Annotated in this window: 36 protein-coding genes and 1 pseudogene; 1 reads left to right on the forward strand and 36 read right to left on the reverse strand. The window is 37.5% G+C overall.

The genetic code is table 11. The features are described 5' to 3' along the window. Positions 1–298: 298 nt before the first annotated feature. A complete protein-coding gene (locus J7E77_RS20335; RefSeq protein ID WP_214716695.1) occupies positions 299–2,599 on the reverse strand; it encodes a glycoside hydrolase family 3 C-terminal domain-containing protein in 2,301 nt (766 codons plus the stop codon). Positions 2,600–2,761: 162 nt separating this feature from the next. On the opposite strand from J7E77_RS20335, the gene J7E77_RS20340 reads away from it, so the two are divergent. Further along, positions 2,762–3,997, forward strand: a complete 1,236-nt coding sequence (locus J7E77_RS20340) for a helix-turn-helix domain-containing protein (protein WP_214716696.1) — start codon at positions 2,762–2,764, stop codon at positions 3,995–3,997. A gap of 62 nt (positions 3,998–4,059) precedes the next feature. Here J7E77_RS20340 and J7E77_RS20345 read toward each other — a convergent pair whose 3' ends face one another. The 35 genes and pseudogenes from J7E77_RS20345 to J7E77_RS20515 form a co-directional block, all read right to left on the reverse strand. Next, positions 4,060–5,448 carry a glycoside-pentoside-hexuronide (GPH):cation symporter gene (locus J7E77_RS20345; RefSeq protein ID WP_214716697.1) on the reverse strand — a complete coding sequence of 463 codons (1,389 nt, stop codon included), beginning with the start codon at positions 5,446–5,448 and terminating at the stop codon, positions 4,060–4,062. Between the two features lie 310 nt (positions 5,449–5,758). Next, the gene (locus tag J7E77_RS20350; RefSeq protein WP_214716698.1) at positions 5,759–8,131 is read right to left on the reverse strand and encodes an alpha-L-arabinofuranosidase C-terminal domain-containing protein; all 2,373 of its coding nucleotides are present in this window, start codon (positions 8,129–8,131) and stop codon (positions 5,759–5,761) included. Positions 8,132–8,237: 106 nt separating this feature from the next. After that, positions 8,238–9,575 (reverse strand): annotated as a pseudogene (locus J7E77_RS20355) (glycoside hydrolase family 30 protein). 280 nt (positions 9,576–9,855) lie between these two features. After that, positions 9,856–12,753, reverse strand: a complete 2,898-nt coding sequence (locus J7E77_RS20360) for an alpha-L-rhamnosidase (protein WP_214716699.1) — start codon at positions 12,751–12,753, stop codon at positions 9,856–9,858. A 56-nt stretch (positions 12,754–12,809) separates the two neighbouring features. Further along, complete coding sequence (locus J7E77_RS20365; RefSeq protein WP_214716700.1) at positions 12,810–13,457, reverse strand: YesL family protein; 648 nt, start codon at positions 13,455–13,457, stop codon at positions 12,810–12,812. A gap of 97 nt (positions 13,458–13,554) precedes the next feature. Next, a complete protein-coding gene (locus J7E77_RS20370; protein ID WP_214716701.1) occupies positions 13,555–14,442 on the reverse strand; it encodes a carbohydrate ABC transporter permease in 888 nt (295 codons plus the stop codon). Between the two features lie 17 nt (positions 14,443–14,459). Next, positions 14,460–15,365 carry an ABC transporter permease gene (locus tag J7E77_RS20375; RefSeq protein WP_251026588.1) on the reverse strand — a complete coding sequence of 302 codons (906 nt, stop codon included), beginning with the start codon at positions 15,363–15,365 and terminating at the stop codon, positions 14,460–14,462. A 297-nt stretch (positions 15,366–15,662) separates the two neighbouring features. Then, complete coding sequence (locus J7E77_RS20380) at positions 15,663–17,153, reverse strand: ABC transporter substrate-binding protein (protein WP_214716702.1); 1,491 nt, start codon at positions 17,151–17,153, stop codon at positions 15,663–15,665. A 127-nt stretch (positions 17,154–17,280) separates the two neighbouring features. Then, entirely contained in the window at positions 17,281–18,900 is a 1,620-nt protein-coding gene (locus J7E77_RS20385) for a response regulator transcription factor (protein ID WP_214716703.1), read from the reverse strand. A 22-nt stretch (positions 18,901–18,922) separates the two neighbouring features. Beyond that, on the reverse strand, positions 18,923–20,647 hold the full coding sequence (locus J7E77_RS20390) for a sensor histidine kinase (protein ID WP_214716704.1): 1,725 nt from the start codon (positions 20,645–20,647) through the stop codon (positions 18,923–18,925). Between the two features lie 390 nt (positions 20,648–21,037). After that, on the reverse strand, positions 21,038–22,198 hold the full coding sequence (locus J7E77_RS20395; RefSeq protein WP_214716705.1) for a serine hydrolase domain-containing protein: 1,161 nt from the start codon (positions 22,196–22,198) through the stop codon (positions 21,038–21,040). Between the two features lie 103 nt (positions 22,199–22,301). After that, positions 22,302–23,792 carry an ABC transporter substrate-binding protein gene (locus tag J7E77_RS20400; RefSeq protein ID WP_214716706.1) on the reverse strand — a complete coding sequence of 497 codons (1,491 nt, stop codon included), beginning with the start codon at positions 23,790–23,792 and terminating at the stop codon, positions 22,302–22,304. A gap of 208 nt (positions 23,793–24,000) precedes the next feature. Further along, entirely contained in the window at positions 24,001–24,306 is a 306-nt protein-coding gene (locus J7E77_RS20405) for an AtuA-related protein (protein ID WP_214716707.1), read from the reverse strand. Beyond that, complete coding sequence (locus tag J7E77_RS20410) at positions 24,303–25,664, reverse strand: acyclic terpene utilization AtuA family protein (RefSeq protein WP_251028135.1); 1,362 nt, start codon at positions 25,662–25,664, stop codon at positions 24,303–24,305. Before J7E77_RS20410 ends, J7E77_RS20405 begins: the two co-directional genes overlap by 4 nt. A 76-nt stretch (positions 25,665–25,740) precedes the next feature. Then, positions 25,741–26,583, reverse strand: a complete 843-nt coding sequence (locus J7E77_RS20415; RefSeq protein ID WP_214716708.1) for a polysaccharide deacetylase family protein — start codon at positions 26,581–26,583, stop codon at positions 25,741–25,743. 37 nt (positions 26,584–26,620) lie between these two features. Continuing rightward, a complete protein-coding gene (locus J7E77_RS20420; RefSeq protein WP_214716709.1) occupies positions 26,621–28,897 on the reverse strand; it encodes a glycoside hydrolase family 3 protein in 2,277 nt (758 codons plus the stop codon). A 65-nt stretch (positions 28,898–28,962) separates the two neighbouring features. Continuing rightward, positions 28,963–30,153, reverse strand: coding sequence for an MFS transporter (locus J7E77_RS20425; RefSeq protein ID WP_214716710.1), 1,191 nt, complete (start codon positions 30,151–30,153; stop codon positions 28,963–28,965). A gap of 105 nt (positions 30,154–30,258) precedes the next feature. After that, entirely contained in the window at positions 30,259–31,356 is a 1,098-nt protein-coding gene (locus J7E77_RS20430; protein ID WP_214716711.1) for a Gfo/Idh/MocA family protein, read from the reverse strand. An 18-nt stretch (positions 31,357–31,374) separates the two neighbouring features. Then, the gene (locus J7E77_RS20435; RefSeq protein ID WP_214716712.1) at positions 31,375–32,253 is read right to left on the reverse strand and encodes a sugar phosphate isomerase/epimerase family protein; all 879 of its coding nucleotides are present in this window, start codon (positions 32,251–32,253) and stop codon (positions 31,375–31,377) included. 67 nt (positions 32,254–32,320) lie between these two features. After that, positions 32,321–33,904, reverse strand: a complete 1,584-nt coding sequence (locus tag J7E77_RS20440) for a glycoside hydrolase family 43 protein (RefSeq protein WP_214716713.1) — start codon at positions 33,902–33,904, stop codon at positions 32,321–32,323. A 382-nt stretch (positions 33,905–34,286) separates the two neighbouring features. Further along, positions 34,287–35,048, reverse strand: coding sequence for a DeoR/GlpR family DNA-binding transcription regulator (locus J7E77_RS20445; RefSeq protein WP_214716714.1), 762 nt, complete (start codon positions 35,046–35,048; stop codon positions 34,287–34,289). A gap of 416 nt (positions 35,049–35,464) precedes the next feature. Next, the gene (gene rhaA / locus J7E77_RS20450; RefSeq protein ID WP_214716715.1) at positions 35,465–36,718 is read right to left on the reverse strand and encodes an L-rhamnose isomerase; all 1,254 of its coding nucleotides are present in this window, start codon (positions 36,716–36,718) and stop codon (positions 35,465–35,467) included. A 21-nt stretch (positions 36,719–36,739) separates the two neighbouring features. Then, positions 36,740–38,158 (reverse strand): rhamnulokinase, encoded by a 1,419-nt coding sequence (gene rhaB / locus J7E77_RS20455; protein ID WP_214716716.1) that lies wholly within the window; start codon positions 38,156–38,158, stop codon positions 36,740–36,742. A gap of 244 nt (positions 38,159–38,402) precedes the next feature. Further along, on the reverse strand, positions 38,403–39,320 hold the full coding sequence (locus J7E77_RS20460) for a DMT family transporter (RefSeq protein ID WP_214716717.1): 918 nt from the start codon (positions 39,318–39,320) through the stop codon (positions 38,403–38,405). 108 nt (positions 39,321–39,428) lie between these two features. After that, positions 39,429–39,878: an MFS transporter gene (locus J7E77_RS20465; protein WP_214716718.1), complete on the reverse strand. Its 450-nt coding sequence runs from the start codon at positions 39,876–39,878 to the stop codon at positions 39,429–39,431. Positions 39,879–40,242: 364 nt separating this feature from the next. Then, on the reverse strand, positions 40,243–45,309 hold the full coding sequence (locus J7E77_RS31250; RefSeq protein ID WP_214716719.1) for a rhamnogalacturonan lyase family protein: 5,067 nt from the start codon (positions 45,307–45,309) through the stop codon (positions 40,243–40,245). 329 nt (positions 45,310–45,638) lie between these two features. Then, positions 45,639–45,794 carry a hypothetical protein gene (locus J7E77_RS20475; RefSeq protein ID WP_214716720.1) on the reverse strand — a complete coding sequence of 52 codons (156 nt, stop codon included), beginning with the start codon at positions 45,792–45,794 and terminating at the stop codon, positions 45,639–45,641. Positions 45,795–45,798: 4 nt separating this feature from the next. Continuing rightward, positions 45,799–46,593: an alpha/beta hydrolase gene (locus J7E77_RS20480; protein ID WP_214716721.1), complete on the reverse strand. Its 795-nt coding sequence runs from the start codon at positions 46,591–46,593 to the stop codon at positions 45,799–45,801. A gap of 192 nt (positions 46,594–46,785) precedes the next feature. After that, the gene (locus J7E77_RS31820; RefSeq protein WP_214716730.1) at positions 46,786–47,082 is read right to left on the reverse strand and encodes a glucuronate isomerase; all 297 of its coding nucleotides are present in this window, start codon (positions 47,080–47,082) and stop codon (positions 46,786–46,788) included. Between the two features lie 112 nt (positions 47,083–47,194). Beyond that, complete coding sequence (locus J7E77_RS20490; RefSeq protein WP_214716722.1) at positions 47,195–47,827, reverse strand: YesL family protein; 633 nt, start codon at positions 47,825–47,827, stop codon at positions 47,195–47,197. 144 nt (positions 47,828–47,971) lie between these two features. Then, positions 47,972–48,817 carry a carbohydrate ABC transporter permease gene (locus J7E77_RS20495; protein WP_214716723.1) on the reverse strand — a complete coding sequence of 282 codons (846 nt, stop codon included), beginning with the start codon at positions 48,815–48,817 and terminating at the stop codon, positions 47,972–47,974. A gap of 2 nt (positions 48,818–48,819) precedes the next feature. Then, positions 48,820–49,779 carry a carbohydrate ABC transporter permease gene (locus J7E77_RS20500; protein ID WP_214716724.1) on the reverse strand — a complete coding sequence of 320 codons (960 nt, stop codon included), beginning with the start codon at positions 49,777–49,779 and terminating at the stop codon, positions 48,820–48,822. A gap of 87 nt (positions 49,780–49,866) precedes the next feature. Continuing rightward, positions 49,867–51,171 carry an ABC transporter substrate-binding protein gene (locus J7E77_RS20505; RefSeq protein ID WP_214716725.1) on the reverse strand — a complete coding sequence of 435 codons (1,305 nt, stop codon included), beginning with the start codon at positions 51,169–51,171 and terminating at the stop codon, positions 49,867–49,869. A 198-nt stretch (positions 51,172–51,369) separates the two neighbouring features. Beyond that, positions 51,370–52,665, reverse strand: a complete 1,296-nt coding sequence (locus J7E77_RS20510) for an ABC transporter substrate-binding protein (protein ID WP_214716726.1) — start codon at positions 52,663–52,665, stop codon at positions 51,370–51,372. Between the two features lie 25 nt (positions 52,666–52,690). Continuing rightward, positions 52,691–54,250 carry a response regulator transcription factor gene (locus tag J7E77_RS20515; RefSeq protein ID WP_214716727.1) on the reverse strand — a complete coding sequence of 520 codons (1,560 nt, stop codon included), beginning with the start codon at positions 54,248–54,250 and terminating at the stop codon, positions 52,691–52,693. Positions 54,251–54,307 lie beyond the last annotated feature (57 nt).

Raw genomic sequence — 54,307 nt, forward strand, 5'->3', positions numbered from 1 at the left:
ACTGAAGTTTTTCAGTGGCCTCAGTCATATTCCGTGGGTTTTTTATTTTTAAATAAGCTTGTGAGACAGCTTTAATTTGTTTTTATAAATTCGGTTATTGTAATCTTTTCCCTTATGATCGATTTCTTTGGGTTAAGAAACAATTTTCCCTGCTACTAAACACGCTAAACAAATTTTAGTTTATATAATGATTTCTTTTCCTTACAGAAACCTTAACCAGAGTAATTTGAACTAAAATATATCTTACTTATTTGCCCCCACACTCTATGAGAAGGGGGGCAAAAAAGGTGTAATCTACTTATTTCTTAACAAGATTAGTTTCATTACTACCCGAGAATCGACTTAATTCGTCCATCAGATTTGTTAACATTTCTTCTGTAAACGCACCCATGCTGAAGTTCACTAATGCACGGAGCGGCATATATTTCATCATGGCTTCCATCATTTCGGCAGCATCCCCTTCATTTGCACCTAAATCCGGGAATGGATTGTGTTTATTTATTAATTCTGTTGCCAACGGCCCTAAAACCAGGTCAGCAAGCAAATCACCAACAAGGGTATTGCGATGAACCTGCTTTCTTATCGAAACTGTTGATTGAACAACGATGCTTTCTTTAAGGTAAATCTCTTGCGACGATTCTCCTACTTGAATTTCAAACTCTCCTGTTTCCACATGCCAGTCTTTCAATTCCACATTATAGTAAGCAAATGAACGCTTATTTAACAAGAACGTAACCGTTTTTTCCTCACCTGGCTGCAAGTCGACTTTTTCAAAGCCTTTCAGCTCTTTTTCAGGTCTGTTGACACTGCTTTTTACATCTTTTACGTAAAGCTGCACAATCTCTTTTCCAGCTCGAACACCTGTGTTTTTAACAGTTACACTGACTGCGACCGTTTCGGTATCTTGAATCTCTTTTTGACTGATTGAAAGATTGCTATATTCAAAAGTAGTGTAGCTTAATCCAAATCCGAACGGGAATAGCGGTTCAACTTTTTTCGTATCATAGTAACGATAACCAACAAAAATACCTTCCTTGTATTCCACTTTGTCGCCTTCTCCCGGGAAGTTCAGGAAAGAAGGGTTATCGCTTAGTTGTTTAGGAAAGGATTCCGCCAATTTTCCACTCGGATTTGCATCGCCAAATAATAAATCTGCGATGGCACCTCCAAGTGCTTGACCACCTAAATATGCTTCGAGTAACCCTTTTACATTGCCAATCCATGGCATTTCAATCGGTGAGCCGTTGCTTAACACGACAACGATATTGCGGTTCACTTCCGCTACAGCTTCGACTAATTGACGGTGGTTTTCCGGCATGCGCAAATGTTCGCGGTCATAGCCTTCAGATTCATAACGGTCAGGAAGCCCGGCAAAAAGAATAACCGTATCAGCTTGAGCCGCCACGTCTTTTGCTTCTGCAATAAGCGTTCCATCGATCTCGTCAGAGTCAAGACTGTAACCTTGAGCATATAACACATTCGTGTGCTTCCCAGCTGTTTTCTCGATTTCTTCCACAATGTTTTCAAGCTTTGTCGGTTTTACATGAGAACTTCCCCCACCTTGATACCTTGGCTTCTTGGCAAATTCTCCAATAACCGCAATCGTTCCTTCTTTTTTCAGCGGCAGAATAGCTTCTTCATTTTTTAAAAGCACCATGCTTTCCCTTGCCATGTTTCTGGCCAGCTGGTGATGGGCATCTGCGTCATAAACTGCATTTTCCTTTTTATGGTCAACTGCCATAAAAATAATGCGCAATAATCGTTCTACTGCTTTATCTAATTTTTCTTCAGATAGTTCACCGCTTTTTACTGCATTGACAATTTTTTGGTCGCCGATACCGTTACTAGACGGCATTTCTAGTTCCAATCCAGCTGCAAGCCCGTCTGCACGTTCATTTACCGCACCCCAGTCGGAAACAACGAAACCTTCAAAGCCCCACTCTTCTTTTAAAATATCAGTTAACAGATATTCATTCTCAGAAGCGTATTCTCCGTTTACTTTATTGTAGGAACACATAACGGTCCATGGCTGGGACTGTTTGACCACACCTTCAAAGCTGGCCAAATAAATTTCGCGCAATGTTCTTTCATCTACAACAGCATCGGTTGACATTCTGCGGTGCTCCTGATTATTTGCCGCAAAGTGTTTCAAAGACGTTCCGACTCCTTGGCTTTGAACACCTTTAACATGGTTGGCCGCCATTTCAGAAGCCAAATAAGGGTCTTCAGAGAAATACTCAAAGTTTCTTCCACAAAGCGGTGAACGCTTAATATTCACTCCAGGTCCAAGCAAAACTGCTACATCCTCTGCCTGGCATTCTTCTCCTAGAGCTATCCCCACTTTTTCAATGAGTTCGCGATTCCAGGAGCTAGCCATTCCGGCCGCTGACGGAAAACAAGTGGCAGGAACACTGTTATAAATTCCTAAATGATCTGCACCCTCTGCCTGCTTACGCAAACCGTGGGGTCCGTCTGTTACCATTAGAGATGGAATTCCTAATCGTTCAATTCCTTTTAAATGCCAGAAATCTAATCCTGAGCATAGGCTCGCTTTTTCTTCTAATGTCATTTGTGAAATTAATTGTTTGATATCTCGCATTGTGAACCTCCTAGTATGGTTAATAGAAAACGCTTTCTATTTTTATATTGTATTAATTTCTCGCTGTTAGTTATGGTAATATTTATCGAAAAATAGTATTATCTTATTAACTAAATTAAATAATATTGAATTCGTTTACTTTAAAAGGGGAACTAACTAAGCATGCCATATCTTAATAGAGACCACTTAGAGTATATTTGCAGGCATATGAATGAGACTTTGAAAATTCCTTTTTACCTATTTGATTCAAAAGGTGAATTACTTTTTGAATCATCATCAGGTTACAGACAAAACCCACTATACCTTGCAAAATTAGACTATTTAAGACAGCTAATGAGAAACGATGATTCATCAGAATACCCGATAATCAAATCGACTAAATTACTTGAAAATTACTTGACTGTTAATTTACAGGGTGGAGATACATTCCAAGGGAGTATTATTGGCGGTCCATCCGTTTTTACTAATTACTCTGAAGATATGATAAGAAGGATGAATCATGACCTTGGATTTTTTATCGATCAAGAATTCATTATTCTTTACTATCAATCACTTCCAGTTATGAAGCTTCATGACTTGACACGTGCCGGTATCCTTGTCCACTATATGATCTATCATCAATTACTTGATACAGACTATGTTATCAAACAGAATCAAATAATGGAGGATCAGGAGGTTCTTACTGAAAGTCCCGATTTGGAAATATCTTTAAGACGTCAAAATACTAAATTCCATCATGATTATTTAATTGAAAAGAAACTTTTTGGAGCAATAACAAAAGGAAAAAAAGAGGAACTGTTAAACTATTTGAACATCGCAAATGAGGAATTTGAATATGGAGTCCTATCAAAGAATAGCCAATTAAGAAGTGAAAAGAATTTAACCATTTCAGGCATTACCTTAGCCACTAGAGCTGCAATGGAAGGCGGTTTATATCCAGAAATCGCCTATTCCTTAAGTGATTTATATATTCAAAGACTCGAAGAATTACAGGATATTCATGAGGTAAAGAAATTAATGGAAAAAGCATTTGGTGACTTTGCTGAAAGAGTTCACATCAGCCAAATTGAACAGTATTCTAAACCTATCTCACTCTGTCAGAATTTTATTTTTAACCATGTATATGAAAACATTACATTGTCTCAATTATCAGAGCTGGTACAATTGACTCCAAATTATTTATCCTCGCTTTTTAAAAAAGAAACAGGAATTTCTTTGAGCGAATATATTCAAAAAGTGAAAATAGAAGAAGCAAAAAATTTATTAGCTTTATCATCCTATTCCTTATCTGAAATTTGTACTCTATTAAATTTTACGGATCAAAGCTATTTTATAAAAGTATTTAAGAAATTTACAGGTGTTACACCAAAGCATTTTAAAGATCATCCTATAAAATGAAGAGACCGGGTATGTATACCCCGGTCTCTTTTCATAGGTTTATAAATTAATATATCTATTGATTAACGTTGTGCTCTTCTTGCTTCTAGTTCAGCAATAATTTCATGATGGGGCTTTTCCCATTTATAGACAAAAGCCATAATAAGGATGGATACTATACTAAAGAAAATTGGCAGCCACAAGTAGCTAAGAGAAATCATTCGCAGTGCAGTCTCTGTTTGTTGTTGATTTGCAACGTACCCGCCGGCAGCTAGTAACCAAGCCGGGATTGCACCACCAAGACCCGAACCTAATTTAATTCCAATACCAGCAGCAGATACAAGGATTCCCTGTGCACGAACTCCTGATTTCCACTCACCATAGTCAACCGTATCAGCCATTAAGGTAAACAATAATCCCCCTGGCAATCCCATACCGATTGAACCTATAATTGTACCGGTAATAATCATTGGTACATTATCTCCACCCATAAAGATGATTAATTGACCAATGATATTGATAGCAATACCTGTATTAATTAATAGTACTTTACTAAATTTCTTTGTTAAGAATGGTGTTGCCAAAATGCCTACAAGTGAAAACATTGCAAGGGTATTGACGGTTGAAATGAGTTCAGGCTTACCGATGTTATAAGAAATGTAATAAATACCTGCAGACAATTTCATGATATACAACATGAAGAATACGATTCCTAATAAGGAAACAGCTATCCATGGGCGATTCCCTTTAATCGCTTTTAGACTTTCTTTTACAGGAATAGATTCGTTACCAGAGATATTTTGAACACGTTCTCTTGTGTTAAGGAAGGTAACAAAGAACAAGATTAATCCAACAACAGAAAATAGTGTCATCGCATAGAAGAAACCTTTTTGCTGATTGCCAGCGCCAAAATAAGCAACAAGTGGTAATAAAGTTAAGTTAACAATTAATCCGCCCACTTGTCCGCCAAACATACGAAACACATTGGCAACGGTTCTTTCCTGAACATCGCTTGACATACTTGGAAGCATTGTTGTTAATGGGTTATTAACGGCTGCATATAACACATTGGCTGTAATATAAAATATGTAAGCGTAGGCCAATTTACCGGAAGCGCTTAATTCCGGTCCCATAAAGAGGAGAATGGAAACAATCGTAAATGGAATACTTGACCATAAAATCCAAGGTCTTGATTTCCCCCATTTAGTATTTGTCCTATCGATCAAGACCCCAAAAATCGGACTATCAATCATATCTACAAATCTTGCAACCAACATTAAGGTACCCACTGCAGCGGCCCCAAGTCCATATACGTCCGTAAAGTAAAACGTTAAATAAGTGGTTATAACCGTATAAATTAAGTTTGAACCCGTATCTCCCAAACCGTAACTAACTTTTTCTAATAAGGACAGCTTCTGATTTGTACTTGGAGCATGGTTCACTTTTATTAAATCTTGTTCTCTTAATGCCATGGTTTTCCCTCCCTAGATAGTTAAAACGTTTTCATTTTTGTTAATTTTTAATTAGTCATACTCTTTTCAACATGAGGTAAAATAATAAATTAATTTATTTTGTTTTTTTAAAGCGCTTTATTTATTTATAGTATAGATTGATAGTGAGCTAGTTTATGGTATTATTTTATGATAAATTGTATTTTTTTATCTTTTATGAAAAATAAATAAAAATTCTGTGATTAACCTAAGAAGTAGTGAAATCCCTTATAAATTGGTATTTAACATAACAAAAAAGGCCAGGATATCACCTGGACCTTAGAAGAAATAATTATAACTCGATTCTTAAAATGACTACACCATAAGCAGGGATATCATACAAATTACTATCCAACTGCAATGCAGTTTCAAAAGGAATTACCTTGTTAGGTTCTTCCATAGTATTTGTATTGTTTGGATCGTCTGAGGTTAAAATGATCTGCTTACCCACTAGTTTCTCTTTCCCCTCAATATCAATCGATGTTCGTAGATTAAATTCAGAAGCATTAACCAATTTGACTATTACCTGATTATTCTTTTCATCAAGCGTGGTTACTGTAGTGAGATATGGAATGGTTGCTATTTTATACTCATGTACCAACTGACCATCAAGATAGCAATAAATAGAATCCTTTGTAGCCTTGGCACATAAATGATGACCACCATCTGAATTTACATTCACAGCTTGATTAGGGGTGAGCTTCACACGAGACCAACCATTGATATGCAGTAACCGGCTCTCACCGTTTGCGTCTAGCTCCCAAAGAATATAGTTTTGCTGCCATTCTTTCGTACTGTCTAGGAACCGAACCTTTAACCCCTGTTCCCCCAGTGTCGCATTCATAGTCATGGTATATTCTTTCCAAGTAGGCTCGCCAATCCTTAGCACATTCCATTCAAGGTGAGTTAATGGGTTATCTTCTGTTAAGTTTTCACTCTTAAATAGCAGTTGGTCACCACTCGTAATGCTTATATCATTAATATTCTGAAGGTCATTTTGTCGGATTGCTACTTCACCTTTAAAAGACGGATAGCGACTTTCTGTTTCTACTTTACTTTCTAAGACGATATCTCCCCTGTTTTCCGCAAACAGTTTTTGAACATGGTAAGATGGTGAAACATAAGAATTCGTTCCATTAAAATAAATAAGGTTAGGTGTCCAGTTGATATGATTCAAATTAGCAAATAAAGGAGCGTAGGAAGACATCACGACAATATCCTGATTTCGTTCCATTCCCGTCATAAAAGCAGCTTCACTAATGGCGCCTTTAAGCGCGCCCGCTCCTTGCCCAAGGATCATGGCATATTCCCCTACGTAGATCTTTGGACCATTCCGATCATAAGTATCATACATATCGTGATACATGACATAATAATCAAAATCAGCATAAAAATGCTCATCCACGATTTCCACCGGCAATCCTTTAGTTTCTGTTCCTACCTCCCAATGCGTATTCCAAATAGTGATAATTTCAGGGTATTTTGCTTTTACTGCATCATAAAACAATTTGTACCGGATATTGTATTCAGGTCCAAAATTTTCATTCCCTATTTCGATATACTTCAAATGAAATGGAGCCGGATGGCCATTTTCAGCACGAAGTGAACCCCACTTGCTTGTAACTGGTCCGTTCGCATACTCTATCGCATCGAGCATGTCCTGGATCCAATCATCGAGGTCTTCTAATGGGATATGCTCTCCTGGTCTTCCTTGACAAGTGAGGCCGCAGTTTACTACGTACATCAGCTCTAAGCCCAGATCCTCTGCCATTTGTAAATACTCATGGTAACCTAATCCATTGGTTGTCATGTAATTCCACAGCGTCCAGTGAGAACTTCTTTCGGTTACATCCCCTATCGTTTTCTTCCAGCGATAGGCTGTTTCCACTGAAAATCCTTCTACAAAGCACCCGCCGGGAAATCTCAAAAATTTGGGCTTTAGGTCTGCAACCCTGGCCACTAAATCTGGTCGTAAGCCGTTTTTCCTTTCCAAAAACGTTTTTTGGGGGAATAAGGATACAAACTCAAGCCAAAATGTTCCTCTTTCATTCGTTGAAAATGCTAAGATGCCCTCAGGCTCCTCGCCCCCACTTTCTAATACCAGCTCATATTTCTGCCAATTTTCAGATGTTATTTCACAGGGGCTTGAGGACAATTTTTCACCTATTTTATTTTCAAGTGTTATTTCCAGATTTCCAGAAAACGTCCCTTCCTTTTTTGCATAGAAAGATAGATTGTATCTTTCATTTTTTTTCAAAGGGATTCCCCAAAATCCTTCATTGTATACTGAAATCCGTTTATCAAATGAATCTTCAATCTCTACCCTGAGAGAAAGGGGATTTTCCTTATTAATAGGGACATTTCCATCTAGGTAAATGCCTGCTTTACTATTCGAATTATCCTTGCGCAGCTGCCAGCCTGGGATTGATCCCGGTGCTTCTTCAAAAGGAGAAACCCACCCTGCAGGTGAATGCAATTCACATCCCTCTACTTGGCAGCGGTCAGGAATGATGGTATCCTCGAAAGACCTATTTCGAATTAACTCCCCATAGATTCCTCCATCACCCGCACGGTTGATTTCCTCGAAAAAAAGACCATACAATGAAGGACTAACAGGAAATTTTTTAGCTTTAGTATCAATGATTACTTTTGCTGACTTATTCAACAAAAATCCCTCCCAACTGAAGAATTTCTTCATAATTTTTTAACGATATTTACTATTATTGTTGATAGAAAAAGGTGACTCCGGCATTTATACCGGAGTCATTGGTTTACTTCAAAACAACCGTGTTAAAGGATTCAGGTTTTAAATCAAATTGATAGGATTTGCCTTGATATTCAAATACTAATTCCCGTTGTTTTTTTAGTGGATTGTTGACTATTAATACAATAGAATCGTCAGGATTTTGGAAAGCTAGCGCATGAGCGGTTAGATGACCTTTTGTTTCAAGTCTTACTGCTCCATTTTTCACAAAATGAGAATGGTGTTTTACCACGTAGAATTCAGGATTATATTGGAAGCTTTTTGTTTCTGGATCGACGGTAATCATAGAATTTTGTTCCCAGCCCCATGTACTGCGGCCTTTAGGCTCTAGAACGGCATTCCAGTAAACATATCCATTTGCCCCATTGACAAAATAATGGCGTTACAGGTTGCTTACATATTGAGCATATTCCCAAGTATTTTTACCGTTTCCGCATTCATTTTCCGTTTGTAGAAAACGCATCTCAGGGTAACTCTCAGCTGTTCGCTGGATTGCATGTTTTCCAGCCCATTGATAGCCAACACCACTGATATACTTATATGCTTCAGGATCACTGAGAACAAGGCCTGCGTATACATCGAAATCAGATGTGGTATCCGTCATTAATTCTTGCCAAGGTTCTGGTGCATTGATGGTCCCCAGCCAGATTTCTGTAGCTAGATTGTGCTTTTCAAAAGCTGGTCCAAGATAGTCTCGGATAAATTCCTGCAATTGTTCACCTGTCCACTTACAAGAAGGGAATTTTTGGTCAGCTATTACTTCATTTTGCACATGAATTTGGTTGATTTTTATTCCTTCTTTTTCATACGCTTGGACAAACTTAACGAAATAAAGCGCGTAAGCCTCAAGTACTTTTTTCTCCCAGCGTAGTGTTCCATAATTATAAGCCTTCGGAAATTTCAGCCAAGTAGGAGGACTCCAAGGTGAAGCGAAAAATTTCATATCCGGGTTTCTTTTCTGGGCCTCACGAATGTATGGGATAAGATACTTTTGATCCCTTTCAATCGAGAAATGCTCCATTTCATAGTCGTCATCGGTTTCATTATGACTATACCATTCCAGGGCATAATCACTTGCACCAATTGGCAGGCGGCAAAGTGTAAACTGGCAGTCTCCATCCGTTGCAAATAAAGAATCTAGTACTTTTTGACGGTCCTCTTCAGATAAAGATTTAAGCGCATACATTCCAAGTTCATTAAAACAGCTGCCAAAACCCTCAACGACACGGCCTTTATTGTCTGTAATGATTAAATTACGTTGTGTATCAGCTGTTTCAACAGGTTCCTTCGTTTGCCAATAATTACCTTGTGTGGATTCAATCCATAAAACACTGTTTTCGGTCATAAATTCCATTCCTTTCAATTGCTAGTTTCAATTATGTAAACGGTTTATTACTTGTCAGTTTATATCGTTTTTTTAAAGATTTATGGTATATTTTACGGAAAAATAGTAATTATCTTAAATAGTTTATTCTAATTTTCCTCTATGAAAAAAATCCCCTCATAATAGACAGTACAACCCTTTCTTTTTACTGCCTACTATAAGGGAATAAGTTCCATGGACCACTACATTTTTAAACTTATTACTAGAATTTCAAAGTCCTTCTCTTTAAAGATTTAATAGTCTATTGTCGAACAAGAACTAGTTTTTTATTTAACTCATCTAATTTTTCTGATGAAGCCAACGAAGTGAATAAAGGGAAATTTATTAATTCTTGCAATGATTTTTCAACAAATTGATCGTTTTTTACAATCGGGTTATTTACGATTTCTGGTAGATCATTTTTAATAATTTCTTTTGTTTCTTCATTGTTTAGAAGCTCTTTTAAACTACTGTTTGTGCTATAAGTTAAGATATAAGATTTTGTCGGTAGATATTGAAATACATATGTGCCTGCAGTAAGCTCACATAGAACTTCCTTACTTTCCTGCTTAGCTTCCAAACCTCGATTAACGAGCAAGTCGCCATTTACCTTAATAGTTTCCAAAGCAGCATCAGGCAGGATAACTTTAGCTGAAGTATTGAATGGTACAACAAAGCTAAAAGTTAACAACCCATCCTCTTTTAATTCCCAGCCGCTCTCAATATATCCGGACGGAGAAGAAAATTTTGCCTTGGCGTAGGATAATTTTCCATATGGTTTAGGACATAGTTTAATCTTTCTAAACCCTGGTGCATCTTCAACCGGATTGATTCCGCACATATAACGATACATCCACTCAGCAATCGAACCATAAGCGTAGTGATTTAATGAGTTCATTCCTGTTCCGCTTATGCTTCCGTCCGAAAGCACTGAGTTCCATCGCTCCCAAATCGTTGTAGCACCAAGTTTGACCGCATATAACCAACTTGGAAAATCATCATTTAACAATAAAGTATACGCATAATCATTAGCTTCATTTTCAGATAATACGTTACAGAAATAAGGCGTACCGACAAAACCTGTTTGTAAGTGCATTTTATCCTCACGAAGCTTTGCTTTTAAATCTTCTATTAATCTTGGCCGAAAACTTTCTGGTACCAGATCCATATATAAGGCAACAATCATGGCGGTTTGTGTATTAATCGCACTTCTGCCATTTGGTGTAAAATATTCCTTCATCATTGCTTCTTTAATTTCATTTGCCAGAATGTCATATTGTTCCGCCATGCCAGTGTTACCCAGGACCTTTGCTGCTTTTGCCACTAGCTGTGCCGAATAACAATAATAAGCGGAAGCAATATAATAAGAATCGGTTCCACCCATTGGGCTTTGAGGATCCTTTCCATCTAATGCCAGCCAATCACCAAAATGGAAACCAACCTGCCACAGTCTCTTTGCACCTGATTCATCATCTACTTTTTTAATATATTCGACCCAGTCCTTCATTGCATCGAACTGCTGACGAAGAAGCTCTTTATCTCCATAGTACGTATATAATGTCCACGGAATAACAGTAGCAGCGTCACCCCATGCAGCTGACCCACTACCTGAAATAAAACCGTTTCCATCTTTTGGTTTTACGACAGGTACTGTGAATGGTACGGAACCGTTTAACCTTTTCTGTTCTTCATGTAAATCAAACATGTATTTTTGGTAAAATGCAGGCGAATACATATTGTAGCAGGCTGTAGGGGCAAACACCTGTGCATCACCTGTCCAGCCCATCCGTTCATCGCGCTGCGGACAATCTGTAGGTACATCGAGAAAATTCCCTTTTTGTCCCCATAAGGCATTAAGGAATAATCGGTTCACCAAAGGATTTGAGGTTTCAATTGTTCCAGTTTGTTCAATTTCGCTGTAGATGACACAGCCAGTAAAATCATCCAGATTAATGTCCCCTTCAAAACCAGTCAGCTTTACATACCGAAAGCCATAGAAGGTGAAGTGAGGCTGTACTTCTCTTCCACTTCCGTCAGAAATATAAACAAATTCAGCTTTTGCCTCTCGCAAATTTTCGCGATAAAAGTTTCCATTTTGAAGAACTTCACCGTATTGAAGCTGTACTGTTGCTCCTTTTGGTGCGTTGATTTTAAACCGCACCCAACCGGTCATTACTTGACCAAAATCAAGGACCGTTTCTCCAGCAGGTGTATGAATAATCTCAATTGGTTTTCTTTCTTCCATGATTTTGACAGGCAAATTTCGTCTGGCTGTAAAACTGTCTGTTTTGATTTCCGTTTTCCTAACGCTTGTCCATTCGCTATCATCAAAATTAGGCAGTGTCCAGTCTTTATTCTCTAGATTTGCATCATAAACCTCACCATCATAAATGCCGCTAAAAGTAATCGGTGCTGGCGCACTCTTCCAGTCTTCATCCGTAGTGATTCTTAAGGTGGATCCATCCTTAAGCGTTACAACGATTTCACCAATGCAAGCAAATTCACTTCCATATAATTCATGATAACCGCCTTCAAACCCAAAACGGCCTTTGTACCAACCGTTGCCAAGCATAAAACCAATCGTATTTTCTCCGCGCCTCAATACGTCCGTCACATCATAGGTTTGATACTGCAGCCAGAAATCATAAGCATTATAACCCGGAGCAAAATATTCCTGTCCAATTCTCTCTCCGTTTATTTCCACATCATATAGACCCACCCCGCAGAGATATGCTCTAGCTGACACAATTTCAGCTGGCAGGTTAAAGTTTGTTCTAATTAATGGATGGATTTCCTTACCCAAGTCAGGAGTAATCCACTTTCCTTGCCATGGCTCATTCATTTTTGCTGTCTCAAACCAGGCAGTTTCACTTGTTACCTCGTCACGAGCATCCCCCCATATAGTTACCCGCCAATAATAACGAGAACGTGGTTTCAGCTGTAGGTCCGGAGTGTACCCTAAACTATCAATCTCTTGACTTTTCCCGCAATCAAATAGAATCATTTCGAAGTCAGGATCAGCCGCTATTTCCACTCTGGCGGCCGTTTGATAAATAGATGGGCCCCCCCCTGACTCGGTCACCCATGAAAGACTTAAGCGATCGAATTCAAATCCGAGCGGATTCACAACGTGATTTGTTCTTAAATTACTAATCTCCATTTTTTACCTCCTATTAAATCGTTTTAATTTCTTCGCATTGACTTCTGCCTCTAATATTAATTTACTTTAGTACTGCTTCTCGCGACGGAAAAATTAGTAGCTTTATTCATTTTTATAAATACATAGTTACTAATCCACATAAGTAAAAAAGCAATAATACTCCCGCTGAAAAATGGAAGAAGTCCTGGTAATTTTATAAATATAAAACAAAGGAATCCAGTCAGAATTCCCATACAAAACGTCGCCATAGTGTTAACAGTCATTAAAATAAACGCATTTTTAATTCCTTCTGCCAGGCGGACATCAAAATGGACAAACACTGGAAAAATATATAAAAGAGTGAGTAAAAATATGAAAATAACAATGACATTTGGTATATAAAGTAGTTTAAGTGCATGTACCGTAGTTGCTTCCACGATTCTAATGTTAGAATACATAAAAAAACCAACTAGAATGATGACAAGTCCTAATAGATTACTTTTTACAAATTCTTTTTTATAGGTGAACCAAAAGGTTTTCAAGACCGGAATATCAGACTGCTTCAATACCCATTTACGAACTACTGTAAACATTGCTGTAGTGGCAGGAAAAAAGCCAAAAACTATAAATCCAAGCATGGAAAATGCAATCCAAAGAATATTCACATAAGCAAACTTCATGATCCACTCCGAGATACTATAAAATCCCCGCATAAAACCTTCCATCAGTCGTTCCCCCTTTGCTTTTACTGTTATCCTGAAATATATCATAGGAGGGCCATTGCTTTGCAATCAGCCCTCCATGGTAATTAATTTAAATCAATCAACCTTTAACTGAACCTAAAGCAATCCCTTTTACCAAGTATTTTTGGAAGAATGGATAAGCAATCAGTATCGGCAGGACACCGATAACAGCAATCGCCATCCGTACACCTGTGGTAGGAACTTGCGAAGCAGCCTGGCTCGCATTTGTGCCTAGATTGCTGCTTGCTAAAAACTGAATGTCTGACAGCATCCTGTTTAAGATGTTTTGGATACTAAATAATGACGGTTCAGTGATATAGATCAGTCCATTAAACCAATCATTCCAATAAATGATGGTTTGAAGCAATCCAATCGTAGCCAGAATTGGCAATGAGAGCGGTAGAATGATAGAGAAGAAGGTTCTAAATTCACCTGCACCATCCATGCGTGCTGATTCAATAACTGGCTCTGGAATAGAAGTCATAAAGAATGTCCTCATCAGCAATACGTTAAATCCGTTCATGAGTAATCCTGGGACTATTAGTGCCCAAATCGTGTTTTTAATATCAAATACTTGCGTATAAACGAGATAGGTCGGAACAAGTCCACCATTGAACAATAGAGTAAAGAATACTAGAAAAGCAAAAACGTTTTTATAAGGTAAATCGCGGCGAGAGAGCGCATATGCCAAAAACGAAGTCATCGCCAAGCTTACAAAGGTTCCAAATACAGTAACAAGGATGGTAATTCCGTAAGCCCTTAGTATGCTAGATGAATTATTTAGCAGGTAATTATAAGCATCAAAGCTCATCTCCTTTGGAATAAAGGAATATCCCTCTTTCATGATGGCTGCTTCATCGGTCAGGGAAGAAGATAAAAGAATGATAAACGGTATGATGCTTCCTGCCGCAAGTATGATTAAAAAGATATGAGAAACCCATTGTGTTATTCGATCAGATTTATACATCGCTTTCGACCTCCAGCTTAAAATAATGCATTATCTTTACTTTTTTTACGTACGAGATAATTTGATAATAATACAAGGACAAATCCGACGATCGATTGATATAAACCTGCTGCAGCTGACATCCCGATATCCCCAAGCTGCATTAATCCACGGTAAACATAGGTATCAATAACATTCGTTGTGTCATAAATAGCACCCGAATTCATTGGCACTTGATAGAACAAGCCGAAATCGGAGTAGAAAATGCGTCCTATTCCCAATAAAGTCATCATGATAATTACAGGCATAATCGAAGGAAGCGTTATGTGAATGATTTGCTGCCATTTATTTGCCCCATCTAAAGTGGCTGCTTCATAGTACTCTTGGTCAATCCCGATAATTGCGGCTAAGTAAATAACACACAAGAAACCGACACCCTTCCACATATTAATGAAGGTTAAAATATATGGCCAAAATTTTGCTTCGTTATACCATGAAATACCATCAAGCCCAAGTAACGGTAAAATCGTTTTGTTCAGGTAACCAACATCTTCGCTAAGGAAGGCAAAGCCCAAATAACTGACAATAACCATCGAGATTAAGAATGGCAAAAGAATCACACTTTGGTAAAAGCTTTTCGCCAGCTTATTTTTAATTTCATTTAGCATTATCGCTACACCGATGGCTAATATGGTATTTAAGATAATAAATCCTCCATTGTAGAGAATGGTATTCCGGGTAATAACAAAGGCATCTCTTGTACTAAACAAGTATTCAAAGTTTTTAAATCCAATCCAATCACTTCCCAATATTCCTTTAGCATAGTTAATATCTTTAAAAGCAATCATAAGGCCAAACATAGGTAAGTAATTATTGATCAGTAAGTAAATTAAACCAGGCATCATCATAATAAATAATGGCAGATACCTTTTAAATCTCATCATCCTAACATTCGCTTTTTTCCCAATTGCAGCATGGACGTCCTTACTTAACGGTTTTACTGTAACTTCTGACATCACTATTCCCCCTTGTCCAATAAAATGGTTCCGCTTACAAAAACTATCATTTCTACTTATATTTATTTTATTAGACTAGTAAATTTGTTACTATCCATAATACGACTTCTTATTTTTGTTTATCCGACTTTTCAGAATACATTAAATTTAAATTATAAGCCATTTCAAACTTGTGGAATTTATGAAAAAAGAGAACTAGACGCACTAGCTCTCTTCTCTTGGTCCTTATTTCTTTTCTTTCCACTTATCATACTGTTTTTGTTTTTCTGCAATAATTTTAGCAATGCCGGATGCTTTAAGTTTCTTATTAAATTCCTTTAAACTTTTCTCCGGATCTAAAGTACCAGATTCAATACCTAATTTATACTGATTTAATACGTTCGTCGATGCCGCAATTTCTGTTTTCACAGGATCTGGATTAAATGTAAAACCAAATGCCGGAGAAAATATCGCTGAATCATTATGTTTTTTCATAACTTCCCAATAATTCGCTGGATTTCCTTCCCAAGGGTATGTCAGGAAATTATTACCGATTTGCCATTGGCCAAATACATATTTGGACTCTTTTACACCTTCTGGCAATGTAATGACACCATCAGATTTAACTGCATAATGTTTCCCTTCAATACCGTTATCCAGTAAATTCATAATCTCTTTATCTGTGTAAAGTAAATTGATAAATTCCATTGCTTTTTCTGGATTCTGACTGTTTCTGGCAATTGACATATTAAAGCCTGTTGCCGCATCGGTATACGAATATACATCCGTCAATTTTACAGATACCATTTCATGTCCAGTAATTCCTTTTTCTTGTACATCAAAACCTGGCTTCATATGAGAAAAATAGCCAAACCCTTTATTGGCTTTCACAATATTAGCAGCAGCTTCTTGTGACGTTGCTGAATCCTTCATGATATAGCCGGCTTTGAACCATTTTCTGGCTAATTTAACCGCTTCTACATATTCAGGTTCTTCAAACATATTGACCATTTTCTTATCTTTAAAAGATATTGCCCCAAGGCTGTCCCCAAGTATATCAAATTTTCCACCTGCAAGAACAGAAGCAACGGATGTGATTTGTGTGTTAACCACTGGGGTTAAAGTCGGCTCTTTTTCTTTGACAATTTTAAACACACTCTCTAAATCAGCAAATGTATTGACTTGAGAAAGGTCAATCTTATATTTATCAACAATATCTTTTCTCATGATATACCCATAATAGGAACCCCAGTCCCGCATACTTGGAATGCCATATATTTTGCCGTTCACCTTATTGCCTTCTAAAAGACGTTCAGGCACGACTTTTAAAATCCCTTGACCATTTGATTTAAGCAAATCATCTAAAGGAACATACTGTCCTTTAGCGGCTTGGGTATTGTAGCCAAAAAATGATGAAGAAACGATAAGATCCAGTTTTTCATTGCCTGTCAACATTAAATTAGTTTGCTGTGACCAAGCTGCACCACTAATCGGTACTAATTTTACGGTAGCATTAATCTTCTTTCTAGCAATTTTATTAATTTCTTCCTGAACTAAAGGAAGATCATCTATTTTTGTAAAGTTTAGATACGCCAGATTAAGCTCATATGGCTGACCCTTTGAGTTCGTATCGTCCTTTTTACTTGAACTGCTTTCCTTTGAACTACAGCCAGCCAAAACTAAAACAGCTGACATTACTATCAGTAAAAACCTTGTAAATGCCTTAAAACATTTCATCTTTTCTTTCCCCCTTATTATCTAGTTGATTCCATGATAACTCTCGTGAAAGCGTTACCACTGATCTAGTTTTAGTATAGAGGTTGGCTGAAAAAACACTTACTAAAAATACGACCTTTTATTTTTGTTATTCCGACTTTTCTGAAAAAAACGACTTTTTTCGATATTCCATCGGATTTAATTGGGTTGATTTCTTGAATATAGTAGAAAAATAGGAAAAATTAGAATAACCTGCAGATAATGCCACTTCACTTACAGGCAGATTGGTTTCTATTAACAGTTTTTTGGCGTATTCAATACGCTTCTGCTGCAAATAGTCCGATATGGATAAACCTGTTTGTTTTTTAAATAATCTTGTTAAATAATCTGGATTTAAATAGACATAATTGGCAATTTCATCACGAGTTAACCGCTGTTCTCCTAGATGATGATTAATATAATTTTTTACTATGTCCACCACTGATCCTTTTTCTTGAGGTTGATGGAGCTGGTTCATGGCAACATCGGCAATATATATGACCCATTCTTGGAGCGAGTTCAATGATTTCAATACTCTTTTTGGTTTTTCAGTCAGCAGATTTTGTGAATAAACCTGATTGGCTTGAATTCCTTTTACCTGAAGAACATAAAAGATTAATTGCAAAAAATCTTGATAAAACAAATGAAGGGATTGAGCTGTTATATTTCCATCCGATTTTTTCCAATCAGTAAAATACTGATTGACTGCATCTAAAAACTTATCTTTTGGACCATTTTTCATTTGACTCGTCCATTCCGCGGAAGGAAGCAGCGGGGAAGTGCATAAACATTTTTTCTTATTGTTACATTTAATCGTCTGGTTACTTACAGTTACATTATTGCGATCAAATTCCTGCAAAGTATGGACCATCCCTACTAATTCTTCAATCGGAACTTGATTTCCAATGTAGCCACAAAGTTCACAAGAAAAAAACTGAGCGAATTGTGAAATAAAGTGATTACAATTTTCATTAAACTCCTTCAAGTTGATTGGCTCTACTAGTGCAATAATCACTAAGACATAGCCAATTTCTACATTAAGCACATAACCATCCATGCTATTCTTTTCGATTACTTCACCCAATGCTTTTTGAAGAGCATATTCGCTCACCTTTTCTTCATGGACCGATAGTTCCTCTTTCCAATGCTGAACATGAAATAAAATGGGTAGAAAAGTAGTTAATTCTGAATAGGATAAATGATAATTCTTCATTTGTTTTTCAATTTGATCTTTGGTTGTTGGGATAACTTGATTAATAAGATCTAACCAGAAACGTTCTTGCATGACTGAATGGTGGGATTTTTTCAATTGAAGGTAAGATTCCTCTACCATTCTTGTTTCTTGATCCTTTTTGATTTTCCCCAATGCGCTATGAATAACATCTTCAAGTTCTTGATAATCGACGGGTTTTAATAAATAATTAAAGCTTTTCAATTGCAGGGCTTGCTTTGCATAGGAGAAGTCTGAATGACAGGTTAAAAAAATCGCTTCAGTCATCGGGAAGTGTTCACGCACCCACTTTAGCAAATCAATTCCAGAGCCTCTAGGCATTTCAATGTCACATAATAACAAATCAACTTTGTTATTTAAAAACACTTCTTGAGCTTGTCTTAAGTTATTAGCTGTAAAAACAGATGAGATATCATGCTTTTCCCAATTCACACCAGCTTGGACACCCCTAATGGAATGAATTTCATCATCAACTATTAGAACCTGAAATTGATTCATAAACCATACCCACCCTCTTGACTTAGATTATATCGTTCGGAATTCGTATCCAAACAGACGCCCCTTTGCCTGGTTCATTCGAAAATTGTATGTTTGATTTTTCTCCATATAACAAACTTAGTCGTTGTTTAACGTTCCATATTCCAATACGCTCTCCTTCCTCATTAGTTAAAGATTCGTCTTCTTTCAAACTGCGTAAAACATCCTCAGGGAATCCATCACCTGTATCCTGAATTTTTATACTTATAAACCCAGGGTCCTCAAATTTCTTTACAACTATCAGAATATCAAGAGCGTCATCTAAATTAAGCGCATGTTTAATTGAATTTTCGACAATTGTTTGAATGACGAGCGGAGGAATATTACTTTTTAATAGCTCAGGTGGTGATTCAACAGAATAGTTAAATGTATCGGGAAAGCGGAGCTGTTGAATTTTCAAGTAATTTTCCGTATGCTTTAGTTCATCTTCTAAGCTAACAAAATATGAATTACTGCGAAACATAAACCGAAAGTAATTGGCCAGACATTTAGCCATCTCTTGGATGACAGCAAAGTCCTTAACCGTAGCTAGATTATAGATAATATTTAATGAATTAAGGAAAAAGTGCGGGTTGATTTGCAGCTGTAAATGTTTTAATTCCGCTCTTTGAAGATTTAGCTTTTCCTCATATACATTTATTTTTAGATCCTTAATCTCAGAAATCATATGATTGAAGGTTCCATTCATCATTTCAAACTCAGTAGAATTTCGATGGATGGGAAGGCGAATATCCAAATCACCTTTTCGCAGTTTTTTCATAGCGGCGACAATTCGATTAATTGGCTGAAGAAAAACCTTTCTCATGATAAAGATAAAAAATAATAAGAACAACACGGCTAACAAAGTAATTAACGACGATATTCTTTGTAGAAATGGAAGTTTCTCCAGGATTTCTCTCTCAGGTATCAATGCAGCAAGATAGAAATCACCTTGTGATGATTTTTTTTTCATTACAACAAAACGGTTATCTTTCCCAGTAATGACATACTTTTTCTTCTTAATCGTTAAATCTATTTTTTCCTTTTCAATAAATTTCTTATTTGTAATCGGTTTTAGGTCGGAAGTTGCCAACAAGGCTCTTCCTGTATCTCCAAAATCAATATATTTAAACGGCGTAATGAGTTTGTCCATATTCACCCAGGCGCCTACATATACTCCATCTACTTTATAGTATTGCAGCAAGTAATAATTTTTTGCTCCCTTCCATATATTCCATTTCCCCTCTCTAAGCTGCTCCGGGTTTTTCTCGAACATCTGGTAAATTTCGTCTCTTGCTTCATACCGTTCAAAATAATTGTCAGCGGATTTTTGTGTAAAAAGGAAATCCTTATACGCATCCGAATAAATAAAAATGGAATCGATGGCAGTGTAGAAATAAGACTGATTGGTAATAGAATTAAATAAACGTATTTTTGCTTCTTCATAATCATTGGGATCAATCGTTTCATTATATTGAAGAAAATATAAATCTGTATTGTTTTGTGTAATTTGGAAAATATAGTTTCCAACACCTTCCAAATTTCGGTCGATTTGGTCCATATAAATATTCAGCATATTTTTGTTTGACTGGGCCACCTGGCTCCTGATAACTTCGACCGCATAGTAGTTATTTACAATGTGAACGACAATTAATGGTCCAATAATTAAAAACACACTCAAAAAGAGTTTAAACAGTAACGAATTGAAAACTAGTTTCATTTTTCCCATAGTGATCCTCCAGTTGTAAACTCTCTAAAATGTAATTCCCATTATACAATATAAATTAAAAATATTCTGAAGAGTTCATTTAAAAAAAAGGCTTACTAAGGGAATCCTTCTAAAATAAGAGATAGTCAATAATAAAAGGCCGAGAGCTATTTTTTACTCACGGCTATTAGTTACGATCTAATTAACAGAAAGCGTTTTCAGTTTTACAATCTAATTATATTAATTTCTAACTAGATGTATGGTAATATTCATCGAAAAATAGAAATATTCTATTATATAAATAAAAAAAGAAAAAGAATTTCATAAAAGAATCATACTCTTATTATTATAGGAATTTAATGAAAAACAAAAAGCCTTGAGCAATTTTCACCCAAGACTTATTTTTTAGGCTCATAGTGCTCCATAAATAACAGATCGTAGTCTTGGCTGCTGATAATCCTCAAAGTTTGGGAGCATTTGCTGCATATAAACGGCCGAAAGCCTTTCTTTTGGACAGATTGTTACCCAAGCTCCCGACATTCCGTTCCAGCCAAATTCACCAACAGGGCTGTTACTGCCTGATAATGGTGGATTCATCATTACCTGTACTCCAAGTCCATAGCCATATCCGGCCAGACGATCCCAATTAAAATCCAAGGAATTCTGGGAGTTTAGATGGTTCGTTGACATCAGCTCGATGGTTTTTCTCCCTATAATTCGATTGCCATTCATTTCTCCTCCACTGGCTAACATATGGGCAAATTGACTATAATCATTTAGAGTAGAGAAAAGCCCTCCACCTCCACTTTCAAAGTGAGTATTTACTTTAGGAAACATATCTGAGCTTTTAATTAGATTGCCTTCTTCATTCCGGATGTAAAAGCTAGAGAGAGACTCTTTTTTCTCATCGGGTAGATTGAAGAATGTGTTATGCATTGATAAAGGTTGAAAAATTTCCTCATTCAAGAATTGGCCAAGTGTCTTTCCAGAAACCACTTCTATTAGTGCCCCTAAAACATCATGGCTGTATCCATACTTCCAGCCAGTTCCGGGATCAAAGGCTAGCGGAATCGTACTTAGTGCTTTAGAAAGTGCGCGAATATAGGTTTCTTCGGTAAAATCATCTTGACTATTTAAACGTTCCTCTACTCTCCTTACCTCGCTTTCCTGTTCTGTTGTTCCCCAGCTATAACTTAAACCGGATGTCATACTGAACAGATCTTTGACTCTGATAGACCTTGAAGCTGGCGATATTACCTGTCCACCTTCTTTACCAGTTCGATAGACTTGTGGATTTTTAAATTCAGGCAAATATTCTTCCAGTGGATCATTTAGCAAAAACTTCCCTCGTTCATATAAGATTAGGGCTGCTGTACATGTAACAATTTTCGTCATAGAGTGGATCCGGAAAATCGTATCAGAGGAAACTGATTTTTGCGTTTCTACATCCGCATAGCCAATGTACTCTTCAAATACCTTTTCCCCATCGTGCATTACAGAACATGCACAGCCAACAGGACCCCTTTCCACAAAACTTTTTAATAATGGGCTTACGTTATGAAACGACTTCATGTGGCTTTCATCTCCTCTATATTCATTTTTTATTTTGATTCGAACGTAAAGACATATTGGAAAAAGAGAACTTGAAAACATTCCAGCTCTCTTTTCGTCCTTATTACTTATTTTTTTTCCACTTGTCATATTGCTTCTGTTTTTCAGCCATGATTTTATCCAGGCCTGCTTGTTTTAACTTCTTATTAAATACCGGTAAACTCTTCACCGGGTCTAACGTACCTGATTCAATCCCCACTTTATATTGGTTCAACACGTTCGTAGAGGCTGCAATCTCTGTCTTAACCGGATCCGGATTAAATGTAAAACCAAATGCCGGAGAAAATATAGCTGAATCATTATGCTTCTTAAAAATCTCCCAATAATTCGACGGGTTTCCTTCCCATGGATAAGTTAAGAAGTTGTTACCAATTTCCCACTGGCCAAACACATATTTTGATTCTGTTACTCCTTGAGGTAAACTAATCGTTCCATCTGATTTAACTTCATAATGCTTGCCTTCAATACCATTAGCAATTAAATTCATAATATCTTTATCTGTGTACAATAAGTTCATGAACTCCATTGCTTTTTCTGGATTTTGACTATTTCTGGCGATTGACATCCCAAAGGATGTAGCTGAATCTGTATAAGAATAAACATCTGTAAACCTCACAGCTACCATTTCATGCCCTGTAATTCCTTTTTCCTGTACTTCAAAGCCTGGCTTCATATGAGAAAAATAACCAAATCCTTTTCCAGCCTTTACAATATTAGCAGCTGCCTCTTGAGATGTAGCTGCATCCTTCATGATATAACCATCTTTGAACCACTTTCTTGTTAATTTAACTGAATCAATATATTCCGGGTCTTCAAACAAATTGATGAATTTTTTATCCTTAAAGGACATAACCCCCAAACTATCCCCAAGTACATCATATTTCCCGCCATTAAGGACGCTTGCCGTTGTTAATAACCCAGCATTAACAATTGGAGCTAAGGTTGGTTCTTTTTCTTTAACAACCTTAAACACCTTTTCTAAATCAGCAAATGATTTTACTTGAGACAGATCAATGTTGTATTTATCAACAATATCCTTTCTCATAATAAAACCATAATTTACTCCCCAGTCTCTCGCACTAGGTACTGCATATATTTTTCCGTTAACTCTGTCTCCTTCCAGAAGAGTTTTAGGAACTGCTTGCAAAATTCCATTACCATATTTTTCAAGTAGATCATCTAAAGGAATATACTGTCCCTTGACTGCAGATGTATTATAGCCATAGAATGATGAAGATACGATTAGGTCAAGTTTTTCATTGCCTGTCAGCAGGAGATTGGATTGCTGTGACCAAGCTGAACCATTAATTGGCATAAGTTTAACTGTTGCATTGATTTTTTTCTTCACAATTTTATTGAGTTCATCTTGGACCAATGGCAAATCGTCGATCTTCGTAAAAGTCATGAATGCCATTGTCAGCTCATATGGTTGATCCTTTGAATCAGATTTACTATTGTTACTTGTCCCACTTTGCTTCGTAGAACAACCAGCCAAAATTAATACAGCTGATAGAATGACCACTAGAAATCTGGCAAAAAATTTACCCTTGTTCATCGTTTTCCCCCTTATTTTTGGTTGTGATAGCACACCAATGGAAGCGCTATCAAAATACATTTTAAGAACTTAATAAAAATCTTGTTCTTAGTTTCATTTTAATATAGGGTATAAAGGCACACTTACCAATAAAACGACATATTATTTTAAATTTTCCGACTTTTCCACCTCCCCTTCTATTTTCTTTTTTTAATAAGTACACTCAAATCTAATCCAGGATCTCCAATTCCAGCAGCGCCGAGCTTAAACTTTTTCCGTGCATATCCATAGCCAGTGATCTTGTAACTCCACCGCCCAAAGCATTTTCCAACACGAAATTCAGTGCTCCTAAACTTGGAATCTCGTATCTTTTCACTTCGCCCTGAACAATCTCCTGGAACCAATCCTTCACTCTTTGCGAGGTTACCTGCTCTTTTATCTTTTCATATTTATCCATGTCATAAGCAATTACGGATATCACTGAAATATTCCCCTTATCTCCGGTCCTTGAATGAGCAATTTCCCTTAATTTCATGCTTCCACCTCTTCATAGACTACTTCAAGGTTGATATCATCTTCCGAAATCAAAATGGAACCAATCGCAATTATTTCTCTACAAAACTTTCTGGCTCCTCCGCCTCCTGAAGGGCCATTCGTATAGAGTGCTTCCACTTCGTTTCCAATTTGATCCGCAGCCTCTTTTGTTTGCGTCTTAGCTGCAACTCTCAACCGTACCTCTTTAAAATCTTTTTTGTTTTCATTCAAAATTTCACTTAACGTATCTTGATAAAGTGAATTGACCCCGATAAAATCAATTCTTAATTCATCAATTGGCAGGCGGCTATTTTCCAAACGTTTTTTAATAATCTCTCCAGCCAATTTTGCTCTATCCAAAGCACGAGGACCACCATAGCTTATTTCCCCTTCGCCAATATAACCGTCCTTATACCCGATACTGGTTTTTAGAAGACCTGTCTTTTCCGTACCATTGGCAGATTGGATTAGTACTCTATCTTTTTCAAGCTGCTGTACTACCACCTTTGAAAAATCTGCGACTACATCAGGTGTAAAATAATTTTCAGGATCTTGAATTTCATATAGAATTTGTTCCTTACAGGTTTCCGAGGTTACCAATCCTCCAGCATCAGCCAGCTTGGTAATGAGAATGCCGCCCTTCTCATCCATTTCTCCGATTGGGAAACCAATGTTCCATAAATCAGGTACATCCTTATAACCGGGATCAGCAAAGTATCCTCCCATCACCTGTGAACCACATTCTAGTAGATGGCCAGCCAACGTACCTTTCCCCAATAGACTATAATCTTGAAAATCCCAACCAAATTCATATATTAATGGACCAAGTACAAGAGATGGATCCGCAACCCTGCCCGTAATGACGATGTCAGCCCCCTCTATTAGAGCTTGTACGATGCCTTTGGCTCCTATATAGGAATTAGCCGAAATTATTTGTGAATGAATGGACCGAAGCTTTTCACCCGTTTCCATAATTTTATAATCCATATATTTCTCAATCTTTTGAAACACATCATCACCGAGAACAGCTGCTATCTTGAGCTGTTTTATTCCTAGTCTTTCTGCCAGATGTTTGGTTGCATTTACGGCTGCGAGCGGGTTGGCTGCACCCATGTTGGTAATAATCTTTACTTTCCTTTCTACGCATTCAGTTAGAATCTTTTCCATTCGATATTCTAATAGTTCATTATAGCCTTTATTTGGATTGATCTGCTTTTGCTGCTGAGCAAGAGCTATCGTCCTTTCTGCCATACATTCGAAAATAATATAGTCCAAGTTTCCATTTTTAATAATGTTTATGGCTGGTTCAATCCGATCTCCTGCATATCCAGCTCCCGATCCTATCCTTATCTTTTTCAATTTTGTTGCCTCCCAAAAACAGGATAACCCGAAAAATCACACATATTCCTAGTGTCCATCTTTCGGGTTTTATTCATTATATAGTTCTTTGTTGAGTACGCAGATCGCGCCATTGAATTAACTTTATATCTTCTGAATGCAGCAATTCCTGAATTTCCTTATCCCGAAATACATCAAATTCAAACCGCCTCATTGGCCAAGTATCCGTAATCGATTTTAATTCGCTAGTATCTAAGGAAGGATGGAAAACTAATTCCGTTACTCCAGGTTTTAATGAGCGGATACAGTTTATGGCCGCCTCTTTGGTTATCTGATAAGCCTGTTCCTCTCCTTGTGGAGCAAAGAAAGGTAACATTTCTATATAGTCGGGTAATTGAATCCCCTTTTTTTCTGCAAGAGCGACAATTTCTTCATGATTCGCCTGCGTTCTGAGCGAGTGACCTTGTTTAGCATATCTTAATGGCAATTGATATCGTTCGCAAAGGTCTAACAGTATGTCCATGACATGATGCATACTTCCCATATGGTTATCAATATTGGTGGGGTCCAGACCTAATTTAATTGCGAATTCCATCTGGGCTATCGCTTCTTCACGAAGCTGTTCAGGATTTGCATAATTTACAACAGTATGGGTATCTGCAGGAAAATACCCATTTTCATCCACCAGCGTATTCATATTTGAATTAAGCGGCCCCCATTTATAAACATTCCATTCGGATGTATGGGTAAAATGTATTCCCACGTCCATCGAAGGATTTTGTTTAACCAATCGGACGGCTTCCAATGTCCAAGGACATGTCATCATTAGGCTTGCGGACGTAATCGACCGTTCCTTTAGTAGTGTGGAGATTGCTTCATTTGTTGAATGGCACATTCCAAAATCATCAGCATTAAGAATTAAAAAACGTTCATTTGACATGTTCTCCCTCCTATTCTTAATGATTACGATTCGTTTTTTATTTGGCTTTTTGATATTTTTTTGTTCTATCATCCTGAATCCTGCCAGTCCAATTAAGACCAAATGCGAAGTCATAAACATGACCTTCAGCGTCTATATGACATTCCATGTCGTGAGCAACATCTTCCAATTGCTCTTCGATTGTTTTCATATTTGCTGGCATTTGCATTGGCAGAAGACCTGAAGGCTCAGTTTTCCCTGTTAAAATATCAAAAATTGCTTGATCCTGTACTCCAAAATTCACAATGATAGAATCTACATTTCTTTCAAATTCTTCCACGACCGTTGGGTTTGATAGCAGGAGCGAAACAATAACCGGTTTTCCTTTCATAATTTCAACTGTTTCTACTACCATATCCAAATCTGTGGTATTACTTGGTGTTACCGTTTTTCCTTTGTACGATCGGTTTAAAACATCACCCACTCGGGCATCACCGGCAAGACTTTTTTCACGAGCGGAAATCGCCGTATAAGGTTTGTATTGAAGGCTGATTGGTACATATCCATTTCCACCTTCCTTTACATCTTCATGACTATAACCTGTTCCGGCCTTAGGAGTGCTAATAAAGACTAATCCAAAATCGGCTTCTGCAGGGTTCTCCGTCACCTTAAAATATTTCCTTGCTACATCAATATTAATTGGATATTCGAATTTTTCAGGTGTTGGTTTACCAAACCAATCTTTGCCGGCAGGTGTATATTTTTTAGGGATATACACGATTCCTTCCTTACTTAGTGGTAAGATGTTATTCCTGTTTTTCAACATAACGATAGACTTGAGCTGCGCTTCATATCCTTCCTGCATATAATCTGGTTTCCCAACCTCATGAACAGTTTCTTCCACTTTTAGATAAGGATTTTCAAAGAGACCTAGTCGAAAGACATTTTTTAATAAACGTACGGCTGATTCCTCAAAGCGCTTTCGCATCAGTGCCTCACCATGTTCCGCAACACCCATTTGGAACGCTTCTAGAATCGGACCAACTTCATTATTTCCTCCAAATTGATCGACTCCCGCCATGATTAGTTTATAATGTCGTTCAGCAACCGACAGATTTTCGACACCCCAAGGCTTCCCGCCGACAAATGTATCAATATTCTCTGGTTCATCGGCAGTAATGATCCAATCCGTGCAAACAACACCATCATATCCATATCTTTTTCGAAGTAAATCATTGATTAAATAAGAGTTGTAAGAATTACCGACATTTTCTCCATTTACAGGATCTTGATCAACTGAAATGGTGTAATATGGCATTACGGCTGATGCCATCTTTGTTTTACCAGGCAAGTTAAAGGCACCTTTTATGAAAGGAATTAAATGTTCTTCAAAGTTTCCACCTGGATAGACTGCAAACTTACCATATCCATAGTGTGCATCCCTTCCACCTTCGCCAGAGCCTCCTCCCGGCCAATGTTTTACCATTGCGTTTACGCTGTCATAACCCCAGCCTTCGGCAATTTCTTTAACACCTGCTGAATTCTGAAATCCTTCCACATAAGCTTGAGCCATATCAGTGGAAAGCTGTGAATCTTCCCCAAACGTTCCATTAAAACGGAACCAACGCGGATCTGTTGCAATATCGATTTGCGGGGATAGTGCAGTTGTAATGCCTAAAGCCCGGTACTCCTTTGAGGCTATTTCTCCAAATCTTTCTGCCACATCTGGATTAAATGTTGCCGCAAGACCAAGTGGCTCAGGCCACATAGAAATGTTGCCGCCCGCTCCCGCATTAAATTCGGTACTTGAATCTGAACCATGGCGTGGATCTGAGCTGTTGTTTGCTGGGATACCAAGCCCTGTCCCTTCTGCAAAAGCCTGAATATTGTTATTCCATCGCACAGCAGTCTCAGGGCTTTCGACCGTAGTTACGAGGATATGTCTTAAATTATCTTTAGAAAGAAACTCGATTTGTTCATCGGTTAAGTCCCATGGATTTGCACCGCTTTCTTCGTAGGACTTACCCCCGTACGTACCAGCAAACCAACCCTTACTCCCTGCAGGAACTGCTTGATGCCTACTATATAACATGAGTCCCGCGATTTGCTCAATTGTCATCTTTGAAGCCAAGTCCTTTGCTCTCTCCTCTGGAGTTAGCCTCCAGTCTTCATACTTATCTATTTTTCCATCTTTGTTTAAATCCTTAAAAAAGTGGCCATCTTTTTGGATGATGGTAACTCCGGAAGTTTCGGAATAACCCAACGTTGGGCCACCGCTATTTTCTACAAATTTGATTTGGTCTTCAGTATCGATTTTTGTTTTAATATCTTTCATTTAAAATCCTCCAATGAAAACAGTGTAGTAGTGACGATCTTCATTTCTAAAGTGGCTCACTATATTCAATTTGCTCTTTTCTGAATTCTCACCATGTTTTGTTTGTTTAAAAATAATACGGAACAATAGACAAGGAGAAAAAATACCATTACGAAGGCTGAAAACAAATAAATAGAACCATAATTTGTTTTTGCCGCAATCAAACCAAGAACGGCAGACCCTCCTCCAATTCCTAAGTCAAATGAATTAAAAAACATGGCGGTTACTTTCGTATACCGTTCAGGCTTCGTATTATTCAGTGCCCAGGCTTGGAGAGAAGGGAATAATGATCCTGTACCCATCCCATATAGGATTGCAGCAATGATTAAATCACTTAAAGTAGTAGTTTGATATATTAATACAAAACCAATGATGACTGAGATCGAACTTGGAACTAACACCCAAGCATGTCCTTTACGGTCAAATACTTTTCCTGAAATGAAACGGATTAAGAATCCACTAACCGTATTTACAAAATAAAACCATTCCACTCCTTCTATCTCTAACTCTTTTGCATAAAGTGCCATAAAACTAATGACTCCACCCATGCATATGCCAAATAAAAGCATCAAGAAGCTAGGAAAAATAGCAGAAGGTTCAATCAATGATTTTAGGAATGATGTTTCTTTTTGATTGGAATTGATCACACTTTCGGGGAAAGAAATGAAACTAATACAAAACAGGAAGATTAGTAAACTAACTCCTGCGGTACCGAATAATATGATTGGATTATAGGAATTAAACAGCCATATCCCAACAAATGGCGATAATGCTAAAGCAATCGTTGTACCATTCCCAAGCATACCCATCCCTTCGCCCCTTCTTTGTTTTGGAATAATCTCCGCTGCTAAAGTGGAAAGAATCGTGACAGCAAGACCAAACCCGAAACCATGCAGAATACGAATGGAAAGTGCAAGGATGAAGTTTGTCCCAAAGTAATAACCTAGAGAGGCGATTAAACAAATAAGGATAGAGACTACTAATGTTTTCTTTTTTCCAAATTTATTGGTAAAAAATTCAGTAAAAGGACGAATGATAATGGCCGAAAAAGTAAAACTGCCAATGATTAATCCTATTTGAGATATATCGAGTCCCCCATGTTTTGCCAAAAAGAGCGGGAGAGTTGGCAGCAATAGATCAAATGCGAAAAAGGCAAATGCATTAGCAAACATGATAATAAAAAAGGTTTTGTTCCATAACGATGGTGTATTCGACACGAATTTTTTACTCCTTTAATTAGAGAATCACCTTTTTGCTCAGAAACAGGTAGGAAAAAGGAGGATCTAAAATCCCCCATTTTCTTATTCTTGTTTGCCCGTTTGTTAAAAGTCTATTGTTTTTCCTGTCTTTGCTGAGGTATATATCGCCTCTAAAATTTGTGTGACAACTAATGCTTGTTCCGGTTTAACAAGTGGTTCTGTATCATTAATAATGCATTCCAGCCACTGTCTCGCCTCTTTTACTCCAGGCTCCTCTGCTCCTGCATCAAAATAAGCAATTCCTCCGCCTGTGGCAGGTTTCGTTTCAACCAACTTCCCGTATTTTGTGCCATTGAAAACTAACTCACTTGTAGGTGAATTTGGTAATGCTTTCATTTCAGCACCACCTTCTGTGCCACATAAGGTTGCCATTGCTTCTCGAACATCCGTTGTATTTAATGCCCAAGAACATTCTAAAATGATCGTGGCCCCATTTTCCATTTTAATAAATCCAAACGCTGAATCTTCTACCCTATATGTTTCTGGGTCCCATGGTCCGAACAAATTTCCTTCATGTTTATCTGCAAGCTTATGGAAAACGGAACCTGTTACAGATTGCGGTTTGTAATTGTCCATACACCAAAGCGTCAAATCCAATGCATGTGTACCGATGTCGATTAATGGTCCGCCACCTTGTTGTTCTACATCAAGAAACACCCCCCATGTAGGAACCGCTCTTCTTCTAATGGCATGCGCCTTAGCAAAATAAATATCGCCGAATTCACCTTCTCTTGAAGCTTTGTACAATACTTCCGAGTCATCACGAAAACGGTTTTGGTAACCTATTGTAAGCTTCTTTCCTGTTCGATTGGCTGCATCAATCATTTCTTCGGCTTCTTTAGAATTGATGGCCATTGGCTTTTCGCACATGACATGCTTTCCTGCTTCTAGTGCATCAACAGTGATAAAGGAGTGTTGCAGATTTGGAGTAAGTACATGAACAACATCAATCGAGTCTTCCTGTAATAACTCCTTATAATTGGTATAAACTTTTGCTTCTTCTGTGCCAAATTGCTGTGCTGCTTTAACGGCTCTATCCTCTACCACGTCGCAAAATGCAGTCATTTCTCCTAAATGACCAAGCTTTGCCAATGAAGGCATGTGCTTTTGATTGGCAATTCCGCCACAACCGATGATTCCAATATTTAACTTTTTAGACATTAGGAACACTCCTCTTAATTAATTTTTGATAAGACCTTTTACAGATTTCTCCATTACTGTTAAATCCCCCGAAATGCTTGTAAATTTATCGCCTAGCTGTCCTTCGTTTTCCACAATTGCATAACGGATGTATCCCAATTCATTAAGTTTTTGATAGGTTTCTTGAAAATTAACGATACCAGTTCCGAGATTGACAAAATCATTTGGCTTCACATACTCTGTATATATTTTCATCAGGTCATTGCTTTCTTCTTGGCTCGATGCGGTAAATATACTAACTGGATTTACATGTTTGCCTAAGTCCTTCTGATGGATCATGTCGCAGCGATTCCCCAATTTCTCAAGCAATGCAAGAGGATCATATCCTCCTCTCATAACCCAAACGAGGTCCAGCTCAAATTTCACGTTCGCTGGATCGGTATTTTCAACTAAAAGTTCAAATAAGGATGTTTCTCCTATTCTCTTAAACTCATGCGCATGGTTATGATAGTAAAAGTTCATCCCCGCTTCTTTGCACTTTTTTCCTATTTGATTTAGATGTTCGGCTGTTTGAAGGGTATCCTCACGGCCTGATATAAAAGCCATCGGGAAAACAATAGACTGACATCCAAGTGTTGCATTTTCTTGAATAATCTTATCCCAATCAACATCTAGTAACGCTTTACCAGGGGCAACACCTTCATGTGCTGCAAACGCTTTTAATCCTAGCTCGTCAAACTTCTGTTTGATGACTGGTAGGGAAAAGGTATCCGTAAAGCGCTCGCCTGTAGAAAAATTAGCAGAAATCAACTCTATATTTTTGTACCCTATTTGAGCTACCTTTTCTAACGTACGGAAATAATCCTCGTTTAACTCTCTAAATACTGAAAATAAATTTAATCCAATTTCCATTGTCATTTTTACTTCCCCTTTTTTTTTAGATTCGTCGTTTAAAACATTCATTGGCTGATAACTTTATTAGTTATTAATCTACTGATGCACCTATTAATGCTGTTAGTAAATCAGTTTTTGAATCTTCACCTCGTACATAGTTAAAATAATCAAAATGGGCAGGTGCAGTAGAAATCTTGCCATTTCCAGTCGCATACATTCCAAAAAATAAGCCCGTAAAACCCCCAGCAACTTCAGTCGCAAGTATAGAACTTTCCCCTTTACCCAAAGTGATTTTTTCTCCACTCGAGGATGTAAAAGAAAAGGTAAAACTAAAGTCATCTGCTTGAATTCCAAAGACAACGGTCGGCTCGTCATACTCTACTTCTGCTTCTACCTTCCACAGGCTGCCAATTCGGCGGCGGAATAATATAATAGACTTTCCTTCCTTAAGTGCTCTAGCAATTTCATAATGATAATTCTCGTTCATAAATACGGTAAGGCCTGCTTCCTCTCCATCTTCATTTGGGATAAATTCCATAAGGGCCGAAATCTCACAGTTAAAATGCTGCTGCCTGCGGCCAACAAATGTGAGAGATCCTGAATCATTCAATGTGGAAGATTGACCATGTAGTGTTAACCAACCAGATCGTTCCGTTACTGACCAAGAGCCTGCAATCGGATTACGGTAAAAATTCCAAACTGGCGAAAGGAAAGCGTTATCAAAATTTTCTTTTTCCTGCCATGGATGAGATTGATCTAATGGAAGTAATCTGGCTTCATTCACCAATTCTGCTCGTCCTGCTGCTCCAATAATGGGCCACCCTTCCTCTGTCCAATGGACTGAAGCAAGATTGGTTTCACGCCCAAGGTGATGACGTTTTGGATAGCCCACAGGTCTGATCCCTAAAAACACAGACCACCAAGTACCGTCCCCTGCTTGGACAAAATCTGCATGACCGGTGGCTTGAATTGGTTCATCAGTACTCCGATTCGACAGGATTGGGTTATTGGGATTGCTCTCAAAAGGCCCGTAAGGACTTCTGCTTCTTGCAATCGTTACCATATGGCCATATTCTGTACCGCCCTCCGAAATCATTAAATAATACCATCCATTTATTTTAAATAGATGCGGCCCTTCCGGAGAGCTGCCCCCTGTTCCTTTCCAATTTAACTGACGCTCTGTTAACAGCTGTCCAGAATCAATATCAAGCTCAGCCTGATAGATTCCTACAGGTTCACTGGAACCAAAAGAGCTTGTTCCACTCAAATAAACTTTCCCATCTTCATCGAAATATAAGGACGGATCAATTCCACCCCAGCCCTCAACGACTATTGGCTCGGACCAAGGACCTTCTGGCTGTTCGGCATGAACATAAAAATTCTTATTTGTTGTGATATTGGTTGTAATCACATAAAAGTGTCCATTATGATAACGGATTGTTGGAGCGAATATTCCTTGTGAAGGTCCCATTCTATGAATGCGGGTGAGCGGAAGCTGACTTTCGCGCGTCAATACATGGCCAATCTGTTTCCAATTGACTAAATCGGTACTATGAAAAATCGGAATGCCTGGAAAAAATTCAAACGAACTGGTAACCAAATAATAATCTTCGCCAACTCTGCAAACACTTGGATCAGGGTGAAATCCGCTAATAACTGGATTTGAATATTTCATTTCATTGTCACATCCTCTTTTCATTACGAATCTTATTTTGTAATGATTTATTTGCAGGAGAAATTTTAGATATTCTGTTCTATATTAAAGATAAAACAAATGAAAACCCTTTCCTACTGTAAATCCGACTAATTCCTTTCAAAATTCCGACTTTTTAAAAAAATCAAAATAACTCACAGAGACAAATCAAACAAGCCATACACGTTTTAATGTTTGGCTTGTTCTAGCCCTGTTTCAGCTTACATTTCATGCTCTTTCACGTAGGAAGTGATTCTAAGTAACCGTTCGATATGTTTCTGACTGGAGAGTTTATTTTCCTTTTCTGTCTCTTCTTTAAAATTTTTGAAATAAGTGTATAAAAAAACAGACCTGACTTGGCCTGCTAGTTTATAATTACTAACTTTATCTTTTTTTCTTCCAACTCGATTCTAGTTTCTTCATTTATATTTGAATCGGTAATAATGCAATCGATGTTAGAAACTGGTGAAATATGCGAAAAAGCACGAGTCCCAAATTTGCTGGAATCAACCATTAGAATGGTTTCATCGGCTATTTCCATCATCTGCTTTTTTAATAACGCTTGCAATTCATTAAAGTCACTTAGCCCTTTATCAAGATGTACCCCTTTACAGGAAAGGAAGGCTTTGTTAACGTGATACATCGCAAGGGAGCGCTCAGCAAGTGGCCCAACATATGAAAGGGATTGTGACAATAACGTTCCTCCAGTGGAAATCACTTTTATTTGTTCCTTTTTACTAAGCTCGATGGCCACCTTTATTGAATTTGTAAGGACGGTTAAAGGCATATCTGGCAGTTCCTTTGCGACATACCATGCGGTAGTACTTGCATCCAGAACAATTTGGTCCCCAGACTCAATAGATTGAACGGCTGCTCTTGCTATCGCTTTCTTTTCAGCAGCATTCGTAATCTCTCTTTCCAAATAGGAGGTCTCCGATTGATCTTTCTCAATACTAACCGCACCGCCATGGGAGCGCATTAATAAATTTTCCTTTTCAAGCTTTTCAAGATCACGACGAATCGTTTCCTCTGTAACAGAGAAAATCTTGCTAAGCTCAGTCACCCGAATACTTAATCGTTCATTAACCAATTCGACAATCTTTTTTTGTCTTTCTGCAACAAGCACTTATTCTGCCCCTTCCTGCCCCGAAATTTTTATTTATGTTGTTTTGTATTTGTTTTTTATTCATTCTCACTATAACTATAACATATATTTTTGAAAAACAAACATATAAAAGTTGGAATGAAAGATTCAACAAGGAGAAATTTTTGTTTTTGCAAAAAACAAGCCAATCGTCAAGAAGATTGGCTTGTTAGATTTATTATGAATTTACTAAAACTGCTTCCAATTCAAGCTTATTTAACTCGTCAATAATGTCTTTTACTTTATCAACAGTCAGATTTACCTCTGTAATTCTACCAATTCTTTCAAACTTCTTGCTCTCGTTGCAAAAATACCAGGTGGTTTTGTGATACCAGTCGCAGCTTTCTCTAAAATAGCAACTTAAACCTCCTATTTGAGTCCTCCCCTAATAAATCCACTTATCTTTTTAATAAAACCTCTTGCTCATACGCTTTTACTTCTTCTAACCAAGATTCTTTTACTGGAACGCCCATTTTTTCACAGTAAAAGTCCCAAACTGCACCAAATGGATAGGTCTTGAATTCTTCCATTAACGCTAATCTTTCTGTGAAGTTTCCTTCTTCTTGAAGTTGTTTTAAGTGTTCATTTGGTACTAACATTGCAGAGAGTAATGCCTTGATCATGTTGCGTGTACCAATTGTCCAAGCAGCAACACGGTTAATGCTTGCATCAAAGAAGTCAAGACCGATGATGACACGGTCTAACGCGTCATTACGTACAATTTCTAATGCGATTTCTTTTAATTCATCATCAAGGATAACAACATGGTCACTGTCCCAACGTACGGGTCTTGAAACGTGAAGGGCAAGCTTTTCGCTAAACAAAAGCATTGATGAAATTTTATTGGATACTGTTTCGGTTGGATGATAGTGTCCTGTATCCAGTAAGCATAATTTATCATTTTTCATTGCATAATTTAGATAAAATTCATGAGAACCCACTACGTAAGATTCTGAGCCAAGTCCAAATACTTTACTCTCTACTGCATCCAGATTATATCTTTCATCAACTTCAACTGCAAAAATCTTATCTAATGATTCTTTTAGTCTTTTTCTTGGAGTCAGGCGGTCACTAGGAATATCCTTATAGCCATCCGGAATCCAAATATTTGTTAAGGCAGGTGTACCAAGTTCTTTACCGAAGTACTCACCAATTTTACGGCTGCCAATGCAGTGATTGATCCAGAATTCACGGATTTCTTCGTTTGGATGAGAAAGCGTCAAGCCATCATTTGCATTGGGATGTGAAAACAGCGTTGGGTTGTAGTCCAAACCTAAACCATTTTCCTTTGCCCATTTCACCCAGTTTTCGAAGTGCTTTGGCTTTAATTGATCTCTTTCCACAACTTCTCCATTAGTTTCCGCATAAATGGCATGTAAATTGACGCGATGTTTACCTGGAATCAAGGAAAGTGCTTTTTCTAAGTCTGCTCTTAATTCTTCAGGTGTCGATGCCTTACCTGGATAATTTCCCGTAACGGAAATTCCACCAGATAATTCGTTAGGATTTACTTCAAATCCACCGATATCGTCACCTTGCCAGCAATGAATCGAAATCGGAACATTTTTTAAAGTTTCGATTACTTCATCAACATTAATTCCCCATTTTTCATAAGCCTTCTTAGCAAGTTCAAAGTTTTCTTGAATAGACATGTATTTTCTTCCTCTCCATGGTTAGTTTGTAATCGGTGCAGTTGGCAAATATTTCTTTACCTCAAATGATTTTTTAACAATCGTGCGTGCTTCTTTAATATCTTGAATTTCATCGAGGGCCATTAACTGAGCTACGATATTACCGATCGCAGTCGCTTCAATAGGTCCTGCATATACTTCTTTCTTCGTTACATCAGCGACAAGTTGATTTAACATTTCATTTTGACAGCCGCCGCCGATGACATTGATTTTTTCAAATCTCTTTTCAAAAATTTCTTCAATTTCGTGAACGGCATCCTGATAGCTAACTGCTAAACTATCATATACGCACTTTGCGACTTCTCCAGGTGTGCTAGGAATCGACTGACCTGTTTCCACACAATAATTCATGATTTCCTGGACCATGTTCTCTGGTTTTAAGAAACGGTCATCATTGACGTTAACTACTGCCTTAAAATCCTTTGCTTCTCTAGCCATATCAACAAGCTCAGCAAAAGAATATTCATTATTGTAGTTGCGTTTTACCTCTTGAATCATCCAAAGACCCATGATATTTTTTAAAAACCGGTATTGATAATCAATTCCGCCCTCGTTTGTGAAATTATAATCCAGAGCTTTAGTTACACAGATCGGGAAGTAGTTTTCTACCCCAATTAAAGACCATGTACCAGAGCTGATGTAAATCGATGCATCCTCTTCTGGGACAGCAATAACGGCGGAGCCTGTATCGTGTGTTGCCGGAAGTATCACTTGGAGATCAAAGCCTAACTCTGAAACTAGTTCTTCTTTTAATGTTCCAAGGACGGTCTTAGGTGTCTTAATTTCATGGAACATTTCTTTATTAATTCCCAATATATCTAATAAATCATGATCCCATTTTTTCGTAAAAGCATTGACCAGTTGCGTAGATGTAGCGTTTGTATATTCGTTTGCTTTTTTTCCTGTCAGTAAATAATTGAAGTAATCTGGAATCATTAAGAATGATTTTGCTTTATCTAGGATTTCTGGAGAACTTTGTTTAATCGAATACAATTGATAGATTGTATTAAACTTTTGGAACTGGATGCCTGTTTCTAGATAAAGGCGTTCCTTTATGATTTTTTCAAAAACTTGCTCCATCATTCCGTCTGTTCTTGGGTCACGATAAGATACAGCTTCAGTTAATGGTTGATTCTTTTCATCCAATAACACAAAATCGACGGCCCACGTATCAATTCCGATACTGTCGGGTTTTATGCCAAGCTCATTGCACTTTTTTAAGCCATTTTTGATTTCTTGAAAAAGCTTATCGGCTTCCCAGCAATAGGAGCCACCTTTTTTGACAATTTGGTTTTCAAAACGATGAATTTCATCTAGTCTTAATAACCCATTTTCTAAATATCCTAGTATAAGCCGGCCGCTTGATGCACCAATATCTACAGCAATACTGTATTTTGTCATTAACATCACCTCTCGGTTGGAAACGCTTTCTGATATCTCTATCTTACTAGAAAAATACGATTTTCCTATAACGTAATTCGACCAATTTATTGTCCTTATTTGCCAACCTTAATTCTTAAATACAAAAAAACACCACAGAATTTTTCTGTGGTGTTTTCATCCCATAATCCCTTTCCTTTTCTCTGGATGTATTGATAGTTTTTGTTAAAGATCGACCTTTTTAGACAATCAGTTGGAGGACTCTTTACATTACCGCTTTATTTGACCCAGTAGAAACCACGGTTTTTGCCGATGGCATATTTGCAATAAATACGCCTAGTAATACCAAAATACCGCCAATGATTTGATTCAGCAAGATATGATTCCCTAAAATAAAATGAGAGGCTAGGATGGCGACAAACGGCTGGATATTCATGAACATTGAAGCTGTACCTGCACCAACTTTAGCTACGCCTTTATTCCACCAAAACCCAGCAATACCTTGAGCCATGATCCCAGCAAAAATTAACAAAATCCACATAAAAAGAGAATGGCTGATGACAGAGCCGCTCACAAAGTTTTCGACTCCGGCAGCAGGAATCATTAGTACACTTCCTAGTACGGTTGAGTATATCGTAATAATAAATGTGTTCATAGTTTTTGATAAACCTCGGATAAATAATATACTAATCGAGAGGCAAAGCATGGCGATTAGTATGTTAAAATCTCCCCATGAGATTCCCAACCCGCCATTTGCAACACCAATAATTGAAAAAACACCAATTAAACTAATAATGGCTCCTGCCGATTTTTTAATGGTAAACTTGACCTTAAAGATGATTCGTTCCAATAAAATTGTCGCTATCGGTGCCAAGGAAATTATTAATGAGGCGTTAGCTGGTGTTGTATGATGGAGACCCGTAAAGTAGAAGGTTTGATTTAACAGGGTTCCAAAGATTCCAACACCAATGAGGTATTTCCACTCTGAAATGGTGGGACGCTTCATTCCTTTATGAATCATGGCTACGATTATCAAAAAAAGTGAGGTAAAGCAAATTCGAACGGTTGATAAAAAAACAGGTGAAAATCCTTGCAGTAAATAGGAACTGACAGGATAATTACACCCCCATAAAACAGAAACCACAAAGAGACTAATAAAAGCTTTTATCATACTACTCGACATTTACCAAAGACAACCCTTCTCAAAATGTTTTTTTGGTGACTTTTATTAGTATAGCATGGTATTTCGCTTATCGAAAGAATTATCAAAGGGAATTTTCATTCCTCTTTCCTAAGTTAAATGGATTAGAATTTCCTTGTTTGCTGCCGGCACTTGATCGGGAATTAATGCTGTTAAGGCAGTTCTCATAAAACTTAGCGTGATTTTCGCTAATGCCCAAAACAATAGAACCATCGTAAAGGATTTAGCAGCTCCAACCCCGTAAAGTGCCACGGCTCCTCCAATGGAACCCAACAAAATCCAAGGGCGCCGGCGTCCTAATTTCCATGTAGTCCTATCGCTTATAACACCGTCCATATATTGACTTAAAATACCAATTACGCCAGTCATCAAACCAAGGATACTAAAGTTTTTAGTAACGCTTGCAGGATCAAGCATAGCTAGCTTTACTGTATGCAGGAATGCTAAAGGAGTTATGAGAGCAAGATTATAACCAAAGCTTCCAATAGAAATACCTGCAATTAAACGTGGAAAAGGTGTTTTAATTATATTAGAATTCATTTTCTAACCTTCTTTCCTTTTTTATTTTTTTACAAATTGAAAGCGCTTCTATAATTTAGTGTATTGGAGACTCTAATCGATAACTATAGCCATATGTGACTTAATTCCTATCCATTTCAAACATGGTTTTTAGAATAGTAGAAATTTATCTATCAATAATTGCCTGCTTATTTAATGTTCATGGTTAAAAGTTACTATGTAGTCTTATAAGAATTTAATAAATCCTCACAATTAAGAGCGTGGATGTAGTGAGTAGAGGTGCTATACTGTGGTGTCCACTTGTGATTCGCTAATTAGTAGTATGATTAATAACAAAAAACAGGGTCCCAAAGAATGATCAGTTCTTTGGAACCCTGTTTTATTTTTATTTCATCAATGATTCAGCATACTGTTTTAATATTTGCGCTTGTTTTTCTGTGAAGTCTTTATTCGTTTTTGCTTTAACTTCGTTGATATAAGCATTTAGTTGACCATCTCTTGCACCCTTGTTCCCTTTTTCCTCAGAAGCTTTTGCCGAATTAAGTTTTGCAGTTAATGAGCCTAAGATATTACGATCTCCGCTCGTTTCTGTTAAGAAGAACCCGGTAAGTCTTCCTAGACTATCAAAATCAACAACGACATGAATCGTTACTGATTTAGTCAATCTGTTGCCAGCAACGTCTTGAGCATCAGCCTTAAATGTATGGCTTCCTAAACCAAGCTCATAGGCAGGTATAGAAACATCCTCACATGTTGAGGAGGCAACTCCTGATAACTCGTCTGCTACTTTACAAGTAATACTCATAACTGTGTCCACTTTGAATTCTGTACCGTCCTCCACTGTGAAGGTAATATCTGGAGCCGATTTGTCTATGTTAATTTCAACGGTTTTCTTGGGTTCGATGTTACCGGCTTTATCAACACTCCAATATTCAAGAACCTGTCGGCCATCCTCTGTTATGCTTACGGTATTGCCTTCCTGTTCTGCAGAACCATTTAATGAAAAATAAGTTGCTTTAATACCAGATTGATAGTCATATCCAGTCAAATTCACTGTGACCGGATTATGATACCAGCCTTCCTGTACTTCCCCTCTTACCTCATGTTCGGTTTCAGGTGCATTCACATCTGGTATTTCTACTACATCAATGCTTGGTACAGGAGGCTTCGACATGCCTGTTCCAAGGAAGAAGCTAGTATGCGGCGGCTGGTTATAGCCGACATTTTGCCAAGCAATTGATAATCGATACTGAGGGTCATTCATTAAGGTGTAAATTCTATTTTCTGTTTCCTCTGTTGTCATGTACACCTTTAAGGCACTGCTATCATCCGTTCTCCAAATGATTTCTTCTCTCCAGTCACCAAACAAATCAGCCTGTAAGACCGGATTTCCTTTTGTACCGTTATTAGATTGCGTTCCTTCGACGGTAAGAATATTTACTAGCTTATTATTTTCATAATCCCATTTGTCTATGGTTCCAACACCTTTTGACGTGGTATCATTCCATTTGTGGTCTACTAGCTCACGAGATAAGTCTCCATCCCACCAAATTGCAAAGTTACTAGAAGGAATGTTTTCGGAAATTTTTTGTCCTTGTGCACTATAGAGTCCCCCAACCTGGCTGTTCCAGGCACCTGAAATTGCCCATGCTTCTGCACCCTCATACCTTGGGTCAATATCTGCCGCAACTCCGCGACCTGTATCCTGGCCTGTTTTCACACCCCATAAAATTTCGCCAGTTTCTGCATCGCGCATGTCATATCCATACGGACTATCTGTATGCTCCTGCACAGCAAAAACTTCAAGCCCTGGTCTTGTTGGATCAAGATCACTCACATGCTGTGCATCCCCATGTCCTAAACCGGTTGTATATATGCCCTTACCATCATCATCGATTACTGCCTGACCGTAAACGATTTCATCTTTACCATCCTTATCGATATCAGCAACACTTAAGTTATGGTAACCTTGTCCTGCATAGTCTCTATGCTCTTCATCGTTGGAATCGAAAAGCCACTGCTTTGTCAATTTTCCTTTTTTAAATTGATAAGCAGTAAGTACGGTTCTTGTATAATATCCACGTGCCATGATTATACTTGGAGTTTCGCCATCTAAATAAGCAACCGCAGCAAGGAAACGATCAACACGATTACCATAGCTGTCACCCCAAGCACCAACGTCACCTCGTGGTGGTTCGTAATCAGTTGTAGTAAGTGCTTTTCCAGTCTCACCCTCAAATACAGTTAAGTATTCTGCACCCTGCAGAACGTAACCTGAGCTGTTACGGTGGTCTGCATCCGCTTTGCCGATTACTGTTCCCTGCCCGTCCGTGGTGCCATCTGCCGTTTTAAAAACAATCTCTGCTTTTCCATCCCCATCAAAATCATAAACGAGGAACGGTGAATAGTGAGCACCTGCACGAATATTTTTACCCAAATCAATCCGCCATTTTAAAGTACCATCCATTTCATAGGCATCTACATATACATTGCCGGTATAGCCTGCTTGAGAGTTATCCTTGGAATTGGTTGGATCCCACTTTAACACCAATTCATACTTTCCATCAGCATCTAAATCACCGATACTTGCATCATTCGCACGGTATGAATATGGATCGCCAAGTGGTGTCACACCATCCGCTGGTTTTTGAAGCGGAATATCCATGTAATTTTGATTTAATACATTCGTAGTGTCCTTTGATTTTCTTTCTTTTCCGTCAATTACCGCACGAACTTCATAAGTTGATTTAGATTTTCCTTCTTTATCAACATAGTTGGTGCTGGTAGTAATGGGTTTAGAATTAACCTTTTCACCGTCACGGTAGACGTTAAAGCTAACACCCTCAGGATCGGTTCCGAGCATTCTCCAGCTGACAAAAACGCCTTCTTCCGTTTTCATGGCAACGGGAGCACGGTCAATGTCTTCCATTTGTCTTTTTAATTTAGTTACAGCTGGTGTTTTTAGGCTATCGGATAGCTCTGAAATTCCACCTGCATTAACAGCTGAAACCTTATAAAAATAAGGAATCGTTGTTAAAACAGTTTCATCTTTGTAAGATATAGTTTTCGTTTTACCAATAAATTCAAATGTTCCATTCGCCTTTTTCGAACGGTACACATTATACGTAATAGCTCCTTCTACCTGATCCCAGCTAATCGTAAGGTCATTCTTATTTACTTCACCAACCTGTAGGTTACCTGGTTTAGCTGGAACTGGCTTTGATGGATCCACCATTACCACTTTTAACGGAAGTGAAGGATCTGTTTCCACATCTGTATTATCTACCGTTGTAGCAACATACTGATATTCCATCCCAACATCCACCGTACTATCTGTATAGGATGTTGTTTTGGAGCTGCCAACCAATATAAAATCACTTGTCCCGGCAACTTTTCGGTAAACATTATATTTGACTGCATCCTCAACTGGTTTCCATGATAGAGTAACATATGGATTTTCAGCATTTAATGATTTGTCATCCACTTTAAGATTTGACGGAGCAATCAATATTGGGGTTATTTCAACAGCGTTAACAATCCCTGTTTGCCCCCCGAAACTAAAATTCATTTGTTCATCTTTAACGGAAACCTGAGAAACGACTTTAGTTGTATAGTTATTTTTAGATGAAGAAATTGTGCCATAATCCTGACCTTCAACGGCAAGAGTGGTTCTTGCACTTCCTGTTAAATCGCCAACATAGACTTTTAAAGCATAAAGTCCGTTTGGCACATCAACGTTAAATTTCCATCCGATGTTAAAATAGCCTAGCCAATCTCGAACAAGATTGTCACCTGTTTTGCGGTCGCGTCCAATCATACCTGTTGCATCTACAATCCCATAGCCTCTTTGAGGTGTATATAAAGTTGATAGATTAACCTCAGTAAATCCTTCGGCAACAGGACTTCCTGCGATTCCAAAGTCAAATTTTAAGGTTGCTTTTTTCGTTGTAAATTGTTTCACATCCGATATTTCGGATTCACCTTTTCCATTAACCGCAGTAACATAAACGTCGTAGGTTTTCCCTTCTTCCATTCCTGTTATATTAAGTTGAGGAATGGTAGAGGTACCCACCGATTTATATTCGCTGTCAGTGGAGAGTTTTCGGTAAATCCTGTAAATGTCAGCTCCATCTATAGATTTCCAAGTTACAAGCGCACCAGCATTACTAATGCTGCTTACTTCCACGTCAGTTGGTTTGCCTGGAACAGTTGCAGGAGGTTCTATACCGGTAACATACCGAGAAAGTGGAATATTCAGATTTTTAATTTCATCTGATACTAGACGTGCGAGCTGAATGGCCCCGTATTCCTGAAAGTGTGTATTATCCTGGGATCCATTTGGGAATGCAGTATAAACACCTGGGTCTGTATGTAAAAATACGGAAAGACTTCCTTCAGGTCCAATGGTGTCGTAATAGGCAACACTTCGTGCACTTAAATCGACTACGTCGACATTCATTTCTGCTGCTACTTCTTGCATTCCCTGAACATATTCTGGAAAGCTGACATTAAATTTGCCAGTTGTTGTGTTAAAGTCACGTCTCCCAACAGGAGTAACAAGAATTGGTGTTGCACCTCGTTGGCGGGCGCCATTAATATAGGTTTTTAGATAATTTTTATAATCTGGTACCGATGCATAACGGTCCGGTAAACTGACGGTTGCATCGTTATGGCCAAATTGAATGAGAAAATAGTCTTTTGGTTTAATTTCTCTAAGAATATTATCTAAACGGCCTTCATTTATAAACGACTTAGTACTTCTACCGCCAATCGCTTGGTTCTTAAAGGTTACATCTGAACTGAAATAGCGAGGAATCATCTGGCCCCAGCCAGCTTCTGGTCTCCAATATTCATCATAAGTCTGAACAGTTGAGTCACCTGCAATATAAACGGTTGGTAGTTCTCCTGCCGTTCTTTCTGAAACTTTCTCAATGATGATTCCGTTTATTTTTGGGGTAGCTCCTGTAAATTCAAAGTTGAATTGTCCATCAATGAGTGCAATCTCAAACTTCCGTTCAATGTGTTGACCAGTTGGAATTGTTGTGTTTTGAATTTTCTGAATATTTTCCGCCTTAACACCCACTTCGGTTACTTCTGTGTCATCACCAGCAATAACTGTGACCGAATAGTCACCATTTGGTAGATCTACGTTAAAGGGAGTCTCAGTTGTTAATATAAAATCTGAATTCAAATGGTCTGATGTTGATCGATCTGTAGAGGTTACCTTGGAGATATCAGCAAAACCGTAACCGGTTTCTGCCGAATAGGCTGTGTCTGAAGAAACTTTTAAATAGCCATCTTTCACGGCGCTTGTTGGTGTTCCAAAATCAAATTTTTTTAAAATGGATGGTGCCTCCGCGGAAACTTGATTTGGTGCAGCCGGAACAGAGGTTATTAATAACAAAATACTAAGAATAACAGCAAATAACTTCCTCGAATTGCTTTTTTTCATATTCGCTTGCTTTCCTCCCCTATTGAACATTATTTTCCTATTTTTATCACTTAATTACTTACTATAAATTCAGCTCCTTCCCCGCTGTTTTGGCAGCGTTTTCAACTGTATATTAGCTTCCTATTGGACTTTTTAATAGTAAAAATACAGTTATGAATGTTTAATAAACAGTGATTGTAAAAAACAGGATTTTACTCCTATTATTAATTAGGTAGTTTTCCTTATGAATTTACTACATCCCTAAAGACTAAGTTCCTACTAAACAAATAAAAAAGCTTGCAGAATATGACTTAATCATTCTGCAAGCTATCTATTTATTATGTCAATCGTCAACTTGCTTTCTCAGTATTTGGAACCGGAAACCTTAAAATGTTTGTAAATGACCCACCACTCTTTTGCTTCTCGGTTCCTAACATTACAGGAGCAGCAGCACCTTCATAATTTGGGATCCCTAAATAACGGGAGTATCGGAACATTTGATTCAACTTGTTAAAACCCCCTTTTCCTTAACCAAGCTTCACACAGACTTGGCCAAACTTTTGCTTCTGGATGCTCCTGAGCTAAACCTAATCCATGCCGACCGCTTTCAAATACATGAAGATCATATGGTATTTTATGCTTGCTTAAACCGGAAGCAAAAAGCAAGCTGTTTTCCACGTCTACCGCATTATCATCGGCCGTGTGCCAAAGAAATGCTGGCGGAGTTTCTTTTGTAATTTGAGTTTCATTAGATAAAATACTCTTGATTTCTTCGTTTGGATTCTCCCCTAATAAATTTTGCCTACTTCCCTCATGGGTTTGTTCTCCCATTGTAATAACGGGGTAGCATAAGACCATTAAATCAGGGCGGCTGCTATAACATTCAATTGGGTCATCGGCCAGTTTATTTCCATAGTCAAAGTGCGTTCCTGCAGTGGAGGCTAAATGACCTCCTGCAGAAAACCCAAGAATTCCAACACGATTTGGATCTAATCTCCACTCTGGCGCATGATATCTTGTTAGTCTAATAGCCCTCTTTACATCCTCTAACGGTATGGGATGTTTGTATGGAGCAACTCGATAATTTAGAACAATAGCAGAGATTCCAATGTCGTTCAGCCAATAGGCTATAGGGTATGCCTCATGTGGAGCGCGGAAAGCGTAAGCTCCTCCGGGTGCTATGATGATGACGGGATGCGGCCCACCCCCTTCAAGCAAAGACAGCTGGATACTTGGCGCGTTTTCACTAGGACCGTTTTCTTCAAAATTTACAGACTCCCATAATCGTATTTTTTTACTTTTCATCGGCCATCCACCTTGGGAATGGGGTCCTGTAGTAAGCTGGACAAGCTTTCAGACATCCCAATCTGAAGTATACTTTCTAAATGGCCGAAGATAATTTCAGTCAACCAAGCAATATTAGCCAAATTAAAACCCCATAACGCTTCGTTTTCAAGTACTTTTCCTACAAGCTGTTCAAGCCCTAACCGGTTCTCATCATCCTTTCATTCCCTTTGAAAAAATGATCGATACTTCATCTAACGTAGTTTCTTCAGATGGCAGTGTTTTGAAGGCATGATCAGATATACGACTTCCGGCCTCATGAAATACATTTATCCTCATATCGAGTGATTTTAGTAAGTCTTCAGATGTAGTAATGCTGGTATTTGTAACTTCGGACAGCTTATCAATATACTCTTTGAAGGTTGGCAGATTGATATTTAACGCTTTGTCTGGACGAAAAGAAAGTAAAACCTTTGTGTGTATGTCTGCATTCTCTTTAATTACTTCAATAAAAAATCTTCATGGATAAACGAGTTCATGTTTGTTTCCTCCTCAAGAATTGTAAAATGTTGAAGGGAGAGATAGTAAATTCCCTCCACTATCTCTCCCAAATATTTATTATTTAATTGAGTACTAACTTAGATTTTTCATTAATTTTTTCGAAGGCATTAGTTGCGGGTTTCATAATAAATAGGGCTAATAGATTTCCGCTATATAGGATACATATTGGCGGCGCATAGGAAAGTGCAAAACATATACCAAAGCTGCCTATCAGCATATAAAAGGTAGAGAGTGGATTCATAATCATTACAAAAAAGGAGTTTTTAATTACCTGACTAATATTCATATCATAATGCACAAAAATTGGAATGATATAAAACAGCATTGAAATAAAAATGAACGTGATGATAAAAAATGGGACATAAAGAATAGATACGAAACTATTGGCAGCATTTTGGATGAACTGAAAATCTATGTACAAAACAATTCCAATGGCAAAAATCATTAAGCCGAGAAGATTACTCTTTAAAAACTCCCGTTTATATGCATTCCAAAATGTCTTAAAAATAGAAACATCCTCTTTTCCCAGCATCCATTTTCGGACAACCGAGAACATTGCCACCGTTGCAGGAAAAAAACCGAAGATGACCAGACCTAGAAGTGAAAAAGAAATCCATAGTATGTTTAAGAACGCTAGTCTTGATATCCATTCAAACAACTTATAAAAACCGCCCATAAAAGCAGAAGTTTCCATTCATAATCCCCCTTACTCCATTGAAAACCTTAATTCCAATATGATATAGTCTTTGCCACTTCTGATTAAGATCTAAATCATGTACGAAGTGGCAAAGGTTTAAGATAGTCTGGTATTTTAATTATCATACCTTTGAACAACATATTACCCTTTCAATCCGCTGGTACTTATACCTTCTACAACATGACGTTGGAAGAGGAAGAAAATAACGAATACAGGAATCAAGGTAACCACAGACATGGCAAACATTGCGCCCCAGTTAGATACCGTTTCATTACTTAGGAACATATTTAAAGCCATGGAAACTGTATACTTTGATGGGCTATTTAAATATAGTACAGGTCCTAATAGGGATTCCCAAGTCCAATAGAATGAGAAAATCGCAGATGTTGCTAAAGCTGGTCGTATCAACGGCAAAATAATCTTCGAGAAGATCTTGAAGGTACCACAGCCATCAATAATTGCTGCTTCATCTAGTTCTCTTGGAATGGTTCGTATAAATTGAACTAATAAGAAGATAAAGAACGGATGTCCAAAATATGCTGGTATCGCAAGTGGTTTAATGGAGTTAAGCCATCCAAGCTTTGAGAAAATGATATATTGCGGTACCATTACCACATCATGTGGAAGCATTAAGGTAACCATCATGATTCCAAACCAAATTGCTTTTCCTTTAAACTCTAATCGTGCAAATCCAAAGGCAATAACAGCAGATGAGATTACCTGACCAATTAAGGTAATTACTACCAGGATTGCTGTATTTTTAATGAACACCCCAAATGAATTGCCGCCAATCCCTTTCCAACCTTCTGCAAAGTTTGTCCAAATCCAAGTTTCAGGAATTAGTGACTTTGCCGTAATAAAAATCGTGTCACTTGGTTTAAATGAGCTCATTAGGAGCCAAATAACAGGATAAAGCATTAATAATGCAAAACCGCCCACTAGTATGTGATATATCCACCATCTTGGTGATCTTAACTTCGATGCCATTGTTATTTGCCCCCTTCCGATTCATAGTGAACCCAGTATTTTGATGTTGTAAAAATAATAACTGTTAATATTCCTACGATAATAAGCATGATCCATGCCATTGCTGAAGCATAACCCATATTAAAGAACTCAAAACCTTGGATGAATAAATATAATGAATAAAGAAGGGTTCCGTCTAACGGGCCTCCTGTACCTTTAGAGATAATAAACGCTGGTACAAATGTCATAAATGCAGCAATAGTTTGCATTACCGTATTGAATAGAATAACTGGGCTTAGCATTGGAAGAGTGATTTTGAAGAATTGCTGTATTCCATTTGCTCCGTCAACGCTAGCTGCTTCATAATAACTTTTTGGAATACCTTTTAATCCAGCTAAGAAGATCAGCATCGAAGAACCAAATTGCCATACTGACAAGAAGATGAGCATCCATAACGCTGCAGTCGGGTTACCAAACCATTTAACGATTGGGATCCCAAGTGTATCTAGTAATATATTGACAATACCTAAATCACCAAAAACATTACGCCACATAATCGCAACGGCAACGCTGCCGCCGATAAGTGAAGGTAAATAGAACAATGAGCGATACAGTCCAACAGCTTTCGATGCTGTATTTAACATCAAGGCAATTAATAATGCGAAGGCGAGTCTTAAAGGAACCCCAGCAGCCACATAGATGAGTGTAACTTTTAATGATTGCCAATAGCGAGGGTCCGCTGTAAACATTTTTAAGTAGTTATCAAATCCTATCCATGTCGGTGGTGCAAATAGATTATAGTTTGTAAATGATAAATATAAAGATGCTAGTATAGGAATTAACGTAAATGCAAGGAATCCAATAATAAACGGACTGATAAACGCATATCCGGTCAAGTTTTCCTTGATGGCACGGCTTCGTTTGGTAACAGGGCGGATCGTAATATCTGCTCTTATATTTTCCTTTATCACACGTGTACTCATTTATTCATCTCCTTATGCTTTGGATTCATTTCCTAAGATGAAGGACGATAGCTGATCTAAAAAAGTGATCAGCTATCGAAGTGGAAATTATTTTTTGTTTTGTGCTAAGACACTTTCAGCTTGTTGTCTAAACTGTTTTGCAGCATCTTTCACTGATATATTTCCATAAGCCATTTGTTCAGCTAAACTGTCAAGCGTTTCAATCACTTGTCCGGCACCAACTGGGTCTGGACCATCGAATGCTGAGCTGTTTCCTTCTGTCCAATCCACATAATCAAATACCTGAACTTGTGCTGGTGAAAGCAACGGCTTTAATGCTTCTTTTACAGTTGAAGAACCAGGAACACCACGATCGCCTAGATTTAATTTGTTAGCTTCGATATCATTGATCATGAAGTCAATAAATTTTGCAGCTTCTTCTTTATTTTTCGAATTATTTCCAACTGACCAGAACATACTAGGTTTTAAATATAAACCAGCTTTGCTGTCAGGACCAGGCATTGGAGCGATAGCTAGTTCTCTATTTGCAACTTGTTGTAATCCAACAAACTGGTTTGACCATTGCCAGATACCAATTGCCTTTTGTGTAACAACAGGATCATCTTCAATTCCTTTAAGTTGTGCTAAATAATCAGGAGTTGGAACTGCTTTGTCCTTAATCAAATCAGAACGCATATTAAAGAAATCGATGAACAACTTGTCATCCTTATATCCTAGAGATGCTCCATCTTTGCTATATAATGACTTACCTTCTGTTCTTAAATAGTAGTTGAAAAATACATCAGCCTTCATACTAGTATCCATAAATAGGCCAGCGTCTTTTGCTTTTGCTGCGATTTCTTTGTAATCGTCCCAAGTCCAATTTTCAGGTATAGAATCTACACCAGCTTTTTTAAGTATTGCTGGATCATGATGGAAACCAACAACGTTTACACCAGCGTTAATACCATATAGCTTGTCGCCAAGTTTACCGCCATCAATGATGTTTTCACTAATATCTTTTGTATTGATTTGTTTATCCAAATATGGAGTTAAATCAGCAATTTGATTATTTTGGGCATACTGTGAAAAGTATGATAAATCCATTTGAATAATATCTGGAAGCTCATTTGCTGCTGCTTGTGGAGCTAGCTTCTTCCAGTAGTCATCCCAGGCTGCATATTCTGCTTCAATCTTTACATTAGGATTTTTTTCTTCATACATTTTAATAATTTCAAGAGTATAATCATGTCGCGGTTGAGAGCCCCACCATGCTATGCGAAGAGTTACTTGTTCATCTTTTTTGTCTTCTTTAGGTTTAGATTCTTCACCGCTTGATGTACTACTGCTGTTACATGCTGCTAATGAAAAAACCATAACAAAAGTAAACAATAACACTAAAAATTTCTTCATTTATTACTTCCCCCTTCTTTTTTCAAACTTTTATGTAAGTGTTTACATTTCTAATTATGCAATGAAATCAAAATAGTCTGAATCCAATTTTCCGCTTTGTTTGTTTAAAAATCAGACATTTAATTAGAAATAGAAAAGCTCCCTTGAACCATGCTGATCAGTGCATGGTTCAAGGGAGCTTTCATCTTGGTGGATAGGTTAGTTTTTGTTTGAAAGGATTTTGTTAGCTTCTGTTCTAAATATTTGCGCCCCTTCTTCAGGTGAAATTTTTTTAAACAATATTCGTTCCGAAACATCTTGTAATATTTTCACTACCTCTATACTGCCAAGGGGATCTGCTTTTTCAACATTTTGGTTTGTATTTCTTACATTATTTACATAGTCGAATACCTTTTTCTGGATATCTGTTAAATCATTATCTATTTTTTCTATTACATGCGTAGAAATGGGAACTCCTCTTTCACCTTTTATTAGTCTATTTGCTTGAATATCATTTATAAAGAAATTAATAAATTTAGCAGCCGCCTCTTTATGCTTTGAACTATCTGACATTGAAAAAAGCATACTAGGCTTCACGGTAAGCCCCAACTCTTGTCCTGGACCTGGAGGAGGAATAAGATCTAGCTGACGGTTTGTTGCTTCCAAAAAGCCAAAATATTGGTTGGAATATACCCATTGCATCGGTGATTGTTGCTTTACTAATAACTCATCCTCTATTGCTTTTATCTGTTCTGTAACATCCGTTCTTGGAAACGCACCATTTTCCAGTAGTCTTAATTGCATCTTGAAATAATCAATAAACAATTGATCATTCTCATAACCTAATCCAGTTCCAGAATTATTATATAAATTCATTCCTTTAGTACGTAAGTAATACGAGAAGAACACATCAGGGGATTTCATACCGTTTGTACCATAAATTTGCTTTTCTTTGTGAACTTGTAAAACAATTTCTTCAAAATCGCTCCATGTCCAATTAGCTTTCGGATAATTAGCCACATCTGAAGAAAGTAAATTTGGATCCACGACGATTGCTGGTGCATTTAATCCTAATGGAAAACCATACAAATTTCCGCCGATTTTCCCGCCAGTGAGAATTCCCTCACTGATTGTTTCTGTTTTAATCGTTTCTTGATTAATATATGGGGTTAAATCTTCAAGCAAGTGATTTTCACTGTATGTCCTAAGATATAGCAAATCCATTTGAATAATGTCAGGTAGTTGATTACCCGCTGCCATCGGGGCTAATCGTTTCCAATAATCGTCCCAATTTGCATATAAAGGCTCAACATTAATATTTGGATATTTTTTCTCAAACAATTCTATTACTTCCAAGGTATAATCATGTCGTGGATGTTCGCCCCACCAGGCAATTCTTATAGTGATTTCCTCTTTACCTTTACTTTCTGCAGAATCTGCTAGATTGAATTTTCCACAACCACCAGCGAAAAATACCATTACTAGGGATAAAGTTGAAAACAATAGTTTTTTCATCGTTTTTTTCCCCTTTTACTATTTTTTACAACCCTTGTAAGGACTCTCTCTTGTATTCTGATGGAGTATATCCTGTATGTTTTTTAAATACTTGACTAAAATATTGAGGGTTTTCACCATAACCAATTTTTTCAGCAATTTCAAATACCTTTACATCATTTTCCTTTTCTATCAAATTAATCGCTAACTCAATTCTTAATCTCGTTATATAATTTGAAAACTTTTCACCTGTTTCTTTCTTAAAAAGTTTCCCAAGATAATCTGCGTTCATATATAACATTTCATTTGCAACCCAATGCAAAGATAAATTTTGATTACTAATATACTTTTCAATTGTCTCGATGACTTTCTTGATAATCGTTGAATGTTTATTATTGTTTTGATTAAAGAATGATAAAGTAATTTCTTGGGCAACGCTTTCAAAAAAGGTTTTCAAATTTTGAATCGTGTCTATATCTAAGAGAAGCGTTAATTTTGTTAAATATGTATTCATTTTTTTAGATTCGCATAAACGTATCATGGCATTAAATAATTGGATGACATAAGACTTCGTGATATTGATATCAAGCCTTAAATCTATTAAATGATTAAAAAACGACTGTATATCTTTGTTAACATCCTCCCAGGAGCCAGATTTTACTAATCGACAGAAGGTTTGGTCATCATAATAGAATTCTATTTCATCAGCAGAGGTTTGATAGGCAATGTCTTTCTCTGTAATGATGCCGCCTTCTCCTAAATAAAAGCGATAAGTTAAACAGTCAAGTGCTTCATTATATAGCTTATTCGCATTACTAATTTTGCCTGTACCACTAATGGCGACTGTAGAATCAATTTGGTAATATTGAAAGAATGTTTTTTTTATTTTTTCGATTTGAGAGTGAAGTTTAGGATATTCACAATAATCCTCAATTAGAAATAAGATTGTTTCCCCTACTGTACAACTAATAATATATGAATCAAAAATATGTTCAGCAATATTTTTGAGTGCAAACATGTGTTCAAATTCAAAATTCCCCTCTAGCTGGAATAACACAAGCCTGACGCTTGGAGTATTTAAATCGAAATTAAAAAGCTTTTGATAATGCTCTAGATCTTTATTTTCATAATGATTGGTAATAAATTCTTTCAGCAGCTGTTCTTTGGCATAGGGAAGAACACTTTCTAGCGTTCCTTTCATTTTCTGAATAAATTGTTCTCGATTTTGTTTTTGTATAAAATCCTCACAAATTTCGGATACTGCATCCATAATCGTATTTTCATTACAAGGTTTTAATAGATAATGCTTCACTCCGTATTGCATCGCTTGTTTTGCGAAATCAAATTCACTGAAGCCTGATAACAAAATAAATCGTATTTCGGGAAATACGCTATGAACCTTTGCCACTAACTCGAGACCATTCATACCAGGCATTTTAATATCACTAATCACGATATCTGGCTGTTGTTGCTCAATGATACTGTAGGCCTCAATCCCATTTCTTGCTGTACCAATTAAATTAGTGCCAATTGACTCCCAATTAATGACCTTTGACATTCCTTCAGTAATGATTCTTTCATCATCTACTAACAATACCTTATACATGCTCTTCCCCCTTATTAAAAGGTAAAACAATGATATAAACTGTACCCGTTAGAGTAG

It is taken from the genome of Bacillus sp. ISL-77 (assembly GCF_018613105.1).

Excerpts from the sequence above, each read along its gene's own strand:
- J7E77_RS31250 (WP_214716719.1), bottom strand. The coding sequence starts at position 45,309 with ATGAAAAAAAGCAATTCGAGGAAGTTATTTGCTGTTATTCTTAGTATT.
- J7E77_RS20515 (WP_214716727.1), bottom strand. The coding sequence starts at position 54,250 with ATGTATAAGGTATTGTTAGTAGATGATGAAAGAATCATTACTGAAGGA.
- J7E77_RS20420 (WP_214716709.1), bottom strand. The coding sequence starts at position 28,897 with ATGAAAGATATTAAAACAAAAATCGATACTGAAGACCAAATCAAATTT.
- J7E77_RS20400 (WP_214716706.1), bottom strand. The coding sequence starts at position 23,792 with ATGAACAAGGGTAAATTTTTTGCCAGATTTCTAGTGGTCATTCTATCA.
- J7E77_RS20360 (WP_214716699.1), bottom strand. The coding sequence starts at position 12,753 with ATGGAGATTAGTAATTTAAGAACAAATCACGTTGTGAATCCGCTCGGA.
- J7E77_RS20340 (WP_214716696.1), top strand. The coding sequence starts at position 2,762 with ATGCCATATCTTAATAGAGACCACTTAGAGTATATTTGCAGGCATATG.
- rhaA (WP_214716715.1), bottom strand. The coding sequence starts at position 36,718 with ATGTCTATTCAAGAAAACTTTGAACTTGCTAAGAAGGCTTATGAAAAA.
- J7E77_RS20365 (WP_214716700.1), bottom strand. The coding sequence starts at position 13,457 with ATGGAAGGTTTTATGCGGGGATTTTATAGTATCTCGGAGTGGATCATG.
- J7E77_RS20505 (WP_214716725.1), bottom strand. The coding sequence starts at position 51,171 with ATGAAGAAATTTTTAGTGTTATTGTTTACTTTTGTTATGGTTTTTTCA.
- J7E77_RS20385 (WP_214716703.1), bottom strand. The coding sequence starts at position 18,900 with ATGAATCAATTTCAGGTTCTAATAGTTGATGATGAAATTCATTCCATT.
- J7E77_RS20370 (WP_214716701.1), bottom strand. The coding sequence starts at position 14,442 with ATGTATAAATCTGATCGAATAACACAATGGGTTTCTCATATCTTTTTA.
- J7E77_RS20430 (WP_214716711.1), bottom strand. The coding sequence starts at position 31,356 with ATGTCTAAAAAGTTAAATATTGGAATCATCGGTTGTGGCGGAATTGCC.
- J7E77_RS20415 (WP_214716708.1), bottom strand. The coding sequence starts at position 26,583 with ATGTCAAATGAACGTTTTTTAATTCTTAATGCTGATGATTTTGGAATG.
- J7E77_RS20345 (WP_214716697.1), bottom strand. The coding sequence starts at position 5,448 with ATGGCATTAAGAGAACAAGATTTAATAAAAGTGAACCATGCTCCAAGT.
- J7E77_RS20405 (WP_214716707.1), bottom strand. The coding sequence starts at position 24,306 with ATGAAATTAAGGGAAATTGCTCATTCAAGGACCGGAGATAAGGGGAAT.
- J7E77_RS20335 (WP_214716695.1), bottom strand. The coding sequence starts at position 2,599 with ATGCGAGATATCAAACAATTAATTTCACAAATGACATTAGAAGAAAAA.
- J7E77_RS20460 (WP_214716717.1), bottom strand. The coding sequence starts at position 39,320 with ATGTCGAGTAGTATGATAAAAGCTTTTATTAGTCTCTTTGTGGTTTCT.
- J7E77_RS20495 (WP_214716723.1), bottom strand. The coding sequence starts at position 48,817 with ATGGCATCGAAGTTAAGATCACCAAGATGGTGGATATATCACATACTA.
- J7E77_RS20440 (WP_214716713.1), bottom strand. The coding sequence starts at position 33,904 with ATGAAATATTCAAATCCAGTTATTAGCGGATTTCACCCTGATCCAAGT.
- J7E77_RS20390 (WP_214716704.1), bottom strand. The coding sequence starts at position 20,647 with ATGGGAAAAATGAAACTAGTTTTCAATTCGTTACTGTTTAAACTCTTT.
- J7E77_RS20435 (WP_214716712.1), bottom strand. The coding sequence starts at position 32,253 with ATGACAATGGAAATTGGATTAAATTTATTTTCAGTATTTAGAGAGTTA.
- J7E77_RS20490 (WP_214716722.1), bottom strand. The coding sequence starts at position 47,827 with ATGGAAACTTCTGCTTTTATGGGCGGTTTTTATAAGTTGTTTGAATGG.
- J7E77_RS20395 (WP_214716705.1), bottom strand. The coding sequence starts at position 22,198 with ATGAAGTCGTTTCATAACGTAAGCCCATTATTAAAAAGTTTTGTGGAA.
- J7E77_RS20500 (WP_214716724.1), bottom strand. The coding sequence starts at position 49,779 with ATGAGTACACGTGTGATAAAGGAAAATATAAGAGCAGATATTACGATC.
- J7E77_RS20480 (WP_214716721.1), bottom strand. The coding sequence starts at position 46,593 with ATGAAAAGTAAAAAAATACGATTATGGGAGTCTGTAAATTTTGAAGAA.
- rhaB (WP_214716716.1), bottom strand. The coding sequence starts at position 38,158 with ATGACAAAATACAGTATTGCTGTAGATATTGGTGCATCAAGCGGCCGG.
- J7E77_RS20375 (WP_251026588.1), bottom strand. The coding sequence starts at position 15,365 with ATGATGAGATTTAAAAGGTATCTGCCATTATTTATTATGATGATGCCT.
- J7E77_RS20380 (WP_214716702.1), bottom strand. The coding sequence starts at position 17,153 with ATGAAATGTTTTAAGGCATTTACAAGGTTTTTACTGATAGTAATGTCA.
- J7E77_RS20465 (WP_214716718.1), bottom strand. The coding sequence starts at position 39,878 with ATGAATTCTAATATAATTAAAACACCTTTTCCACGTTTAATTGCAGGT.
- J7E77_RS20510 (WP_214716726.1), bottom strand. The coding sequence starts at position 52,665 with ATGAAAAAACTATTGTTTTCAACTTTATCCCTAGTAATGGTATTTTTC.